This is a genomic window from Streptomyces typhae, assembly GCF_009755605.1.
Lineage (GTDB): Bacteria > Actinomycetota > Actinomycetes > Streptomycetales > Streptomycetaceae > Streptomyces > Streptomyces typhae.
Genome location: NZ_WPNZ01000037.1, coordinates 1 through 57,671, shown reverse-complemented (window position 1 = coordinate 57,671; position 57,671 = coordinate 1). Strand labels below are relative to the sequence as shown.

The window sequence follows — 57,671 nt, the reverse complement described above, 5'->3', positions numbered from 1 at the left end:
ACGACGTGGACGAGGCCCTGCACCTCGGCGACCGGGTCGCCCTGCTCGCGTCCGGCGAGGTCCTCGGCGTACCGCACCCCAGGCAGCGCGACGCCCGCAACGCGCCCGCCACCACCGCCCTGCGCCGCCGCGTCCTGACCTCCCTGTAGCCGACATCCCCCGTGAAAGGCGCCCCCGTGGACTCCCCCCTGGCCATCCCCGCTCTCTCCGACGCGACCGAACTCTCCTGCGACGTCCTCGTCGTCGGCGGCGGCACCGCGGGCACCATGGCCGCCCTGACCGCGGCCGAGCGCGGCGCCGACGTGCTGCTCCTGGAGAAGGCGCACGTACGGCACTCCGGCGCCCTCGCCATGGGCATGGACGGCGTCAACAACGCGATCATCCCGGGCCGGGCCGAACCGGACGACTACGTCGCGGAGATCACCCGCGCCAACGACGGCGTCGTCGACCAGTCCACCGTCCGGCAGACCGCGACCCGCGGCTACGCGATGGTCGAGCGCCTGGAGTCCTACGGCGTGAAGTTCGAGAAGGACGAGCACGGCGAGTACGCGGTGCGCCAGGTGCACCGCTCCGGCTCGTACGTGCTGCCCATGCCGGAGGGCAAGGACGTCAAGAAGGTCCTGTACCGGCAGTTGCGGCGGCGCGAGATGCGCGAGCGCATCCGCATCGAGAACCGCGTGATGCCGGTGCGGGTGCTCACGGCCGGGGGCCGGGCCGTGGGCGCCGCCGGATTCCACACCCGTACGGGAGAGTTCACCGTCGTCCGGGCGGGCGCGGTGATCCTCGCCACCGGCGCCTGCGGGCGCCTCGGGCTGCCCGCGTCGGGCTATCTGTACGGGACGTACGAGAACCCGACCAACGCGGGCGACGGCTACGCCATGGCCTATCACGCGGGCGCCGCCCTCACCGGCATCGAGTGCTTCCAGATCAACCCGCTCATCAAGGACTACAACGGCCCGGCCTGCGCGTACGTCGCGAACCCGTTCGGCGGCTACCAGGTGAACCGGCACGGCGAGCGGTTCGTGGAGTCCGACTACTGGTCGGGGCAGATGATGTCCGAGTTCGCGGCCGAACTCGCCTCCGACCGGGGCCCGGTGTACCTGAAGCTCAGCCATCTGCCGGAGGAGACCATCAGCGCCGTCGAGTCGATCCTGCACACGACGGAACGGCCCACGCGCGCCACCTTCCACGAGGGCCGCGGCCACGACTACCGCACCCACGACGTCGAGATGCACATCTCGGAGATCGGACTGTGCGGCGGCCACTCGGCGTCCGGGGTACGGGTCGACGCGCACGCCCGCACCACCGTGCCCCGCCTGTACGCCGCCGGCGACCTGGCCTGCGTACCCCACAACTACATGATCGGCGCGTTCGTCTTCGGGGACCTGGCGGGCGCGGACGCCGCCCGCTTCCGCGCCTACGACGGCGAACTGCCGCGCGACCAGCTCGCCGCCGCCCACGAACTCGTCTACCGGCCGCTGCGCCACCCCGAGGGGCCGCCGCAGCCCCAGGTCGAGTACAAGCTGCGGCGGTTCGTGAACGACTACGTGGCGCCGCCGAAGACCGGCGCGAAGCTGTCCCTCGCGGTGGCCGCGTTCGAGCGGATGCGGACGGAGATCGAGGGGATGGGCGCGCGGACCGCCCATGAGCTGATGCGGTGCGCGGAGGTGACGTTCATCCGGGACTGCGCCGAGATGGCGGCGCGCGCCTCGCTCGCGCGGACCGAGTCCCGCTGGGGGCTCTACCACGAGCGGCTCGACCACCCGGGGCGTGACGACGCGGGCTGGCTGCACCACCTCGACCTGCGCAAGTCCCCCTCGGGGGCGATGGAGTTCACGGCACGGCCGGTCGAGCCGTACGTGGTGCCGGTGCCGGAGTTCACGCCCGCAGGCGGGCCCGAGCGGGCGCTCGGCGAAGCCGTCACGGTGCCGGTGGCGACGGCGGGGGCACGGGAGGCGGCCCCGGCACGGCGGGGGACGGCCGCGGCGCCGCAGAGGACGGCCGCGGCGCCGCAGGGGACGGCTCCCGCGCCACAGGGGACGGCCCCGGCACCACAGGACACCGCTCGGGCACCACAGGAGACCACCCCCACACCACAAGACACCACTCGGGCACCACAGGAGACCACCCCCACACCACAGGACACCGCTCGGGCACCACAGGAGACCACCCCCACACCACAAGACACCGCTCGGGCACCACACGAGACCACCCCCACACCACAGGAAACAGCCGTCGCGCCGAAGGTGACCGCCCCGGCACCACAGGAAACAGCCACGGCGCCACAGGAAACAGCCCCCGCGCCACGGGAGACCGCTCGGGCACCACACGAGACCGCTCGCGCACCACACGAGACCGCTCGCGCGCCGCAAGAGACCGCTCAGGCGCCGCACGAGACCGCTCAGGCGCCGCACGAGACCGCTCCGTCCGCCCGCCCCGCCGCGCAGGCGCAGGCACCGGTGGCGGCGGGCGGCCCGAGCCCCGCGCTTCTGCGCCTCCTCTCGCTCGCGGAGGACTCCCCCGGCCTCGACGCCCTGGCCGGCTATCTCACGGACGCCGACCCGGCCGTGCGGGCGACCGCGGTGGCCGTGCTCGCCGAGACGCTGCCCGCAGGGGCCGGGCCCGCCCTGGCCGCACGGCTGCGGGACGACGCGCCGCAGGTCCGGGCGGCCGCCGCCGGGGCGCTGCGCGAGCTGGTCGAGGTCCTGCCCGCCGACGAGGAGCTGGCGTCCGGGCTGCGGGCGGCGCTCGGCGTGACCGACCCCGCGGTGCGCGGCGCGACCCTCGACGCGCTGCGGGCACTGCGGCTCGGCGACACCGCCGTGTACGCCGCCGCGCTCGCCGACCCCGACGCCGACGTCCGCATCCACGCCGTCAGGGCCCTGGTCTCGGTGGACGCCACCGCCGACCTTGCGGGGGCCGCCGCCGACCCCGACCGTGCCGTCAGAGTGGCGGTGGCCCGGGGTCTCGCGGCGGTGCGCGACCCGGCGGCGGGTCCGCTCGCGCCGCTCGTCGACGACCCCGACCCGCTGGTCAGGGCGGCGGCCCTGACCGCGCTCGCCGACACCGGCTGCCCGCCCGCGTACACCGGCCGTGCCGTGGCCGCGCTCGCCGACCCGGCCTGGCAGGTACGGGCCGGGGCCGCGACCGCCCTGCGGAGGGCCGCGCCGGGCCCGGCCGTCCCCGCGCTCGCCGAGGCGTCGGCCGACCGGAACGCGGACGTCCGCAAGGCCGCCGTCCTGTCGCTCCTCGTCCACCGCGCCGACCCCGACGCGCGCGCCGCCCTGGCCGCCGCCACCGCCGACACCGACGCCGACGTCCGCGCGTACGCCGCGAGGGCCGCAGGGGCCGCGTCCTGAACCGGCTGCCTCAACCGCCGCCGCAGCACACCCGGCGCAGCGCCGCCGGGCCGAGGTCCGCGAGGGCGGGGTAGCCGTCGACCGCCATGACGAGGTCCGCCTCGGCCAGCAGCGAGCGCAGCACGTGCACGACGCCGTCCGTGCCGTCGAGAGCCAGTCCGTACGCGTACGGGCGGCCGACGCCCACAGCGGTGGCGCCGAGGGCCAGGGCCTTGACGACGTCGGCGCCGGAGCGCACCCCGGAGTCGAACAGGACGGGCAGTCCGTCGACGGCGTCGACGACTTCCGGCAGGGCGTCGAGGGCGGGCAGGCCGCCGTTCGCCTGGCGCCCGCCGTGGTTGGAGACGTAGACGCCGTCGGCGCCGAGGTCCTTGGCGCGCCGCGCGTCGTCGGGGTGGCAGATGCCCTTGAGGATCAGCGGTAGCGTGGTCAGGGACCGCAGCCACGGAAGGTCGTCCCAGGTGAGGGGCTTGCCGAAGATCCGGGCCCAGGTCAGCGCGAGATCGCCGGGGTCCTCCTCGCGGCCCGGAGTGCGCAGGGCGCGGAAGGCGGGGTCGCTGGTGTAGTTGGCCAGGCAGTGGCCGCGCAGCTGTGGGAAGTTGGCGGTGGCCAGATCGCGGGGGCGCCAGCCGGAGATCCAGGTGTCGAGAGTGACGACGATGCCCGCGAAGCCGGCTTTCTCGGCGCGGTGCACGAGGCTCTCGGCGAGGGCCCGGTCCGTCGGGGTGTAGAGCTGGAAGTAGCCGGGGGTGTCGCCGAGTTCCGGTGCGACCGCCTCCATCGGGTCGGCGCTGAGCGTGGAGGCGACCATGGGGACGCCGGTGCGGGCGGCGGCACGGGCGGTCGCCAGGTCGCCGTGTCCGTCCCGGGCGCAGATGCCGAGGACTCCGACGGGCGCCATGAACAGCGGCGAGGGCAGCGTCCTGCCGAACAGGTCGACGGACAGGTCGCGCCGTTCGGCGCCGACGAGCATCCGCGGGACAAGGCCCCAGCGGGCGAAGGCGGCGCTGTTGGCGTCCTGCGTGGACTCGTCCCCGGCGCCGCCCGCCACGTACGACCACACACCCGGCGGCATGGCGTGCCGGGCCCGCTCCGCCAGTTCGGCGAAGCTCATGGGGTGTTCGGGGGCGATGCCGAACAGGCCGTTCAGATAGATCTCGTTCTGGTAGTCGCTGTAGGGCTGAGGTGCGTCGGCGGGGTGGGACATCGTGATCACGGCCTCTCTCAGCGGGTGCGGGGCGGCACTTGGCGTGCGGCCCTTCCTACCCGCTTCTGCCGTCGGCGAGCGTTGTCGATGCCGCACTGTCGTCGGCGCGCGTGCCGAAGCGGGTGGCCGCGGTGCGGAAGCGGCTTCAGAAGTAGCTGGGGTGGCGGCGGCCCGTACGGCCGCGGAAGGCCCACCAGCTCCACGACTGGTACGCGAGGATCAGCGGGACCACGAGGACCCCGAACCCGCTGAGGATCCTCAACGTGGCGGCGTCGGTGACGGCGTGGCCGATGTCGAGTCCTTGGCCCGCGGAGCTGATGAGCAGGTACGGGTAGTGCCCGGCCCCCACGAGGAGCACGGGCAGCGCGGTCGCGCAGCAGGTGGCCGCGAACGCCCGGACGCGGTGCCCGCGGGCGAAGGACCACCAGGCCGCGGCGAACGCCGACAGGAGCAGGGCGGCGACGACCGCCGAGGTCGTGCGGTTCGTCATCGAGGCCCCCGCCCCGAAGAGCGTCAGGAGCAGCGCGAGCGAACCGGCCGCGGCGGCCCCGCGCAGCAGGCGCGCTCCCACGCGGTGGGCACGGGCCGCGAGGTGGGGCGCCGAGCGCAGCGCGACGAACCCCGCGCCGTGGGCCGCGAAGAGGAACAGCGTGGTCGCGCCGCAGGCCGACACGAACGGCGAGAACACGGCGCCGGGGCCGATGCGGAAACCGCCGTCGGCCCGGCGCGGCACACCGTGCAGCAGCAGACCGAGGACGAGCCCCCAGCACAGGGCGGGCAGCGCGCCGCCGAACACGATCAGGGCGCTCCACACCCGGCGGGCACGGGCGCCCCGGGCACGGCCGCGCAACTGGACCGCCGCGTTGCCGAGGACGAGGCCGACGAGGATCGCCACGATCAGCGGGTACAAGCCGGACAGCAGGGTGCCCTCCAGGTGCGGGAAGGCGCCGAACAGGACGCCGGTGAAGGCGACCAGCCAGACCTCGTTGCCGAGGAAGAACGGCGCGATCGCGTCGAGGGCGCCGTTACGGCCGGTGGGCCCGCCCACTGCGCCGCTCCCCCCGCTCCCCCTGTTCCCACCGTTCCCCCCGTCTCCCCCTTCCTCGTCGCCGCCGAGGCGGCCGTGCAGCATCTGTACGCCGTAGTCGTAGCCGCCGAGCACGAAGTACCCGGCGAGAAGCAGGCCGAGGAGGGCCAGCCAGAGGGTTTGCAGACTCATCTCGCTCAACTTTCCGGTCATCTTTCCGTGACGAGCGCGGCCGTGCCCGCGAGCGGCGCGGCGGGCGGGAGCGGCTCGGTGGCGCCGAGCTGGGTGGCGTCCGGTCCGCGCCGGGCGAAGCGCGTGATCAGCGTCCAGTTCGTCACCGCGAGCGCGGCGAAGACGGCGACGAAGACGGCGCAGGACACGGCCACCGTCGCCGTGCTCACCCCGGAGAACGCGTCCTCCACCGTCAACTGGCCGTAGACGAGCCAGGGCTGCCGCCCGACCTCACGGACCACCCAGCCGCCCACGGAGGCCACGAAGGGGAAGGGGACCGTCGCGACCAGGACGTACAGGGCGGCGCGGCGGCGCAGCAGCCAGTCCTTCCACAGCAGGACGGCGGCGACGAGCGTGAGGGTGGACACGGTGTTGCCGATGATCGTCATCACGTCCATCGAGATCCGCAGCGTGTCCTGCCAGGGCACGTAGTCGCCGGGCCCGTGCTCCCGGACGAGCCGCGCCTGCGCCTCGGCGACACCGCTGCCGTCCAGGACCGCGTCCTTCATGGGCTGGGTGCGCTCGATCACGGGCCGCTGCATCTCGCCGACGACGACCACGAAGAAGGAGCTGATCGCGGCCATCCAGAGCCCGAGGCGCAGGGAGGAACGGAACAGCGCGGTCTCCGTGGTGCGCCGCAGGAAGTGGTACGCGCTCACCCCGGCGACGAACACGCCGCCCGTCGTCAGCGCGGCGAGCGTCACATGGGCGAGCGCGACCAGGGCGCTGGAGTTGCTCAGGAGCGCCCCGAAGTCGGTGAGATAGGCGGCGCCGTCCCGGACTTCGTAGCCGACGGGGTGCTGCATGAAGCCGTTCGCGATCATGATCCAGTACGCGGAGACGTACGCGGTCAGGGCGACCAGCCAGATGAGGGTGAGGTGCACGCCGCTGCGCAGCCGTCCCCAGCCGAAGATCCACATGCCGAGGAAGGTGGACTCGGCGAAGAACGCGATCAGGGTCTCCAGTGCCAGCGGCGCGCCGAAGACGTTGCCCGCGAACTTGCTCAGGCCGCTCCAGCTGAGACCGAACTGGAACTCCATGACGAGGCCGGTGACGATGCCGACCGCGTAGTTGATGACGTAGAGCTGGCCCCAGAAGCGCGTCATGCGCTCCCGGACCGCTCGTCTGACGGGATCACGGGTGAACGCGGCCCTGGTGTGCATGACCGCCACCAGGGGGACGAGCCCCATGGTGAGGATCACGAACAGCCAGTGGATGCCGGTCGTGGCCGCGAACTGGATTCGGGCCAGATCCGCAGCGCTCATGGCGCCACCTTTCTGCTCGGACAGTTGCGGGGCACCGCGTCGCGTGTGCGGATGACGGACGCCGCGGTCCGGCGTCCGGCACCCGCGCGGTGCCCCGCCGACGACCGTAGGGAGAATCGCTTATGCGTTCCAAGACCGGTTTCGCTATGCCACCATGACGGTGAAGGCATAAGGAGAGGTGGGCCGTGGATCTTCTGCAGTTGCGCTACTTCCAGACCGTCGCCCGGTACGAGCACATCAGCAGGGCCGCGGAGGAACTGCGCGTCGCCCAGCCCTCGCTCAGCCGCACCATCGCGCGCCTGGAGGCCGAGCTCGGCTCCCCGCTGTTCGACCGGCAGGGCCGCCGCATCCGGCTCAACCCGTACGGGGCGATCTTCCTGCGCCACGTCGACCGCGCCCTGAGCGAGCTGGACGACGGCCGCAGGGCGCTGCGCGACGCCCGCGACACCGGGCTCGGCCGGGTGAGCGTCGCCTCCGAGACTCTGCTGACGATCACTCATCTCCTCGGCAGCTTCCGGGCCGCCCACCCCCGCGCCGACGTGCGGCTCTTCCAGTCGACTGCGAAGGAGATGGACCGCCGGCTGCGGGCCCGCGAGGTCGACTTCTGCGTGGCGTCGCAGCCCCTGACCGGCAGCGGCCTGACGGCCGTCGAGCTGGCCCGCGAGGAGGTCCTGCTCGCGGTCCCGCGGGGGCACTGGCTCGACGGGCGGGAGAAGGTGACGGTCCCCGAGATCGCCGACGAGCCGTTCGTCACCACCCGCCAGGGCCACTGGCAACGGGCCCTGCTCGACCGTCTTTTCGCGGCCGAGGGCCTCACGCCGCGGCTCTCCTGCGAGGGCGACGAGCCGGGCGCCAGCCAGGACATGATCAGCGCGGGCCTCGGCATCGGCCTCATTCCGGCGATGTCCCGCCGCGTCGGCACGGACGTCTCGGTCCCCGTCGCCTGGGTGCACATGGACGCGCCGGGCTGCCACCGGGTCCTGTCACTGGTGTCGAACCGGGACGCCTATCTCTCCGAAGCGGCCCTCAAATTCCGGGAGTTCTGCACCAGCAGGCCCTTCATGACCCACCGCCTGCCGGACCCGCGACGCGGCCGCGCCCGCCGCGACTCCTGACCCGGCCCGCGCCGACGCCCCTGGCCGGACGCGGAACTCCTCTGCTACAGTCCGCCGCACCGCCTGCCTCTGGGGTCCCGGACTTCGCGTGTCCCCCGAGCCCTCGGCCGACGGCGAGCCGTCAGGGGTGTCGCGTCCCCCACCGGCAACGATCACTCTCACCTCCGCCGGAGCCCCCTGCTCTTCCAGAGTGCGCTGCTCTTGCGAGGTCCGCTGCTCACCCGAAGTCCGCTGCTTTCCCAGAGTCCTCTGTTCTTCCACAATCCCCCGTTCTTCCAGAGTCCGGCGTCCGTGCCGCGGCGCGCTCCCGCGCGCGGCCCGACGCCGTCGAGGAGTTCCGTCATGCCCGACATCACGTACATCACCGTCGACGGCACCGCGCGTGTGATCGACGTCCCGGTCGGGACGAGCGTCATGCGCGGCGCCGTCCTCAACGACGTCCCCGGGATCGTCGCCCAGTGCGGCGGCAACGCCCAGTGCGCCACCTGCCACGTCTATGTGGACGAGGCGACCCGCGACAAGCCGGAGCCGGTGCGCCCCGACGAGGACGACATGCTCGGCTTCACCGCCTGCCCCCGCACGGAGGGCAGCCGGCTGAGCTGCCGCCTGAAGGTGACCGAAGCCCTGGACGGCCTCGTCGTCCGCCTCCCGGAACGGCAGTACTGATGGCGGGCGGCGCACACCCCGACTCCGTGGTCGTCGTCGGGGCGGGACAGGGCGGGCAGCAGACCGCGGTGTCCCTGCGTGAGCACGGCTACCAGGGCCGCGTCACTCTCATCAGCGGCGAGGACGCACTGCCCTACGAGCGTCCGCCGCTGTCCAAGGCCTACCTCAAGGACGGCGCGTACCTGCGCGGCGACAGCCAGCTGTGGCTGCGGCCCGCCACGTACTACGTGAACCAGTCGATCGACCTGGTCGCGGGGACCGTGACGGAGATCGACCGGGCGGCGCGGAGGGTCCGCCTCGCCGACGGGTCCTCGTACGCGTACGGCCATCTCGTCCTGGCCACCGGCTCCCGGGCGCGCACGCTCGGCGTCCCGGGGGCGGGCCTGCGCGGAGTGCACACGTTGCGCACCGCGCGGGACGCCGCCGCGCTGGGGGCGGCCCTTGCCGCCGCCCGCCGCGCTGTGGTGCTCGGAGCCGGGTTCATCGGGCTCGAATTCGCCTCCGTGGCACGGGAGTCGGGCCGCGAGGTGACCGTCGTGGAGTCACGGCCGCGCCCCCTCGCCCGCGTCGTGACGGCGCGGACGGGGGCACACTTCACGCGGGCGCACCGCGCGGCGGGCACCCGCCTGCTGTTCGGCCAGGGGGTGGCGGCACTGCACGGCGACCGGCGCGGGCAGGTGGTGGCGGTGGAGACGGCGGACGGCCGGCGGCTGCCCGCCGACCTCGTCCTCGTCGGGGTCGGTGCCGTCCCGCACACGGAGCTAGCCGCCGCGGCCGGACTGCCGGTGGACGACGGCGTCACCGTCGACGCGCGGCTCCTGACCGCCGATCCGCACATCTCGGCCGTCGGCGACTGCGCGTCGTTCCCGGGACCGCGCACCGGGAACAGGCTGCGGCTCGCATCGGTGCAGAACGCCGTCGGCCACGCCCGCCTCGTCGCCGGGCGGCTGACCGGGAACTCCCGCCCGTACGACGAACTGCCCTGGTTCTGGAGCCGGCAGTTCGCCACGACCCTGCAGATCGCCGGGCTCGACGAGGGACACGACCGGGAGGTGGTGCTGGACGGCGGCCCCGACGCGTTCTCGGTGCTCCTCTTCCAGGGGGAGGAACTGCGGGCCGTGGAGTCCGTGAACCGGCCCGGCGATCACCTCGCGGCGCGCCGCCTCCTCCACCGGCCCGTGCCGCTGCGCCCGGCCGAGGCGAGCGCGCCGGGCTTCACCCTCAAGGGGCACCTCCTGGCGGCGTCGAACGGGTGAGCGCGGCGAGGGCCGCGCGGAGTTCGGTGCCGCCCGGCCGCGGCAGGTCGTGCCAGCGGGCGCCGATGTGACCGTCCGGCCGGACGAGCAGCGCCCCGCGCGGACCGAGACCCCAGCGGGCGGCGTGCTCCGCGGGGAGCGGCTCGACGCGCACCGGCCACGGCCCGGCGGCGAGCCGCTCCCCGCGGTCCGGTCCCGGGGTGAGCAGCGTGAACCACTCACCGCAGGCGTCGAGCGTGGAGCGGCCTGGCGGGGCGCCGCCGGGCCCGGTCGCGCCGGACCCAGTCGTGCCAGGTCCGGTCGCGTCGGACCCGGTCGTGCCAGATCCGGTCGCGTCGGACCCGGTGCCGTCTGGCCCCGGGCCTTCCGGCGTGAGCCAGAGGTGCGGCAGGCGGTGGCCGGGTTCGGCCGTGGGGACGTAGTCCGTGGCGCCGTCGGACGGCGTGTCCGCGGCGCCGTACGCGACGCCGAGTACGAGACCGAGCTGCGCGAAGTACCGTTCGGACCACGGCAGTTCGACCGGGGCCGACAGCCGGTCCGTCGCTGCCGCCACCGGCGTCGGCTCCGCGCCGGACCGGAGCTGGGCGCGGCGCCGGTGCTGCACGTTCAGCATCAGCTGGGTGTTCTCCACGGCCCGGCGCAGGGTCCGGTGGGCGACGGGCAGGCGTTCCTCGGCGTAGGTGTCGAGGAGGTGCGGGCCCGCCCAGCCGTGCAGGACGCCCGCCAGTTTCCAGCACAGGTTGTGCACGTCGGCCAGGCCGGTGTTCATGCCGAGGCCGCCGGTGATCGGGACGGCGTGCGCGGCGTCGCCCGTCAGCAGGATCCGGCCGTGGTGCAGGCGTTCGGCGACGAACGCGTTCATCACCCAGTGCTGCACCCGGACCACGTCGACCGGCACGTCGTCGCCGGGGCCGAGGGCCCGCGCGACCGCGGCGGGCCAGTCGGTGCCCGCCGGGTCGTCGGGGGTGAGGCCGAACCAGATCCAGCCCCCTTCGGGGTGGACCGGGGCGAACGAGCCGTGGGCGGTGAAGTAGACGCCCGCGGGCCGGTCCGCGCACCAGCGGTCCAGGTCCGCGTCGAAGACGACGGTGGTGAAGCTGCCCATCGCGCCGGGGCCCGCGGTGCCGATGCCGAGCAGCTGCCGGACCGTGGAGTGCGCGCCGTCCGCGGCGACGACGTACCGGGCCCGCACCCGCGTCTCCTTTCCGCTCCCCCGGTCCGCGAGCGTGGCCACCACGCCGTCGCCACCGGGGTCCTCGCTGAGGCCGACGAGTTCGAGGCCGAAGCGCACGGGGGCGTCCGCCGCGGCGAGCAGGACGGGCTCCAGGCGGTCCTGCGAGGTGACCACACCGCGTGCGGGGCTCTCGGGCACCCGCGCGTCGATCCCCACCATCGCGGCGGTCGCGAACTCGGGGCCGCGCAGGGTGTCGCGGAAGCGGATGCGGCCGTACTCCGGCGCGAACGCCTCGGCGGTGACGCGGTCGGCCAGCCCGAGCCCGCGGAGGATCTCCATCGACCGCACATTGACGAGCCGGGACCGGGGGAACGGCGACAGGCCCCGGCGCTTCTCCACGAGCAGCGCCCGCACGCCCCACCGCTCGAGGAGCACCCGGGCGGCGAGCCCGACCGGCCCGCCCCCGACGATCAGCACCGCCACCTCACCACCGGCCGCGAAGCCTCCGCCCGGCTCGCCGCCGGCCGCGAGCCCCCCGCCCGGCTCACCACCGGCCGCCGGGCCACCACCACCGCTCCCTTGCCCGTGCCCGTGAGCGCCGCCCGCAAGTCCGCCGTCCCCCGCAGGAACCGTCATGCCTGCAACCTTCCGCACCCGGTGTCCGGCCGCAACGCCTCCGTGCCGGGGTGCACCTGAACGCGCTCAGGGCCGTCCGGCCGTCCGCCGGTGCTCCGGGCCCGGGGCCGGGGCCGGTTCCAGGGCGGCGAACTCGTGTCCCGCCCAGATCAGCCGGGACACCTCCTCCGGGTAGGGCGCGGTGTGCGGTGTCGCGTCGAAGACGCGGGTCAGGCGGTCCGGTGCGCGATACGGGGCCCAGCCCGGGTCGCCGGTCGCGGCGAAGGCCGTCCACGCCTCGCCCATCCGCGCCGACAGGGCGGCGGCCGCGGGCGGCGGCTCGTCGCCGAGGAGCAGGGCCGCGAACTCGCTGCGCAGCGCGCCGAGGACGAGCGGCACGTCGAGTCCGTGGCAGGCGCCCGCCGCGCCGCCCAGACCGGGGGCCTCCCAGGCGAGTTCGTACGTGTACGCGGTGCCGCCACCCTCGGTGTGCGCCTCGGCCAGGTGGAGGCTGGGCATGCGGAACAGCCAGTCCGAGAGCACCAGGTCGCCGAGGGCCGTGGGGTCGCCCCCGGCGGGACCCGCGCGGTAGGCGGCCCGTCCGGCGGCGTCCGGCGCGAACCACTCCAGGGTGGCCGCCGCCTCCTGCGCGGTCACCCGGCCGACGCGGCCCGCGAGCACGGTGAACAGGCGCGTCTCGTCCCGGGTGTGGCCACAGAGCAGCTCCACACCGGCGCCACGCCCCGCCCGCAGCGCCTCCCAGGGCGTGCAGGGCAGCACGTCGCCGTCGACCACGGGGGCGAAGGGCATGCGGGCCCGCGCGGCCCGGCCCCAGCGCGGCTCGTACCGGGCCATGGCGCCCACCACCTTGTCGGCCGCGTCCCTGAGCGCGCCCGGTGTCGCCGCCGCCACGTCGGCGAGGGTGGGCGCGACACCCAGTTCCGCGGCGACCTCGGACCCGATGTCCGCGGCCAGGCCGGCGCCGTAGAAGGGGCCCGGCACGCTCTGCGTCACCGCCCGGCGGAAGAGCCCGGCCGCACGGTCCATGGCGAGCAGCGCGGCGATCGCGCCCGCCCCCGCCGACTCCCCGAAGACGGTCACCAGGTCGGGCTCGCCCCCGAAGGCGGCGATGTTCTCGCGCACCCAGTGCAGCGCGGCGACCTGGTCGAGCAGCGCGCGGTTGGGCACCGCGCCCTCGAACTGCGCGTAGCCCTCCGCCCCCACCCGGTGGTTGAACGTGACGACGACCGTGCCGCGGCGGGCGAGTTCCGTGCCGTCGTAGGTCGTGCCGTCGGAGGTGCCGACCAGATAGACACCGCCGTGGACCCACACCAGGACGGGCATTCCCGACCCGCCCGGGTCGGGTGTCCACACGTTCACGGTCAGCCAGTCCCCCGACCCGGTGGCGAGGTTGTCGGGGCCCGCGGCCAGGCCGAGCGCGCGGGACTGCGGCGGGCTCTCGCCGAAGGCGTCGGCCCGCCGGGTCCCCTCCCAGGGCGGCGCGGGCTCCGGCGGCGCGAGGCGCAGCGCGCCGACGGGCGGCCGCGCGAACGGGATGCCCCGGAAGACGGCCACCTCGCTCTCCCACTGCCCTTGCACCGTGCCGCCCACTGCACGGACGACGGGCGGCCGCTGCGCACCGGAAGCAGAACCAGAACCTGGCATGTCAAGTGCCCCTTCTGTGGCGGGAGTTCAGGATATGGGCGCACCAGCCCGGCCCGCACACCGATTCCGCGGGCGCATCACCCTTCCCCCGTGATCACCCCTCCCCCGAGCCCCCATGCGTCTCTGACCGACACACGTCTCCCATTTTGTCATGTACAGACCTACGCTGAGAGCGCTCTGCGTGCCCGTCGGGCACCACGGCACCCGCGGTACGACTCGCCCCCCACCGAGGAGACACCTGTGTTCAAGCGCCTGTTCATGGCCGCCGCCCTCGCGGCCGCCGCCACCCTGGTCCCCGCCGCGCCGACGTCGGCGGGCGGCGCGGCGCCGCCACGCGCCGAGGCCTCGCCGGTCCCGGCCGTCGGCGAGGAGAGAGCGGTCGACGTCACGCTCGGGAGCGCCGGTGACCAAACACGGCACGAGATCCGGCACCCCGGAGCGGCCTACGTCAAGGTCCACCTCGCCCGCCTCTCGCTCGCGCCCGGCGACCGCCTGACGGTGGCCGACCCGGCCGGACGCGAGGTACACACCTACCGCGCCGACCCCACGCGCGGGCCCGCCCCGCGCGGCGACGCGAGCTTCACCCGGCACGGCGGCACCGGCTTCGCCGCGATGTCCGTGGACGGCGACACCGCCGTGGTCACCCTGCACACCCGCAAGGGGCGGGATTCGGCCGCGACGATCGACCGGTACTGGCGCGGCTACACCCAGAAGGAGATCGACGTCAAGAACCCGCGGAGCGTGTGCGGCGCCGACGCGCGCCGTGACGCCGTCTGTTACAAGAGCAGCCATCCGGCGCAGTACGCCGCGTCGCGCGGCGTGGCCCGGATGCTCAAGAACGGCGCCGGCTGGTGCACGGCCTGGCGCGTGGGCCGCGGCAACCACATGATGTCGAACAACCACTGCGTGAAGAACCAGGCCGAACTCGACACCATCGAGGTGCAGTTCGACTACGACTGCGCGACCTGCGGCGGCAACGACCCACGCCCCGGCACCAAGGTCGGCGCGAACGCCCTGCTGCGCACCTCGCCCGCCCTGGACTTCACGCTGTTCAACGTCGACAACTTCGACCGCGTCACACAGTTCGGCACCCTGTTCCTGGAGACCCGGGCGCCGATCGCGGGCGAGTCGACCTACATAGCGGGCCACGGCGACACCAAGCCCAAGCGCATATCGATCTACGAGGAGCGTGACGGCGGCGCCCTCTGCGGCGTGCGCAACGCGCAGCTCGGCACCGAGGACGTCGGATACAACTGCGACACCTCGGGCGGCAACTCCGGGTCCCCGGTCCTCGCCACCTCCTCGCACAAGGTGATCGCCCTGCACTGGGGCGGCTCCTGCCCGAACAACATCGGCACCCGCATGGACAAGATCTACCCGCAGGTCCAGGACCTGATCGACAACCGCCCCTAGGCACCTGAGCGCCTGAGCACGCGGACCCGCGGACACCCGGGCACGCACGGCCCGCGCACCCCGAGCCGCCCGCCGCGGCGGCTCGACTACAGTGGTGCGCGGGCCGTGACTGGCGCTTGGGTGGAGGACCACCGGGGAGCGGCCTGACACAGATGTCGATGCCGTGCGCCTGGGCGACTGGTTCACTCACGCCCGGAGGCGGCCATGTCCCCCCTTCCCACGGTCACGTCAAGCACCCTTTCGGCTTCCCCCCCGACCGGTCGGGCCCGGCTCATGGACGGCGCCGCCCTCGCCCGGCGCGTCGTCGAGGAGACCGCGGCCCGCGCCGCCGAGCTCACCCGCCGCACGGGCGCGGCGCCCTGTCTCGCGACCGTACTCGTCGGCGAGGACCCCGCCTCGGTCACCTACGTCCGCATGAAGCAGAACCGCTGCACGAAGGCCGGTATCGCCTCGCGGCACCTCGCGCTGCCCGCGGCGACCACGACGCGGGAGCTCGTCGACACGCTGCGCGCCCTCTCCGAGGACCCCACCGTGCACGGCATCCTGCTCCAGCACCCGGTCGGTGACCACATCGACGAGCGGGCCGCCTTCGAGGCCATCGCGCCGGAGAAGGACGTCGACGGCGTGACGCTCAGCTCCTTCGCCGCGATGAGCTTCGGACGGCCCGGCTTCGTGTCGTGCACGCCCGGCGGCATCATGCGGCTGCTCGACGCCCACGACGTGGACCTCGCGGGGAAGAACGCCGTCGTGGTGGGCCGCAGCGCGATCCTCGGCAAGCCCGTCGGGATGCTGCTGCTCGCCCGCGACGCCACGGTGACGTACTGCCACTCCCGCACCGCGGACCTGTCGGCGCACCTGCGCGAGGCCGACGTCGTCGTCGCCGCCGTCGGCAGGCCGCGCCTGATCCGCGGCGCCGACATCAAGCCCGGCGCGGTGGTCGTCGACGCCGGATACAACGCGGGCAACGTCGGCGACGTCGACTTCGACGGCGCACGCGAGCGGGCCTCCCTGATCACGCCGGTCCCCGGTGGTGTGGGACCGATGACGATCGCGGTGCTCCTCGCGCAGACGGTGGACGCGGCCGAGCGGCAGCTCGGACCCGGGCCGCGCGCCCGGACCGCGGTCCCTCCCTCTCCCAGGTGACCTCTCAGGCGGCCTCTCAGATGGCGATCGACTGCTGGAGCCAGCGGCTCACGCGGTACGGAAGCCACCAGGAGTGCTCCCCCACGTCAAGGACGAGCTGCTCGCCGCGGAAGTCGTCGAGGGCGGCCTTCGGGACGTCGGCGGCGGGGGCGCCGTAGTCGAGCAGGTCGACGGCCGTCGCGTACTCGGGCTCGTCGGCGGTGAAGCGGCGCAGCTCGCCCCAGCGGCGGTCGCGGATCTGGAGGAAGCCAGGACCCTTGCGCCACAGGCATTTGCACAGGTAGTGACCGCGCCGCCAGGAGCGGAGCGACTCCTCGGCGCTGTCGGGGCCGAGCAGCGCGGCGGGCGGCTGGAGGTGGCTGAGCACCCGCCAGGTCTCCCCCGCGTCCGGGGCGAGCCGCAGCTCCCACTCGACCATGACGGCCCGCGCGGTCAGGTCCCGTACGAGGCTGAGCCGGTGCAGGACCGTGGCCGGGTCGGCGGTGTCGGTGAGGTCGACGGGCGCGGGCAGGCGCACCCGGCGTGCGCCCAGCTCCCACAGGCGCGCTGCCTCGCCCCGGGCGGGGCCGGGCAGCGGCACCTCGCCCAGGAACATGCCGGGCAGCTCACACGCGGCGGGGTCGTAGTCACGCCACGCAAGGAGCGTCGGCGTGGCGAGAGTGGCGGTCATCGGACTCCTCGGGTTCCTGGTTCCTGGTTCCTGGTTCCTGGCGGGGCGGGTCAGGCCGGCTCGGGGACGGCCGCGTTCTCCGTGGGCGCGGCGGCGTCGGTCTCCGCGTGGATGTGCCGCATGAAGTCGAGGCGGAGCAGGTCCTCGTTGACGGCGGCCGGGGCGATGTGGACGTACTGTCCGGCGTCCGCGAAGACGATGCCGAGGGCGAGCCAGGAGTCGAGGAGTTCCTGCACCTGCTCCTCGCCGCGGGCGGCGCCGGGCACGCGCGCTGCGGCCTTGCGGGTGAGGGCCTGGGTGCTGTGCGGCTGGTCCAGGAGGCGGAAGACGGCCAGTTCGAAGGGGTCGGTCAGCTCCATCGCGCGCCAGTCGAAGGTGCGCCTGCGGCTGACGAGGACGATGCGGTCGCCGTGGTCGTCGTGGGTGAGGCGGGCGTCCGTGTGATGCTTCTTCCAGTCGGCGAGGGCCGCGTTGAGGGCACCCACCGTGGGCTCGCCGATGCCGCGGGCGGGCGCCTCGAAGACGTACGCCATGGCGTACAGCTCTTCCTCGGGCAGGTCGTAGGTGAAGCGGTAGTGGGCCTCGGGGCGCAGGCCGGTGAAGCCGAGTTCGGGACGCTCGAAGTAGGGGCTGAAGCGTTCGATGGCGATACGGGCGGACAGGTCGACGGGCGGGTCGAGGTGTTCGAGGGCGGGGATCTGGGCGATGACCGGGTCGTAGTCCTCGGTGCTCTCGCCGGGGAAGCCGTGCAGATAGTTCCAGGCGACGGAGAGGCCGGTCTCGGCGCCGTCGCGCAGCATCCGGATGTTCTGGCAGCCGCTGACGCCCTTGTCCATCAGGTCGAGGACCCGGCTGTTGAGGCTCTCGATACCGGGCTGTACGTAGATCAGTCCGGCGTCGGCGAGGGTGCGCAGCTGGCTGCGCTTCATGTTGGCCTTGATCTCGATGTGCAGGCGCAGGTCGTAGCCGCTGTCGATGATGCGGGGCAGCACGGTCGTCAGGTAGCGCATGTCGAGGATGTTGTCGACGACGTACATGTCGAGGACCCGGTGGCGGCGGGCCAGGTCCATGATCTCTTCGTAGAAGGTGTCGGGGCTCTTGGAACGGAACTCCATGAACGAGCCGTTGAGCCCGCAGAAGGTGCAGTGGTGCTTCTCGCCCCACCAGCAGCCGCGGGCGCCCTCGACGACCAGCTTGGGCTCGACCCAGTTGCGGGCCACCGACGCGGCGAGGCGCTCGAAGTAGCCGCTGTAGTCGGGCGGCAGGATCGCGGCGGGCGGCAGCGGCCGGGTGGCCATCGCGTTGGCGACGCTCTTCCCGGCCGCGTCGCGGTGGCACAGGCCGGGGATGTCGTCGAGCGGGGTCTGCTCGGTGAGCGCGGTGAGCAGGGCGGGGAAGGCCGCCTCGCCCTCACCGCGTACGACGTGGTCGACGAAGGCGAAGTTGCGGTGCACGGCGGCGCCCTGTTCGCCGTCGCAGTTGGCGCCGCCCATGACGGTCACGATGTGCGGGGCGAGTTCCTTGACCCGGCGGGCGGCGGCGAGTGCGGCGGTGTTCTGCTGGAAGGTGGAGGTGAAGCCGACGACGTCGGGCCCGTCCGCGACGATCTGCCGGGCGATCATCTCCACGAACTCGGGGACGGTGCGGTGCAGCGCGCGCGTCATCTTCATCCGCGCGGCCTTCAGCTTGCCGGTCATGGTGGCGGTGAACTCGTCGTCGCGCCAGGCCGGGTCGTCGTAGAGGGCGGAGGAGAAGACCCAGTCGCCGCATCCCATGAAGTACGAGGAGAGCGCGTAGTACTCGTAGTCGTCGCCCGTGAATTCGGTGCGCTCGGTGATCCAGTCGGTGAACATGAGGTTGGCGTGCAGGACCTCGGCACTGGCGCCGGGGACACGCTCGTCCACGCTCCGTTTGAGGATGCCCAGGGCCAGCGACGGCAGGTCGATGGGCGACCAGGGCATGTTGACCAGCAGTACGCGCATGGGCGCTCTCCTCCTGTGGTGAGGGCCGAGTGAGGGGGCCCGACGTGCGGGCCGGGTGGGGGGCCGGACGGTGCGGGCCGAAGGGCGACAGCCGGTACTGAGGGCCGGCCGGACCCGGGGCGCCCCGGGTCCGGCCGGTTCGGGATCAGTCCTCGACGCTCTCTTCGCCGTCCTCGGCGTTGCGGAACGGGACGGTGACCGTGATGCCGACGCTCGGCTTCCGGTTCGTCTCGTCCTCCGCGAGCGGGTCGTTGTGGATGACGTCCTTCTGCATGGGTGTCTCCTCTCGGTTGGTGTCACTGCGTGACGGTGTGGTGCGTCGACCCCTCTCCGCGGGGAGCGGGGCGTCTGGGTGGGGTGGTGCGGGCGGTGCGGCGCAGCTCCCGGTCGAGGAAGAGCACGGCGCGGCGCAGCACGGCCACGTGGTCGCCGCCCTCGTAGCCGTCGTGCCCGGAGTCGAGCCACAGGGACTCGTGCCGGGCACCGCTCGCGTCGAGGGCGGCGAGGTAGGAACGGACCTGGTCGGCGGGGCACTTGGTGTCGTGCGTCGCGGCGACGACCAGGAGCGGGTCCCGTACGCGGTCGGCGTACCGGATCGGGGAGCTGTGGGCGTAGCGGGCGGGCACCTGCTCGGGGGTGCCGCCGAACAGGCGCTCGTCCAGGGCCCGCAGGGCGGGGGTGGCCGAGGCGTGGGCGGCGGCGTAGTCGGCGACCGGCTTCACCGCGACCCCCGCCCGCCACAGGCCCGGCCGGGTGCCGAGGGCGAGCAGGACGAGGTAGCCACCCCAGGAGGTGCCCCACAGGCCGGTCGCGTCGGGGCGGATCAGGCCCCGCCCGGTGAGGTCGGCGTGCACGGCGGCGAGGTCGGCGACCTGGGTGTGCCCGACGCCGTCGCCGAAGGCGCGCTGCCAGCGGGGGCCGTAGCCGGTGGAGCCGCGGTAGTTGACCCGGGCCACGGCGAAGCCGGAGGCGACCAGGGAGTGCACGGTGCCGTCGTAGGCGTCCCGGTCGTGGTCGGCGGGGCCGCCGTGCACCAGGAACACGGCGGGGTGCGGGCCGCGGCCGTCCTCGGGGACGCTGAGCAGGGTGTGCACGGCGCCGTCGGGCCCGGGGGTGCGGATGTCGCGCAGGGCGCCGGGGACCCGTCCTTCGACGGTGCCGAGTGGCGGCAGCGGAGTGCCCGCGGTGGAGGTCATGCGCGGCGGGTGCGTCGTGTCGGTCCAGAGGGTGTGCAGGTCGCCGCCGGGGTGCGGGGCCGCGTCGAGGAGGGTGCCGGGCCGGGTGGGGACGGGGTCGAGGGTGCGGCTCGCGAGGTGGGCGCGGTGCAGCAGGGAGCGGCCGTGGCGGTCCTGGCGGATCAGCGCGGAGCGTCCGTCGGGGTACCAGCGGGCGGTGATCTGGGTGTCGAAGGCGCACCAGTCGTGGGTGGTGGTGCCGGTGCCGGGGCTCCAGGTGGCGAGCAGATAGCGGTCCCCGCGCTCCCGGACGAGGAGCAGCGTGGGATCCGGCCCCGCGGGCGCGAACCCGAGGGCCCACAGCCTGCCGTGCGGCCCGTCGCCGGGCAGCACCGCGACCGTGGCCCCGGCGGTGGTCAGGACGGTGACGGCGCGCGGCGATCCCGCGGCCCGGGTGAGCGCCAGCAGGTCGCCCCCGGGGCCGAGTCCGGCGAGGGCGGCGGGCCCGTCGACGCGCGTCACCTCACGGCCGGGGCCACCGGGAGCGCCGACGCGGAAGGTGGTGCTGCCGTCGGCCAGGCCGATGCCCAGGGCGACGAGGGGGCTGTCGGCACGGACGCCGTCGGGGCGGGCGGCACCGGCGCAGGCACCGTCGACGCAGGCGTCACCGGCAGGGAGACCGTCCGTGCGCGAGCCGTTGGTGCGGGCAGCGCCCGTGCGCAGGTCACCCGTGAGGGCATCGCCGGTACCGGCGTGACCGATGCGCGCCTCGCCGACGCGGACGCCGCCGGTACGGGCCTCGCCCGCGCGGGAACCACCGGTGCGGGCGGTCGTCACGGCGAGCCCCCGCGCGGTTCCCTCGGGAACATCGGTGAGGCCGGCGCGGTCGGGGCCGCCCTCGAAGGGCTGGAAGCGCCAGTGGCCGACGCCGCGGGCGTCCTCGGCGAACCACCAGACGCGGGCGTCTCCGTCGATCGCGCCGTGCAGGGTGCCGCCCGGCCGGTCGGTGACGCGGCGGGCGCGGCGGGTGGCGGCGTCCCAGGTGAAGACCTCGCAGCGGCCGTCGGCGTCGGAGGTGAAGACCATCCGGTGCGGCTGTGCGGCGCACACCTCGGGCAGCGCGGCCCGGTAGACCTGGAAGCGGCTCATGCGGCGGCCTCCACGAGGGCGGCCCGCCGGGTGGTGTGCGCGGCGAGCAGGACGAGCAGGGCGGCGCACCCGAGTGCGGGCGCGGCGGTGTCCACCCGGTCGGCGAACACACCGGCGAGCACCGGGGCGAGCGCCGCGGTCCCGCCGGAGGCCGTCGCGAGGACCGCGCCGACCCGCGCCTGCACCTCGGTCTCGGTCACGAGGAGCACCCGTGCCTGGAGGACCACCGCGGGCAGCGGCACGAGCAGGCAGATCGCGCCGAGCAGCACTCCGTACGTCCAGGGCCCGGTGGCGGTGGCGAGCACCGCGGTGAGCGGGACGAGCAGCCAGGTCACGGCGGTGAGGAGGCGGGCGGCGCCCACCCGGGTCGCGACCCGGGGCGCGGCGAGCGAACCGGCGAGCCCGGCGCCGCCGGAGATCGCGAGGACGGCGCCGAGGGACAGCGCCCCCGCGCCGGAGCGCTCCAGGGCGAAGACGGCCGCGTAGTAGAGGGCGACGGCCACGCCGTTGACGAGCGCGATCCACACCAGGACGAGCCGGAGCAGCGGCCGGCTCCGCACCAGCCGCAGACCCGCCGCGGCCTCGCGGAGCAGACCGTCCCCGGAGGGCTCCGCCGGGGCCTTCAGCTCGGCGCGCATGCAGCGTACGCAGACGGCGGCGACGGCGTACGAGACGGCGTCGGCCACGAAGGGCAGCGCGCGGGAGAGTTGGTAGGCGGCGCCGCCGAGGGCCGGGCCGAGGATGAGCGCGCCCTGGTCGGCGGCGGCGAGCCGGGCGACCGCGCGGGGCTGGTCGTCGGGCGGGCAGATCAGGGCGACGGTGCCGCGCGACGCCGCTTCGTGGCAGGCGGTGGCGAACCGTTCGACCAGGACCGCGGCGAGGAGGTGCGGGAGCGTGAGGTGCCCGAGGGCGAGCAGCAGGGCGACGGAGCCGATGGCGAGGGCGGAGACCGCGGCGGACCAGAACATGATCGTCTTGCGGGCGCCGCGGTCGGCGGGGACCGCGGCGAGCGGCCCGAGCACGATCCCGGCGGCCAGCGAGAGCCCGGCCACGAGCCCCGCGGTCTGCGCGGAGTGCCCGAGGGACAGCAGCAGCAGCGGCAGGACGATGCCGGAGGCCTGGGTGCCGAGCGCGTCGGCGGCGTTGGCCCACCAGAAGAGGCGGAAGTCACGGGGAGAGGTGCTCCGGGGCGGCTGGGGCCGCGATAATTCGCCGTCGCGGTCCGGTGTGTCCGCCTGCGCCTGTGGCTCCACGCAACCCCCTCACAAACATGAAGCACCTGTGCAGACCTGTGCAGGAAGTGAAACGAGCGGGATCGTAGCCACGCCGTTGAGCGCGCTACAAGGCACCGGAATCGCTGTCCGAAAAGCGCGCTGGAGCGCGGCGCGGCGCGGATGGCAAAACGGAAGCCAAAGGGAGGAAAGAATTCCGCCAGCCGCCCTGGGACTGCTGAGGTTTGTGGGACAGATGTGAAACGAGTGGCGCTGCATGGAGCATGACAAGACATCAGGGCGACATGACATGGGGGCACGCGCCCCTGGCCGCCCCGGGGTCCCGGGGCGGCTGGGGGAACGATGAAAGTGACGGCAGGATGGCTGGTTCCCGCTCCCCGGACGTGGCGTTGTCCGGGGAGCGGAACGGGAGACGGGAGGCTCAGTCCTCGCCCTCGAGGTCGCCCTCGGTCTCCAGATAGGCCTGCCGCAGCGCTTCGAGGACCGCGGGGTCGGGCTTGGCCCACAGGCCGCGGGACTCGGCTTCGAGGAGGCGCTCGGCGATCCCGTGCAGCGCCCAGGGGTTGGCCTGCTGGAGGAACTCCCGGTTCTCCGGGTCCAGGACGTAGGTCTCGGTGAGCTTGTCGTACATCCAGTCGGCGATCACGCCGGTGGTGGCGTCGTAGCCGAAGAGGTAGTCGACGGTCGCGGCGAGTTCGAAGGCGCCCTTGTACCCGTGGCGGCGCATCGCCTCGATCCACTTGGGGTTGACGACCCGGGCCCGGAAGACCCGCGAGGTCTCCTCGACGAGGGTGCGGGTGCGGACCGTCTCGGGCCGCGTGGAGTCGCCGATGTACGCCTCGGGGGCGGTGCCGCGCAGAGCCCGGACCGTGGCGACCATGCCGCCGTGGTACTGGAAGTAGTCGTCGGAGTCGGCGATGTCGTGCTCGCGGGTGTCGGTGTTCTTCGCCGCGACTGCGATGCGCTTGTACGCCGTCTCCATCTCCGCGCGCGCCGGCCTGCCCTCCAGTTCGCGGCCGTAGGCGTAGCCGCCCCACACCGTGTAGACCTCGGCGAGGTCGGCGTCGGTGCGCCAGTCGCGGGAGTCGATGAGCTGGAGCAGGCCCGCGCCGTACGTGCCGGGGCGGGAGCCGAAGATGCGGGTGGTGGCGCGGCGTTCGTCGCCGTGCTCGGCGATGTCGGCCTGCACATGCGCCCGCACGTGGTTGGCCGCGGCCGGCTCGTCGAGGTCGGCCGCCATCCGCACCGCGTCGTCGAGCAACCCGATGACGTGCGGGAAGGCGTCGCGGAAGAAGCCCGAGATGCGCAGCGTGACGTCGATGCGGGGGCGGCCGAGCTCCTCGTACGGAATGGGTTCGAGGCCGGTCACGCGGCGGGAGGCGTCGTCCCAGACGGGGCGGACGCCGAGCAGCGCGAGGGCCTCGGCCACGTCGTCGCCCGCCGTGCGCATGGCGCTGGTGCCCCACAGGGACAGGCCGACGGACGTGGGCCAGCTGCCGTTGTCGGAGCGGTAGCGCTCCAGGAGCGAGTCCGCGAGGGCCTGGCCGGTCTCCCAGGCCAGGCGCGAGGGCACGGCCTTGGGGTCGACGGAGTAGAAGTTGCGGCCGGTCGGCAGGACGTTGACCAGGCCGCGCAGCGGCGAGCCCGAGGGGCCCGCGGGCACGAAGCCGCCGTTCAGGGCGTGCACGGCGTGGTGGAGTTCCAGGGTGGTCGCGGACAGGCGCGGGACGACCTCGCGGGCGGCGAACTCCAGGATGGCGGTGACCTGTTCGCCGTGGGTGTCGGGCGCGGAGTCCGGGTCCCAGCCGAGCTCCTCCATCCGCTCGACCAGGGCGCGGGCCTCGGCCTCCGCCTCGTCGGCGGTGGTGCGGGTGGCCGCCGACTCGTCGAGGCCGAGGGCCTCGCGCAGTCCGGGCAGGGCGGTGGTGCCGCCCCAGATCTGGCGGGCGCGGAGGATGGCGAGGACGAGGTTGACGCGGTCAGCGCCCGCCGGCGGGTTGCCGAGTACGTGCAGGCCGTCGCGGATCTGGGCGTCCTTTACCTCGCACAGCCAGCCGTCGACGTGCAGCAGGAAGTCGTCGAAGCCGTCGTCGTCGGGCCGGTCGTCCATGCCGAGGTCGTGGTCCAGCTTGGCGGCCTGGATGAGGGTCCAGATCTGCGCCCGGATCGCGGGCAGCTTCGCCGGGTCCATGGAGGAGATCTGCGCGTACTCGTCCAGGAGCTGCTCCAGGCGCGCGATGTCGCCGTAGGAGTCGGCGCGGGCCATCGGCGGGACCAGGTGGTCGATGAGCGTGGCGTGCACCCGGCGCTTGGCCTGGGTGCCCTCGCCCGGGTCGTTGACCAGGAACGGGTAGATCAGCGGCAGATCACCGAGCGCGGCGTCCGGACCGCAGGCCGCGGACAGACCCGCGTTCTTGCCGGGCAGCCACTCCAGGTTGCCGTGCTTGCCCAGGTGGATCATCGCGTCGGCGCCGAAGCCGCCGTCCTCGGCGGACGCGGCGATCCAGCGGTAGGCGGCCAGGTAGTGGTGCGAGGGCGGCAGGTCCGGGTCGTGGTAGATCGCGATCGGGTTCTCGCCGAAGCCGCGCGGCGGCTGGATGAGGATCAGCAGATTCTTGAAGCGCAGCGCGGCGAGGACGATGTCGCCCTCCGGGTTGGCGCTGCGGTCCACGAACATCTCGCCGGGCGCGGGACCCCAGTGCTCCTCCACGGAGGTGCGCAGTTCCTCGGGCAGGGTCGCGTACCAGCGGCGGTAGTCGGCCGCCGGGATGCGCACCGGGTTGCGGGCGAGCTGCTCCTCGGTGAGCCAGTCCTGGTCGTGGCCGCCCGCATCGATCAGCGCGCGGATCAGCTCGTCGCCGTCGCCGGAGACCAGGCCGGGGATCTCGGTGTCCCCGAAGTCGTAGCCCTCCTCGCGCAGGCGGCGCAGCAGGGCCACGGCGCTCGCGGGGGTGTCGAGGCCGACCGCGTTGCCGATGCGGGAGTGCTTGGTCGGGTACGCGGACAGGACGAGCGCGAGGCGCTTGTCGGCGGCCGGTATGTGGCGGAGCCGGGCGTGCCGTACGGCGATCCCGGCGACGCGGGCGGCGCGCTCGGGGTCGGCGACGTACGCGGGCAGGCCGTCGGCGTCGATCTCCTTGAAGGAGAACGGGACGGTGATCAGGCGCCCGTCGAACTCGGGCACCGCGATCTGGCTCGCGGCGTCGAGCGGCGAGACGCCCTCGTCGTTCTCCTCCCAGGCGGAACGCGACCCGGTGAGGCACAGCGCCTGGAGGATGGGCACGTCGAGCGCGGTGAGCGCGCCCGCGTCCCAGGACTCGTCGTCGCCGCCCGCGGACGCCTCGGCGGGCTTGGTGCCGCCCGCCGCGAGGACCGTGGTGACGATCGCGTCGACGGTCCGCAGCTGCTCGATCAGCTCGGGCTCCGGGGCGCGCAGCGAGGCCACGTACAGCGGCAGCGGCCTGGCGCCCGCGTCCTCGACGGCCTCGCACAGCACGTCGACGAAGGCGGTGTTGCCGCTCATGTGGTGGGCGCGGTAGTAGAGCACGGCCACGACCGGGCCCTCGACGCCGGCGCGGGGCGTGCGCTCCAGGGGGCCCCAGCTCGGCGCCGCGGCGGGCGCGTCGAAGCCGTGGCCGGTGAGCAGCACGGTGTCGGAGAGGAAGCGGGCGAGCTGCTCCAGGTTCGCGGGGCCGCCGTGCGCGAGGTAGGCGTGGGCTTCCGCGGCGATGCCGACGGGCACCGTGGACGCGGCCATCAGCTGCGCGTCGGGGGCCTGTTCGCCGGTGAGGACGACGACCGGGCGGCCGTCGGAGAGGAGCTGGTCGAGGCCGTCCTGCCAGGCGCGGATGCCGCCGAGGAGGCGTACGACGACGAGGTCGACGCCGTCGAGCAGGCCCGGCAGGGCTTCGAGGTCGAGGCGCGCCGGGTTGGCGAAGCGGAAGCGGACCGGGCCTGCCGCCGCACGGGCGCTGAGCAGGTCCGTGTCGGAGGTCGACAGGAGCAGGATGCGGGGGGACGGGGCGGCGTCCCCGGATGCGGGCAGCATGCGGCGTCTGGCCTTCCTCGGGGTCCGCGCCCCGGGCGGTGTCTGACGGCGGGAGTTCCTGACTCGTCCGACCCCGGAGGGCCGGACTCACAGTGGCGGGACCGCGCCGGATTCACACCGGGCTTCCTCCCCTGTCGCCGTCATGGCGGTGGCGGACCGAATTGATCCACCGAGGAGCATAGTAGGCCGTGACCGGGCACCTGGAGAAGGTGCACCCGGTGTGGTCATAGGTATGCTCGCCGCCGTGACCCCGGCTCCCCTTCCCTCATCGTCCCAGGCCACAGCGGCCGCACGGGACCGCGGTGACGCCTGTCCCGGCTCGCTGCGGCTGCATGAGGCGCACGACGGCGCGCTCGCCAGGGTCCGTGTTCCCGGCGGTGTCCTGACCGTCCGGCAGGCGGAGGCGCTCCTGGGCGCGGCCCGGCGGCTCGGCGACGGTGAGGTGCATCTCACGTCGCGTGGCAACGTCCAGCTGCGGGGGCTGCGCGACGCCTGCGGCGCGGAGCTCGCCGCGGCGCTCGGCGCCGCCGGTCTGCTGCCGTCCGCCGCGCACGAGCGGGTGCGCAACATCGTGGCCTCCCCGCTGTCCGGGCTCGACGGGCACGGCCTGCGGGACGTGCGGCCCTGGCTGACGGCCCTCGACGCGGCGCTGTGCGCCAGCGAGGCGGCGCCCGCCCTCTCGGGCCGGTTCCTGTTCGCGCTCGACGACGGCCGCGGGGACGTCGCCGGGCTCGACGCGGACGTGACGCTGCGCGCGCTCGCGGACGGCGGCGCGCTCCTGAGCCTCGGCTCGGACAGCACCGCGCTACGGGTGCCCGCCGCCGACGCGCCCCGCGCCGCGCTGGCAGCGGCCGAGGTGTTCCTCACCGCCACGCGGTCCTGCGGCACCAAGGCCTGGCGGGTGGACGAACTCCCGCTTGCCGAGGGCACGTTGCTGCGGCTGCTCGGTGAGCGGTTGACGGGCGAGGGCATCGTCCACGGCGAACGCGGGCGGGCCCTGGGGCCGGTGGCCGCGGGGGGTGGCGCGTCGGCCGGGGACGGCGCGTCGGCCGACGACAGCCCGGCGCCAGGCGACGGCGCGGCGCCCGGCGACAGCCCGACGCGCGACAGCAGCCCAGCGCCCGACAGCAGTCCGGCGGTCGACGACGGTGCGGCACCCGACGACGGCGCGGCACGCGGCAACAGCCCAGCTCCCGACGGCCGCCCCGCGCCCGGCAGCAGTCCGGCGCCCGACAGCAGTCCGGCACCCGACGACAGCACGGCGCCCGACGGCCGCCCCGCGCCCGGCAGCAGCGCGGCACCCGGCGACGGTGACGACAGCCCGACGCCCGACGGCAGCCCAGCGCCCGCTGGCAGCGCGGCACCCGGCAGCAGTCCGGCGCCCAACCGCACCCCGGCACCCGGCGACGGCGCGCCGCCCGACGACAGCACGGCGCCCGGCGGCCGCCCCGTGCCCGGCGTCGTCGGGGACTTCGCCGCCCTGTCCGTGCACGTTCCGCTCGGTCGTCTCTCCGCGTCGCAGTGGCGGGAGTTGACCCGTGCCGCCGCCCACTCCCCCGCCGGCGAGCTGCGGTTGACGCCGTGGCGCGGTGTGGTCGTGCCCATGCCGGACCGGGACGCGGGCCGGGTCGACGAGGCGCGGGCGCGGCTCTCGGCCGTCGGTCTCGTCACGGAGCCCGACTCTCCCTGGCTGCGCGTCGGCGCCTGCATCGGCCGGCCCGGATGCGCCAAGTCCCGTACGGACGTACGCGCGGACGCGGCCCGGACCCGCGCCGAGATCCCCTCCGACAGCCTGCCCCTGTACTGGTCCGGGTGCGAACGGCGCTGCGGGCACCCCCGGGGCGACCACGTCGACGTGGTCGCCGCGGACGGCGGCGGCTACCGCCTCTCGGTGGCCGCCGCCGGGGAACGAACCCCGCGCACCGTCGACCTCGACGACCCCTCCCGACTCGCCACCGCCCTGGCGGCGATCCCCTCACGACGACCGAGAGCAGCGAGAAGAACACCGTGACGACCTACGACTACGAGAAGGACGGCGCGGCCATATACCGCCAGTCCTTCGCCACCATCCGCGCGGAGGCGGATCTCGCGGCCCTCCCCGCCGACGTCAGCCAGGTCGCGGTCCGGATGATCCACGCCTGCGGGATGGTCGACCTCGTACAGGACCTCGGGTACAGCCCGGACGTGGTGGCGCGGGCCCGCGCCGCCCTGCGCGCCGGGGCGCCGATCTTCTGCGACGTGCAGATGGTCGCAAGCGGCGTGACCCGCAAGCGGCTGCCCGCCGGCAACGACGTGCTGTGCACCCTGTCCGACCCGGCCGTGCCGGACCTCGCGGCGAAGCTGGGCACCACCCGCAGCGCCGCCGCGATGGAGCTGTGGCGCGACCGTCTCGAAGGCTCCGTGGTCGCCGTCGGCAACGCGCCCACCGCGCTCTTCCGCCTCCTGGAGATGGTCAGGGACGGCGCGCCCCGGCCCGCCGCCGTCATCGGTGTGCCGGTCGGCTTCATCGGCGCGGCGGAGTCCAAGGACGCCCTGGCGGCGCAGTCCCTGGGTCTGGAACATCTGGTCGTGCGGGGCCGTCGCGGCGGCAGCGCCATCGCCGCCGCCGCACTGAACGCGATTGCGAGCGAGGAAGAATGAGCGCCAAGCTGTACGGGGTGGGGCTCGGCCCCGGCGACCCGTCCCTGATGACCGTGCGCGCCGTCGAGGTCATCGCGGAGGCGGAGGTGATCGCGTACCACAGCGCCCGGCACGGCCGGTCCATCGCCCGCTCGATCGCGGCGCGCCACATCCGCGCCGACCACATCGAGGAACGCCTCGTCTATCCGGTCACGACGGAGACCACCGACCATCCGGGCGGCTACCGGGGCGCCATGGAGGAGTTCTACGCCGAGGCGGCGGCGCGGCTCGCCGCGCACCTCGACGCGGGGCGCACCGTCGCGGTCCTCGCGGAGGGCGACCCGCTCTTCTACGGCTCGTACATGCACATGCACAAGCGGCTCACCGGCCGCTACGACACCGAGGTGATCCCCGGTGTGACCTCGGTGTCGGCCGCCGCGGCCCGCCTCGGCACCCCGCTCGTCGAGGCCGAGGAGGTCCTGACGATCCTGCCGGGGACCCTGCCCGAGGACGAGCTGACCGCGCGGCTCGCCGCGACGGACGCCGCGGTGGTCATGAAGCTGGGGCGTACGTTCCCCAAGGTGCGGCGGGCCCTTGCGGGTGCTGGGCGCCTGGACGAGGCGCGGTACGTCGAACGGGCCACGATGGACGGGGAGCGCACCGCACGCCTCGCGGACGTCGCCGAGGACGAGGTGCCGTACTTCTCGGTGGCCGTGCTGCCCAGCCGGATCGGCGCGCGGCCGCCGGCGCGGGAGCGCGGTGAGGTCGTCGTGGTCGGGACCGGGCCCGCCGGGCCGCTGTGGCTGACGCCCGAGACGCGCGGGGCCCTGGCCGCCGCCGACGACCTGGTCGGCTACACCACGTACCTGGACCGGGTGCCGGTCCGTCCCGGTCAGGAGCGGCACGGCTCGGACAACCGGGTGGAGTCCGAGCGCGCCGAGTTCGCCCTGGACCTGGCGCGGCGCGGGCGGCGGGTCGCGGTCGTCTCCGGCGGCGACCCCGGGGTCTTCGCCATGGCGACCGCCGTGCTCGAAGTCGCCGCGCAGCCGCGGTACACCGATGTGCCGGTGCGGGTGCTGCCCGGGGTGACCGCCGCCAACGCGGCCGCCGCCCGCGCGGGCGCGCCCCTCGGCCACGACTACGCCACGATCTCCCTGTCCGACCGGCTCAAGCCCTGGGAGGTCATAGCGGAGCGGCTGCGCGCGGCCGCCGCCGCGGACCTGGTCCTCGCCCTGTACAACCCCGGCTCCCGCAGCCGCACCTGGCAGGTGGGCAAGGCCCGCGAACTCCTCCTCGAACACCGCGCCCCGGACACCCCGGTGGTGCTCGCCCGCGACGTCGGCGGCTCCGGCGAGCGGGTGCGGATCGTCCGGCTCGCCGACCTGGACCCGGCCGAGGTCGACATGCGCACCGTCCTGCTGGTCGGCTCCTCCCAGACGCGGGCCGTGCGGCGCGGGGACGGCGAGGAGATCGTCTGGACGCCGCGCCGCTATCCGGAGGCGTGAGGCGTCCGGTGCCCGGGGACCGGGGGCGCCGGGCGGGTGGCCGTTCTCAGAACGTCCCGCGCGGCGCGTTCCCCGTGAGGTGCGCGACGATCCGGCGGGCCGCCGTCTCCGGGTCCGGTGCCACCGGCACGCCGTCGGGCACCGGGGGTCTGCGCACCACGACCACGGGGAGCCCGGCCTCGCGGGCGGCCGTCAGCTTCGGTGCGGTCGCCGCTCCGCCGCTGTCCTTCGTCACGACGACGTCGATCGCGTGGTCGCGGAGCAGCGCGCGCTCCCCTTCGAGGGTGAACGGGCCCCGGTCGAGGAGGACTTCCCCGCGTGCCGGGTACGGGGGCTCCGGTGCGTCCACCGAGCGCATCAGGAACCACAGCTCGTCGAGGTCCGCGAACGCGGCGAGGCCCATGCGGCCGGTCGTCAGGAACACCCTGCGGCCGAGCGCGGGCAGCAGCGCGGCGGCCCCGGCGAGCGAGTCCGCCTCGTGCCACACGTCGCCCTCGACCGGGTCCCAGCCGGGCCTGCGCAGCGCGAGGAGGGGGACGCGGGCGGCGGCAGCGGCCCGTGCCGCGTGGAAGCTCATCGTCTGCGCGAACGGGTGCGTGGCGTCGACGAGCAGGTCGACGCGGTGCGCGCGCAGCCAGTCGGCGAGCCCGTCGGCGCCGCCGAAACCGCCGACGCGCACCTGCCCCACGGGCAGCCGGGGGCTCGCGACCCGGCCCGCGAGGGAACTGGTCACTTCGAGACCCGGCAGGCCGGGCAGTCCGTGCAGCCGCTCGGCCAGGTGCCGGGCCTCCGTCGTTCCGCCGAGAATCAGTACCTGCACGAGAGTCCGGATCCGTTCATGGGTGACAAGACATGAGTGACAAGACAGTACGCGGCGGCCGCGGCGCCCAGCTGGAGCACACCGGTCTGCGGCCGGGCTGGACGACGGGTGCCTGCGCGACGGCGGCCGCCACCGCCGCGTACACCGCCCTTCTGAGCGGTGACTTCCCCGACCCGGTGACCATCACGCTGCCCAAGGGGCAGACACCGGCGTTCGCCCTCGCGACCGAGGAACTGACCGGGGCGTACGCGATGGCGGGGGTGGTGAAGGACGCCGGCGACGACCCCGACGTGACGCACGGCGCGCTGGTCCGGGCCACGGTGCGGCGGCTGCCGCCGGGGGCCGGGGTGGTCTTCCGCGCGGGTCCTGGCGTCGGTACCGTGACCCGTCCCGGCCTGCCCCTGCCCGTCGGCGAACCGGCGGTCAACCCGGTGCCCCGGCAGATGATGCGCGACCACGTCGCCGCCGTCGCCGCGCTCCACGGCGTCGGCGCGGACGCCGAGGTCACCCTCGCCGTCGACGACGGCGAGGAGATCGCCCGGTCCACGTGGAACCCGCGGCTCGGCATCCTCGGCGGTCTGTCCGTGCTCGGCACCACCGGCATCGTGGTGCCGTACTCCTGCTCGGCGTGGATCGACTCCATCCGGCGGGGCGTGGACGTGGCGCGCGCGGCCGGGCGCACCCATGTCGCCGGGTGCACGGGGTCGACGTCGGAGCGGACGGTCGTCGCCGAGCACCGGCTGCCCGAGGACGCGCTCCTGGACATGGGCGACTTCGCGGGCGCGGTCCTGAAGTACGTCCGCCGCCACCCCGTGGACCGCCTGACGATCTGTGGCGGCTTCGCCAAGCTGTCCAAGCTCGCGGCCGGGCACCTCGATCTGCACTCCGCGCGCTCCCAGGTCGACAAGGGCTTCCTCGCCGCGCTGGCCCGGCGCGGGGGCGCGGACGAGGCGCTCGCGGGCGCCGTGGCGGACGCCAACACGGGCCTCGCCGCGCTCCAGCTCTGCCAGGGCGCCGGGGTTCCGCTCGGCGACCTGGTCGCGGTGGCGGCGCGGGACGAGGCGCTCGCCGTGCTGCGCGGGGCGCCGGTCGCGGTGGACGTCATCTGCGTCGACCGGGCGGGGAGCGTGGTGGGCCGCAGCACGGTGGCCTGAGCGCCAGGCACCCTTCGCGGGTCGCGCGGCGCCGCGGGCCGAGGGGTGCGCCCTCCTGAACCGTCCGGCGCCCGCCCCTGCCGAAGCGCCCGGCGCCGCGTACCGAGCCCCCGGCGCCCCTTCCGGGGCACTCAGCACACGTGCCGCTCGCGCTCCGGCGAGTACAGGTGGCTGTCGCGGAACTGCTCCGCGCCGAGGGTCCGGCCCACCATGATCACCGCGGTCCGGAGGATTCCCGCCTCCGTCACCTTCGCGGCGATCTCGTCGAGCGTGCCGCGCAGGACCACTTCCTCGGGGCGGGAGGCATAGGCCACCACCGCGGCCGGGCAGTCGGCGCCGTAGTGCGGGAGCAGCTCCGCCACCACGCGGTCCACGTACCGGGCGGCCAGGTGCAGCACGATCAGCGCGCCGCTGCGGCCGAGCGTTGCCAGGTCCTCGCCCTCGGGCATGGGTGTCGCGCTGTGGGCGACCCGGGTGAGGACGACGGTCTGGCCGACGGTCGGCACGGTCAGCTCCCGCTTCAGGGCGGCGGCAGCGGCGGCGAAGGCGGGCACCCCGGGCACCACCTCGTACGGCACCCCTGCCGCGTCCAGGCGCCGCATCTGCTCGGCCACCGCGCTGAACACGGACGGGTCCCCTGAGTGCAGCCGGGCCACGTCCTGCCCCTGTTCGTGGGCGCGCACCAACTCGGCGGTGATCTGGTCCAGGTCGAGCTGCGCGGTGTCCACGAGCCGCGCGTCCGGCGGACATTCGCCGAGGAGTTCCCGCGGCACCAGGCTGCCCGCGTACAGGCACACCTGGCAGGCGGCGAGCGTCCGGGCCCCCCGCACCGTGATCAGATCGGCGGCACCGGGTCCCGCCCCGATGAAGTACACGGTCATGTGGCTGCTCCTGCGCGGTCGGGGGGTCCTTCGGGGGTACGGGGGGACGCGGGGGGTGTCACCGGGTCGGCGGACGCCGCCGGGGCCGGGGGCTCCGCCCGCCCCTCGGACCCCGGGGGCTTCTGGGCCGACCACTGCGTCACCGGCATCGCCTGCCGCCACCCCGTGAAGCCGCCCACCGGTACGGCGTGGGCCACGGCGAGGCGCACCAGTTCGCCGCCGTGGCGGCGGTGGGCGGCGGCGAGCAGCGCCTCGGACTCCAGGGTCACGGTGTTGGCGACGAGGCGGCCGCCGGGGGCGAGCGCCTCCCAGCAGGCGTCGAGCAGGCCGGGCGCGGTGAGGCCGCCGCCGATGAACACGGCGTCGGGCCGCGGCAGTCCGGCGAGGGCGGCGGGCGCGGCGCCGGTGACGACGCGCAGCGCGGGCACGCCGAGGCGTTCGGCGTTGCGGGTGATGCGCTCGGCCCGTGCGGGGTCGCGCTCCACGGTGATCGCGCGGCAGGCGGGGTGAGTGCGCATCCACTCGACGGCGATCGAACCGGAGCCGCCGCCGACGTCCCACAGGAGCTCGCCGGGCGCGGGGGCGAGGGCGCCGAGCGTGGCGGCGCGGACGTGCCGCTTGGTGAGCTGGCCGTCGTGCTCGTACGCCGTGTCGGGGAGGCCGGGGACGGCACCGAGCCGGGGTGCGTCCGGGGCGCGCCGGCAGGTGACGGCGACGATGTTGAGGGCGTCACCGGGCGGCTCCGCCCAGGTGTCGGCGGTGGCCTCGGCGGTGGTCCGTTCCCGGGCGCCGCCGAGCTGTTCCAGGACCCGCATCCGGCTCGGTCCGAAGCCGCGGTCGCGCAGCAGGGCGGCGACGGTGCCGGGGCCCGCGGCGTCCGCGCTGAGCACGAGCAGCCTGCGGCCCTCGTGCAGGGCGGCGGCGAGCCGCGCGGCCGGGCGCCCGACGAGCGTGACGACCGCCACGTCCTCCTGCGGCCAGCCGAGCCGGGCGCAGGCGTGGGACACCGAGGAGGGGTGCGGCAGGACGCGTACCGCGGCGGCGCCGAGTTCCTCGGTGAGGGCCCGCCCGATGCCGTAGAACATGGGGTCGCCGCTGGCGAGGACGGCGACGCGGCGTCCGGCGTGGGCGGCGAGCAGACCGGGCACGGCGGGGCGCAGGGGCGAGGGCCAGCCGACCCGCTCCCCCGCGCACCGCGGCGGCAGCAGATCGAGCTGCCGCCGGCCGCCGACGACGGTCTCCGCGTCGAGCAGCGCGGCGCGGGCGGCGTCCGTGAGGCCCTCCCAGCCGTCGGCCCCGATGCCGACTACGGTCACGGCGGCCGGTCCTGGTCGTGCGGGGCTCACTGGTCGACACCTCGGGCTCGGGGGCGGGGCTGCGGAGAGTGCTCAAGGAGAAAGAGTGCTCAGGGATGAAGCACTCTACTGGGCCTTGACCAGCACACCTTCCCTCGGGTTCCGGGGTGCCCCCTGCTCCGGTCCGTCCCCCGGTAACCCACTGGTGCCCGGGGGACGGACTCGGCTCAGGCGTCGGCCATCTCGTCCATCAGGTCGAGGAGCTCCTCGGTGACGAACTCCTCGATCGGGCAGGCGCCCGAGAGCGTCGAGAAGTAGCGGTCGGAGAGGTCGCCGCTCGTGGCGATGGCGCGCAGCATCTCCAGGTGGTGCTCCGGCGGGTTCAGCTCGGCCGTCTTGAGCGTGCTCTTGTAGTCCGGGACGAGCATCTCGGTGCGCTCCTCGGCGAACTCCCCGAGCGCCTTGTCCAGGCGGTCCGGGTCCTGGAGGCCGTCGCCTATGCACTCGACCAGGAGCTGGGCCTGGAGGAAGGCGTCGGTGATGCCGCGGGCCGTGATGGAGTCCTTGTGGTGGCCCGCGTCACCGATGAGGGCCCAGCCGGGGCCCGCGGCCTTGCGGAAGAAGTTGAGCTGGTTGCCGGTGCCGAAGAGGCGCTCGACCTGCTCGCCCCTGTCCATCTCGGCACGCACCTCGGGCGCCGTCCGCTCGGCGCTGTCGAGCAGCGCCTTGAGGCCGTCGCCCTTGATGTCCGCGAACTTCCCCTGCGGGTAGTACGCGGCCACCAGCGTCGCCCCGTCGTTGGTCGGTACGGTGCCGACCCAGCTGCCGGGGGTCTGGTAGAGCCGGAACTCGGCGGGCAGGCCGGACCAGTAGCTGTAGTAGCAGCAGGTGAGGGTGGGCGCCTCGACCTCGTGCGGCGCCTTGACCTTCGCCGCGACCGTGGAGCGCATGCCGTCGGCGCCGATGACGAGCCGGGCGCGCTCGACCGTCTCGGTCCCGCCGGAGCTCAGCCGGACGCCCACGACCCGGTCGTCCTCGAAGACGAGGTCGGAGACCGAGCAGTTCTCACGCAGCTCGGCGCCGGCGTCGACGGCGGCCCGCGCCAGGATCTGGTCGAGGAGGAAGCGCCGCGGCGCGTAGGCCGCCTGCTGGCCGTCGACCGGCCAGGAGACACCCTGGACGCGGATGTCACCGGTGGTGTAGGTGGCCCGGTCCAGGGGCGGGCAGCCGGTGGCGACCACCTCGGGCAGCACCCCCCACTGGTCGAGGAGCGCGACGCCCGGCTGGTGGATGTACAGCGTCGACAGCGTGTCCTTGGGGAACTTGCTGCGCTCGACCATGAGCACCCGGTAGCCGGCCCGTGCGAGCTGCAGCGCCGCCGGAGATCCGGCACACCGCGCCCCGACCACAATCACGTCGTACACGAAATAACTCCTTGTCCTGCACCGACTCTCGCCGGCCGGGTCTGTCTCGGTTACGGGGCGGGAGGGGGCACGCCCCGGGGCGTGCCCCCTCCCCTGTCGGGGCGGTGCTACGCGGTGGCCGTGGCCTCGCGCGGACCGTGCGTGTCGTCGGACGGGTTCGTGCTCATGCGGGGCTCCTGGGCGTTGAGGTAACGGTTGATGACGTCGCAGATCTCGGCCGTGTGCTTCGGACCTGTCATGCCGAAGTGGGTGGCCTCGATGTCGTACGACCGCACACTGCCCACCACGTAGGGATCCCACATCTCCGCGGACGGTTCCGAGTTGACAGTCGCGTTGAAGAAGGCCACCTCGCCCCGGTACACGGGCTGGGTGTACTCCCTGACGAGGCGGACGTGCTCGACCATCAGCGAGGACCCGTTGTGGATCAGGGCCTGGCGCTCGGTCTCGTCCCCGCCGCCCGGCAGGTAGCCGCTGAGGAACTCGCGTGCCTCGGTCGGGTCGAGGACCACGTCCTTCTCGGCGAACACCGCCGCGGGGACGGCGTCCAGGATGGCGACCAGCGGTACTTCGTGGCCGCGCCCCTGCAGTTCGGCGGCGATGGCCTGCGAGAGCGTGCCGCCCATGGAGTGGCCGACGAAGCGGAAGGGGCCCTCGGGCTGTACGCCGAGGATCTGCTCCACGTAGTCCTGGACCATCTCCTCGAAGGTCGCGGGCACCGACGTGCCGTCCCAGCCGCGCGCCTGGATGGCGTACACGGGCCGGTCGCCGAGCTGGACCGCCATGCCCAGGTACGACCAGGACAGGCCGATGCCGGGGTGGATGAACCAGACCGGGTCCTCGCTGCCGCCCGACTTCAGGGGCAGCACCACACCGAACGGGTCGGTGTGGCCGCCGGTCCCGCCTCCGGCGGTGAGGTGCTCGGCGAGTCCGGCGACGGTCGGGGCCTGGAAGACGACCCGCATCGGCACGTCCAGCATCAGGACCGTGCGGATCCGGCTCACCAGACGTGTCGCCCTCAGGGAGTGGCCACCCAGGTCGAAGAAGTTGTCGTCGATCCCCACCTTCTCCACCCCCAGGACGTCCGCGAACAGACCCGCCAGAACCTCTTCCTGCGGCGAACGCGGCGCCCGGTAGACCGCCGAACCCGTCAACTCCGGCGCCGGGAGCGCCCGCTGGTCCAGCTTCCCGTTCGGCGACAGCGGCAGCCGGTCCAGGACCACGAACGCCGCAGGCACCATGAACTCCGGCAACTTCGCCGCCACGAACTCCCGCAGCTCACCCACGGTCACATCCACCGCGTCCGGCGCCGGCACCGCGTACGCGACCAGCTGCTTGCTGCCCGCGCTGGTCCGCGCGACCACCGCGGCCTGCGCCACCTTCGGGTGCGCGGCCACCGCCGCCTCGACCTCACCCGGCTCGATACGGAACCCGCGGATCTTCACCTGCGAGTCCGCCCGCCCGACGTACTCCAGCTCGCCGTGCTCGTCCCAGCGCGCCAGGTCACCGGTGCGGTACATGCGCGCCCCGGCCCCGCCGAACGGATCGGCCACGAAGCGCTCGGCGGTCAGTGCCGGGCGGTTGTGATAGCCACGACCGACACCGGCCCCGGCCATGTACAGCTCACCCACCGCACCCGGCGCCGTCGGCGTCAGACCCGGACCCAGGATGTACGCCCGCAGGTTCCCCAGCGGACCACCGATCGGCACACCCGAGACGTACTCACGTCCGGCATCCAGACCGTGCGCCGTCACATAGAACGTCTCACTCGGACCGTAACCGTTGACGATGCGTGCCTCGGGCCAGTTCGCCCGGATCCGCTCCACCAAGGCCGGAGTGAGCGCCTCACCGGCGAACACCAGCGACTTGGGCCGGACCCGGTCACCGAGCTGATCCACCAGCTCCGCGAAGGCCGACGGCACCGAACTGATCACGTCCACGTCCCAGGCATCCCGCTCCGCCAGCGCGAGCACATCGCGGACGATCTCGACGCTGCCCCCTGTCGTGAGCGTCGAGAACAGCTCGAACGCCGCCACGTCGAAGCCGATCGACGTACTGGTCAGCATCTTCCAGCCCGGCTCCACACCGACGTGCCTGACCAGGCCGTCGAGGGCGTTGACCAGGTTGGCGTGGGTGATGCTCACGCCCTTGGGCAGGCCCGTCGAACCGGAGGTGTACACCTGGTAGAGCAGGTCGTCGGACAGGAGCGACCGGGTGCGCTCGGCGGCGCCGAGGTTGTCCGCGCGCTCACCGGAGACAGCGGTGGCGTCGAGGTCGTCGAGCAGCAGTCGCTCGGCGGCCGTCCGCTGCGGCAGGACCGCGGAGGCCGCGGTGTCCGTGATGATCAGGCGGGGTTCGGCGGTGGCCAGGATGTGCTCCAGGCGCGTGCCGGGGTAGCCCGGGTCGATCGGCACGTAGGCGGCACCGGTCTTGAGGACCGCCAGGATCGCCACCACCAGCTGCGGGGTGCGCGGCAGGACCACGGCGGCCAGGGTGTCGGCGCCCACGCCCCGCGTGCGCAGGTGGCGGGCGAGCCGGTTGGCGCGCTCGTTCACCTCCGCGTACGTCAGCCGCTCGTCCTCGCAGACCACCGCGGTGGCCTCCGGGGTGCGCGCGGCCTGCTCCTCGAACAGGCCGATCACGGTGTCGCCGTGCACCTCGGTCGCCGTGTCGTTGAACCGGTTGAGGACCAGGTCGCGCTCGTCCTCGTCCAGGACGTCGAGGGCGGCGAGCGGCGTGTGCGGATCGTCGGCGAGCTGCTGGAGCACGCGTCCGAGCCGGGCGCCGATCCGCTCGATCTCGGCGGCCGTGAACATGTTGTCCTGGTACTGGAGCCCCAGGCGCAGGTTCGGGTCGGCGGTGCCCGCCAGCATCAGCGGGTAGTGGGTGCCGCTGAGCATGCGGATGCCGGTGACGGTGACGCCCGCCGAGGTGTGCGCCTCGGTGAGTCCTTCCCGGTCGACCGGGAAGGACTCCAGGATCACCATCGAGTCGTACAGGGTGCCAAGACCGACGGCCTCGTGGATCTCGCTGAGGCTGTGGTGATGGTGGTCCATCAGCACGGTCTGGTGCTCCTGGAGGCGGGTCAGGACCTGCGCCAGGGTCTCCTTCGCGGAGTAGCGCACGCGCACCGGGAGGCTGTTGATGAACAGACCCACCATGTCGTCGGCGCCCGGCAGCTGCGGCGGCCGGCCCGCGACGGTGGTGCCGAACACCACGTCCTCGCGCCCGGTGAGATTGCCGAGCAGCACACCCCACACGCCCTGGATCAGGGTGTTGAGGGTGATGCCCAGCTCACCGGCCCTGCGGGTGAGCGCCCGCGAGGTCTCCGCGGCCAGCGGGAGCTCCAGCTGGCCGAGGCCGCCGCCCTGTTCGGTGGCGGCGACCGAGGCCAGCATGGTCGGCTCGGTGACGCCCTCCAGCTCCTCGCCCCAGACGCGTACCGCCTCGTCGTGGTCCTGCTCGGCGAGCCAGGCCAGGAAGTCGCGGTAGGAACGCACCCGCGGCAGTCCTGACGCGTCGCCCTCGGCCTCGTACAGCAGGATCAGGTCGCGCATCAGGTGCGCGAGCGACCAGCCGTCGTACAGGGCGTGGTTGACGGTCAGGACCAGCTCGGAGAGGTCCGCGTCCATCTGGACGAGCGTCATGCGCAGCATCGGCGGTTCCGCCGGGTCGAAGTGCGCGGAGTGGTCGGCCGCCAGGAGCTTCTCCAGCTCCTCGCCGCGCCGCTCCTCGTCGAGGTCGCGCAGGTCGACGGTCCGCCAGGGCAGTTCCACGTGGTCCAGGACGAGCTGGACCTGCTCGCCCGTGGCGTCGGTCGTGAACGCGGTCGCCATGTTCGGGTAGCGGCCGAGCAGTGCCTGGCCCGCGACGCGCATGCGCTCGGGGACCACGGTGCCGGACAGGTGCAGGACGAGCTGGATCTGGTAGGCGTCGAAGGACGACTCGGCCATGACGCTGTGGAAGAGGATGCCGGACTGGGCCGGGGTGAGCGGCCACACGTCGTTCAGGCCGGGGTAGTTCTCCTCCCATGTCTCCAGGTCGCGCTGGCCGACCCGGACCAGCGGGACGTCCGACGGTGTCAGACCGCCCGCGCCGGGCGTGGCCGCGTGCCGCGCCAGGCCCTCCAGGGCGGTGCCCCACAGGTCCGCGAGGCCCTGGGCCTCCTCCTCGGTGAGCAGACCGGCCGGGTAGCCGATCTCGGCGCTGAACCGCGGGCCCTGCTCGCCGTCCAGGACATAGGAGTTGATCTCGATCGGGGCGATCGCCGGCATGTCCGCGTCCAGCTCGGGGGAGAGCCCCTCCGCGTCCGCGGCGATCGTCCAGCCCGCGTCGCCGGTGTGCTGCGGCTTGGTGTCCGCGCCGAACCGGCCCAGGTAGTTGAAGGAGATCTGCCCGATGTCGTGGGCCGCGAGGACCTTCGCGGTCTCGGGGTTGAGGTAGCGCAGCATGCCGTAGCCGATGCCCTTGTCGGGGATCGCGTGGAGCTGCTCCTTGACCGCCTTGACCACGCCGCCCGCGGACCTGCCGCCGGTGAAAGCCTCCTCCAGGTCGAAGCCGCCCACGTCCAGGCGGACGGGGAACATGCTGGTGAACCAGCCCACGGTGCGGGACAGGTCGGCGCCGGGGGCCGCCGCCTCCTCACGGCCGTGGCCCTCCAGGCGCAGCAGCGTCGAGGACGCCTCGTCCTCGGGGACGCCGCGGGACCTGCGCCACTTGGCGACCGCCACGGCGAGTCCGGTGAGCAGGCCGTCGTTGACTCCGCCGTGGAACGCGGCGGGCAGCGTCGTCAGGAGCGTCTCGGTGGCCGCCACCGGCAGCTGCACCCGCACGGTGCGCACCGTGGAGCGCACGTCGAACGCCGGGTCGAAGGGACGCGAGCCGATGACCGGGTCCGGTCCCTCGACCACGGAGCGCCAGAGCGGGAGCTCCGCCACCCGCTCGGGGCGTGCCGCCTCCTCGGTGAGGGCGTGGGCCCACTGCCGTGCGGAGGTGGCCACCGGTGCCAGGGCCGGGGTGCGGCCCGCGCGGACCTGCTCCCAGGCCTCGGCGAGGTCGGGCAGCAGGATCCGCCAGGACACACCGTCCACGACCAGGTGGTGCAGGACCACCATGAGGCGTCCGGCCTGCTCGGGGCCGGCGTCGCACCACACGAACCGGGCCATCCGCCCGGCCTTCGGGTCCAGCTCGCCCGCGGACGTGTCGAGCTCGGCGAGGGCCTGCTCTCGCCAGCGGTCCTGGTCCCAGGTGCCGTCGCAGGAGATGCGGCGGACCAGCGCGGCCACGTCCACCGTGCCCGGCTCGGCGACCTCCAGGCTCGGCTCGGGGGCCATCAGGCCGGGCTCGCTGCCCGTGATCAGGCGCGAGCGCAGCATGTCGTGGTGGTCGACGACCGCCGACAGCGTCGCCGTCAGCTCCCCCGCCTCGATGCCGACGGGCAGTTCGAGGACCATCGACATGGTGAACCGGTCGTAGCCGCCGCCCAGTTCGGTGATGTAGCGGGCCACGGGCAGGAGCGGCATGGTGCCCACGCCGCCGCCCTCCAGCTCTTCGAGGACGACCGTGTTCGCGCCGCTGGTACGGGCGGACTCGGCGAGGTCGGCGACCGTGCGGTGCTCGAAGATCTGCCGCGGGGTGACCTCGATGCCCTGCGCCTTGGCGCGGGAGACCACCTGGATGGAGCGGATGGAGTCACCGCCGACGGCGAAGAAGTCGTCGTCGACACCGACCTGCTCCACACCGAGGACCTCGGCGAAGACCGCGGCGAGTATCTGCTCCTCGGGCGTGCGCGGCGCCCGGTACTCGCCGCCGCTCACCTCCGGCTCGGGCAGCGCGGCCTTGTCCAGCTTGCCGTTCGGCGTCAGCGGTAGCTCGTCGATCAGGACGAACACCGAGGGCACCATGAACTCCGGCAGGCGGCCGGTGGCGAACTTCCGCAGCCCGTCCACGGACACGCCCGTGGTCAGGTCGAAGTCGTCGTCGGCGCCCGCCTCCCGGTTGCCCGTGGGCACCACGTAGCCGACGAGCTGGGTGCTGCCCCGGAGCTTGCGGGTCAGGACGACGGCCTGCGCGACACCGTGGTGCTCGGCGAGGGCCTTCTCGATCTCGCCGGGCTCGATGCGGAAACCGCGCACCTTGACCTGGTCGTCGCTGCGGCCCAGGTACTCCAGCTGCCCGTCGTTGCCGCGGCGCACCACGTCACCGGTGCGGTACATGCGGGTACCGGCCGGGCCGTAGGGGTCGGCCATGAACGTGCCGGACGTCTGCGCGGAACGGCCGACGTAGCCGCGGGCCAGGCTCGGCCCCGCCACGTACAGCTCACCCGGCGATCCCGGCGGGACCGGGGCGAGCCGCTCGTCCAGGACGTAGAGGCGCGCGTCGGTGATGGCCGTGCCGATGGGGGCGCGCTCGGCCGTCAGCGGGGTGCTCGCGGTGGCGCACACCGTGGTCTCGGTGGGGCCGTAGGCGTTGATGAGCTTGCGGCCCGGCGCCCACTCGGCGGCCAGGGCCGGCGGGCAGGCCTCACCGGCGACGGCGAGGACCCGCAGGCCGGTCAGGCGCCGCGCGGAGCCCGCGGGCATGGTGCCCACGACGCTCGGCGGCACCGTCACATGGGTGACGTTACGGGTGGCGAGGGTCTCGGCGAGGTCCTCACCGGCGACCTTCTGCTGCGTGGGCACGATGATGGCGGCGCCCGTGGTGAGCGCCATCACCAACTCCCAGAACGCGGCGTCGAAGCTCGGTGAGGCCTGCTGGAGCACGCGCGAGGTGCCGTCCAGGTCGAAGTGCGCCGTGTGGGTGGCGCTCAGCGCGGCCAGACCGGTGTGGGTGACGCTCACGCCCTTGGGGCGGCCCGTCGAACCCGACGTGTAGATGACGTACGCCGGGTTCTCGGCGCGCAGGTCGGTGAGCGGGTCGGTGTGCGGCAGGCCCTGGAGGTCCTGCGCGAACGCCGGGTCGTCGATGGGGACGAGGCGCGTGGGCAGGCCGTCGGGCAGTTCCCCGGCCGCGGACACGGTCGTGAAGACCACCTCGGGACGTGAGTCCTCGACCATGTAGGCGATGCGGTCGGCGGGGTAGTCGAGGGCGATGGGCAGATAGGCCGCACCGGCCTTGAGGATGCCGAGTGCCACCGCGACCTGCTCGGCCGAGCGCGGCATCGACACGCCCACGGGCTGCTCCGGGCCGATGCCCCGGGCGATCAGCCAGTACGCGACGCGGTTCGCCCGCGCGTTCAGTTCCTCGTACGACCAGGCCTGGTCCACCGACTCCACCGCGAGCGCGCCCGGTGCCTGCCGCACGCGCGCCGCGAACAGCGCGGGGAACGTGGCGGTCTCGACGGTGGGCTCCGACTGCCGCGCCTCGGCGAGGAGCAGTTCGCGCCGCTCCTCGGCGGTGAGCAGGTCGGCGGTGCTGATGCGCTGGGTGGGGTAGGTCACCGCGGTGGTGAGGAGCTGCTCCCAGCGCGCGATCAGCGTCTCGATCGTGGAGGCGTCGAACAGCTCCGTGGAGTACTCCGCGACCACCGAGATGCCCGCGGGCGAGGTGCGGTCGGTGAACGTCTCGCTGAGGCTCAGCATCAGGTCGTAGCGTGCCGTGCCCGTGCCCACGCCCTCACCGCGCACCCGGAGGCCCGGCAGCTCGAACTCGGCCTCCTCGTTGTTCTGGAGGACGAGGGCGATCTGGAACAGCGGGTGCACCGAAGCCGACCGCTTGGGGTTGAGCTTCTCCACCAGCGTCTCGAACGGGATGTCCTGGTGGGTGTACGCGGCCAGGCTGGTCTTGCGCACCTGGGCGAGGAGTTCCGCGAACGTCGGGTCGCCGGAGGTGTCCGTGCGCATCACCAGGGTGTTCACGAACAGGCCGATCAGGTCCTGCAGGCTGTCGTCGGTACGGCCCGCGATGCCGCTGCCGATCGCCACGTCGGTGCCCGCGCCCATACGGGTCAGGAGCGCCGCCATCGTCGCCTGGAGGACCATGAAGGGTGTGGCCCCCGACGCGCGGGCCATCTCCGCGACGCCCTCGTGCAGCGACGCGGGCAGCGTGAACTGCAGCAGGTCGCCGCTGTAGTCGAGGACCGCGGGCCGCGGCCGGTCGCTGGGGATGGTGCACTGCTCGGGCAGGCCCGCCAGGTGCTTGGCCCAGTACGCGTACTGCTTGCCGAACAGGCTGTCCGGGTCGTTGTCGTCACCGAGCAGCTCGTGCTGCCACAGGGTGTAGTCCGCGTACTGCACCGGCAGCGGCTCCCACGCGGGGGCCGCGCCCCCGGCGCGCGCGGTGTAGGCGGTGGCGAGGTCCTGCGCGAGCGGCGCGGCCGACCAGCCGTCCGCCGCGATGTGGTGCACGACCATCGCGAGGACGAACTCGTCCGGTGCGGTGCCGAACAGCCAGGCCTTCAGCGGCATCTCGTCGGCCAGGTCGAAGGTGTGCCGGGCCGTGGCCCGGATCGCCGCCTCCAGGCCGTCGCCGCTCGCCACCGGCTCCACGGTCAGACGGATGCGGACGTCCTCGGGGTCGAGGATGTTCTGGTACGGCTTGCCGTCGACCTCGGGGTAGGCGGTGCGCAGCGACTCGTGCCGCGTGAGGACGTCGTTGAGCGACGCCTCCAGGGCGGCCACGTCCAGGTCACCGCTGAGCCGCAGGATGAACGGCATGTTGTACGTCGCCGAGGGGCCCTCGAACTTGTGCAGGAACCACAGCCGCTGCTGGGCGTGCGACAGCGGCAGCCGCTCGGGGCGGGTCTCGGCGCGGACCAGGGGTATCCGGGTGCGCGCGCTGCCGTCCAGGTGCGGCACGATGCCGGCGACCGTGGGGTGCGAGAACAGGGTCCGCAGTTCGACTTCGGCGCCGAGGGCGGAGCGGATGCGGCTGATGAGCTTGGTGGCGAGCAGCGAGTGGCCGCCGAGGGTGAAGAAGTCGTCGTCGATGCCGACCCGCTCCAGGTCGAGGACCTCGGCGAACAGCTCGCACAGCAGCTCTTCCTGGGCGGTGCGCGGGGCCCGGCCCGTGGCCTGCCCGGCGAAGTCGGGCGCGGGCAGGGCCCGTCGGTCCAGCTTGCCGTTGGCCGCCAGGGGCAGCGACGCGATCGCCACGACCGCGGCGGGCACCAGGTGTGCGGGCAGCCGCTCCTGGAGGTAGCCGCGCAGCGAGCCGACGAGGCCACCGATGCGTGCGGCGGCGGCGGGGGCGTTCGCGAGGAGCCGGTCGCCGCGGCCCGAGGGCAGGTACGTGCCGGTGAACTGCCGGGCGTCGAGGGGCCCGTCGGTGAACACCAGGGCGTCGAAGGACTCGGCGGCAGCCGCCGACCAGGTCATCAGGACGCTCCAGCCGCGCGCGGCGGCCCAGTCGTGCACGTCCTGCGGGTCGAGGGCGGGGCCGCTCGCCGCGGGGGCCTCCAGGACCCCGGCGCCCACGGCGAGGTCCAGCTCACCGGTGAGCCGGGCGTTGGGGATGCCGGTGACGCGGACCGGGCCGTTCTGCGCGGCGCACGGCTGCTCCAGGTCGGCCAGTGTGGCGGCCTCGCGGCCCCAGGCGAGCTGCGGTACCGCGGACAGGTCGCTCTGGCCGTCGGCCCGCTTGTGCAGGACGACCTCGTAGCGGTGCCGGGTCAGCTCGTTGTGCGCTCCGCCCAGCTTGAGGCGGATGTCCGCGCCCGCGGCGCCGTGCCGCTCGGCCCACTGCGTGAACCACTCGGGGTCGAGGACCAGTTCGGGCTCGGTGAGGACGGCGCGGGCGATGGCGGCGCCCGCCTCGGACGGGGTGGACCCCGGGTGCTGGGTGTACTGCACGCCCGTGCTGAACAGCGGCAGCGTCGCCGCGTTGCGGACGTCGCCGACCACGATCCGGCCGCCGTCGGACAGCAGCTCGAAGGCCTGCGCGAGCACCTGGTCGAGGTACTCGGCGTGCGGGAAGTACTGGATCACGGAGTTGAGGACGATGACGTCGAAGTGGCCCTTGGGCAGGCCCGTGACGTCCTCGGCCTGCGCGTGCCGCAGCGTCACCTTGTCGGCGAACCCGGCCTGCTCGGCCTCGCGGGTCAGCCGGTCGATGACAGCGGACGAGAGGTCGCTCGCCCAGTAGTGCTCGACGTGCGGCAGCGCGTGGGCCATCAGCAGACCCGAGCCGACACCGAGCTCCAGGACCTGGCGGGGCTTCCAGCGGATGATCTGCTCGACCGCCGCGTCCCGCCAGTGCCGCATCTCGTCCAGCTCGATGGGCAGTCCGTCGTAGCTGGAGTTCCAGCCGAAGAAGTTCTCGCCCCACTCGACGCTCTCGCCCGAGTAGACCTGGTCGTAGATCTTCTCCCACTCGTCGACCTGCTGCTCGGCCTGCTCGGTGTCCTCCAGGCCGTCCAGGTCCGGGACGACGTAGGCCACGAGCTGCTTGTCGCCGGAGCCCGCGCCGCTCTGCGCGACGACCACGGACTGGGCGACGCCGGGGTGGGTGGCCAGGGCCCGCTCGACCTCGGCGGGCTCGACCCGGACACCGCGGATCTTGACCTGGTCGTCGTCGCGGCCCGCGTACTCGATCTGCCCGTCGGCGTTCCAGCGCGCCAGGTCACCGGTGCGGTACATCCGCGACCCCGCGGGGCCGTGCGGGTCGGCGACGAACCGCTCGGCGGTCAGCGCGGCGTTGCCCAGGTAGCCGCGGGCGATATTGCCGCCGACGTACAGCTCCCCCACGACGCCCGGCGGGACGGGCGCGAGGCCCGGACCGAGGATGTAGGTGCGCATGTTGCCGAGCGGCACACCGATCGGGGTGTTGTCGGTGTTGTCCGTGGCCTGCCACTCCTGGCCCGCCTGCACGGCGAAGGTGGTGGCGTAGAAGGACTCGGTCTGGCCGTAGGCGTTGACGATCCGGACGCCGGGCAGGGCCGTGCGGATGCGGTGCACGAGCGTCGCGGGCAGCGCCTCACCGGCGAACACGACCGTCTCCAGGCCGGAGATGGCGGCCATGCGGTCACCTAGCTCGGCGAAGACGGACGGCACCGTGCTGATGACGGACGCCGACACGGACTCGCGTTCGGCGAGCACGAGGGCGTCCCTGACGACCTCGACGGTGCCGCCGTGCGCGAGTGTCGTGACGGTCTCGAAGACCGACACGTCGAAGTTGATCGACGTACCGGCGAACATCCGCGTACCCGCGTGCACACCGACCCGGTCGGCGAGCCGTGTCACGCCGTTGACGACGTTCGCGTGGCTGATCACCACGCCCTTCGGGGTGCCGGTGGAGCCGGAGGTGTACATCACGTACGCCGCGTGCTCGGGGCGCAGGTCCACCCGCGGCAGGGCGCTGCCGTCGGCGCCTTCGAGGTCGACGTCGCCGAGGAACAGCGTCGGGACGCCGGTGTCCGGGAGGATGCCGACGGTGTCGGCGTCGGTGAGGACGAGCTGCGGCGCGGCGCTCGCGAGGATGTGGTCGAGGCGCGTGCTCGGGTACTTCGGGTCGATCGGCAGATAGGCGCCGCCCGCCTTGAGGATGCCGAGCAGGCCGGTGACGAGGTCCGCGGAGCGGGGCAGCGCGAGGCCCACCACGGTCTCCGGGCCGACGCCGCGGTCCGCGAGTTCGCGGGCGAGACGGTTCGCGCGGGCGTCGAGCTCCGCGTACGTGTACGACACCTCGCCGAAGGTCACGGCGGTCTTGTCCGGGGTCGCCGCGGCCTGCTGCTCGAACAGGCCGGGGACGGTCAGCTCGGGTGTGGGCGTCGCGGTGTCGTTGACCCCGGCGACGAGCTGGTGGCGCTCCTCGGGGGCGAGCAGGTCGAGGGCTCCGGCGCGGATGCCGGTGTCGGTGGCGAGCTGCGCGAGGACGTGGCCGAAGCGGGTGGCGATCTCCTGCGCCCGCTCGCGGTCGAGCAGGTGGTGCTGGTGCTGGAGGCTGACCTTCAGGTGCGGCTCGGCGAAGGCCATCACCACCAGCGGGTAGTGGGTGCTGCTCAGCGGGCTGATGCCGGTCACCGATATCCCGGCGGCCGAGTACGCCTCACTGAGGGCGGCGCTGTCGATCGGGTACGACTCGAAGACCACCATGGTGTCGAAGAGCGTGCGCAGACCGGTGGCCTGGTGCAGGTCGAGAAGTCCGTGGTGGTGGTGGTCGAGGAGCGCGCTCTGGCTCTCCTGGAGGTCGCCGAGCACCTCGGCGAGGGACTTGTCCGCGGCGCACCGCACCCGTACCGGGAGGGTGTTGATGAACATGCCGACCATCTCGTCGACGCCCGCGACCTGCGGGGGACGGCCGGAGACGGTGGCGCCGAAGACCACGTCCTGGCGGCCGGTGAGCCCGCCGACGAGGAGCGCCCAGGCGCCCTGGACCAGCGTGTTGAGGGTCAGGCCGAGGTCGCCCGCGCGGCGGGAGAGGGCACGGGACTGCTCGGAGGTGAGCGGCACGTCGACCTGGCCGACGCCGGCCGGCTCGGCCCCGGTGTCCTCGGCGCCCGCGGGCACCAGGAGCGTGGGCTCGTCGACGCCGTCGAGCTCGCGGGCCCAGGCGTCCACGGCGGCCTGCCGGTCCTGGCGGGAGAGCCAGGTCAGGAAGTCGCGGTAGGTACGGGCGCGGCCGAGTCCGGAGGCGTCGCCGGCCGAGCCGTACAGGCGCAGCAGGTCCTGGATGAGCAGCGGCACCGACCAGCCGTCGAAGAGGACGTGGTGGGCGGTGAAGACCAGGTCCCACTTGTCGTCGGCGAGCTTGATCAGCGTCAGGCGCACCAGGGGCGCGTCGGCCAGGTCGAAGTGGGTGTCGTGCTCGGTGTCGAGGAGCCGCGCGAGCTGCTCCTCGCGCGCGCCGTCGGCCAGGGCGCTCAGGTCGTGCTCGTGCCAGGGCAGTTCGACGGCGCTCTGGACGATCTGCACCCGGTCGCCCGCGTCGTCGGTGACGAACGCGGCCCGCAGGTTCGGGTAGCGGTCGATCAGGGCCTGTCCTGCCGCGCGCATCCGGGGCGGCTCGACGGCACCGGCGAGGTGGAAGACGAACTGCATCTGGTAGGCGTCGAAGGTGGCGCCCGCCAGTTCGGCGTGGAAGAGCAGGCCGTTCTGCATCGAGGTGAGCGGCCACACGTCGGCCAGGCCCTCGTACGTCCGCTCCCAGCTGTCGAGCTGGTTCTGGGTCACCCGCACCAGGGGCACGTCGGAGGGGGTGAGGCCGCCCGCGTCGGGCTGCGTCGCGTGCTGGGCGAGGCCTTGCAGGGCGGTGCGCCACAGCGCGGCGAGCTCCTCCACCTCGGCGCGGGTGAACAGACCCGAGGGGAAGTCGAGGCGGGTGGCGAGGCGCGGGCCCTGCTCGCTGTCGGTGACGTAGGCGCTGACGTTCAGCGCGGCGAGGGCCGGCATGGAGCCGTCCGGGTCCGCGAGGAGTTCGGTGGTGCCCTCGGTCTGGTTGAAGCCGAGGCCGCGGAGGTTCTCCGGCATGTTGGCCGAACCGGCGTAGCGGCCGAGGTAGTTGAAGGACACCTGGCCGGTGGCGTACCGCTTGAGGATCTCGCTGGTCTGCGGGTTGAGGTAGCGCAGGAGGCCGTAGCCGATGCCCTTGTCGGGGACGGCGAGGAGCTGTTCCTTGACGGCCTTCACCGCGGCGCCCGCGGCGCTGCCGCCGTCGAGCGCGTCGTCGATGTCGATGCCCGCGACGCCGAGGCGGACGGGGAACATGCTGGTGAACCAGCCGACGGTGCGGGACAGGTCGGCGCCGGGCGCCGCCGCCTCCTCACGGCCGTGGCCCTCCAGGCGAAGCAGCAGTGAGGACGCCTCGCTGTCGGCGACGCCGCGCTGCTTGCGCCACTTGGCGACGGCGAGCGCGAGGGCGGCGAGCAGGCCGTCGTTGACACCGCCGCGGTAGGCGGCGGGGAGGCTGGTGAGGAGCGCCTCGGTGGCCGTCTCCGGCAGGTCCATGTGGACATATTCGACGGTGTCGATGGTGTCGACGGCCGGGTTGAAGGGGCGGCTGCCGAGCACGGGGTCGGGTCCGGCGACGATGGAGCGCCACAGGGCCAGTTCCGCGGTGCGGTCGGCGGACTTGGCCTGCTCCACGAGGGCGTGGGACCAGCGCCGTGCGGAGGTGCCGACCGGTTCGAGCTCCGGGGTGCGGCCGTCGCGGATCTGCTTCCAGGCCTCGGTGAGGTCGGGCAGCAGGATGCGCCAGGACACGCCGTCGACGGCGAAGTGGTGCAGGGCGATGACGAGGCGGCCCGCGTGCGCGGTGCCCGCGTCGAACCACACGAACTGCGCCATGACGCCGGCCTCGGCGTCCAGGCGGTCGGTGGCGGCGTCCAGTTCGGCGGTGGCGCGCTCGCGCCAGCCGGTGTCCCAGTTGTCGGTGGAGCCGTTGGAGCCGTTGGAGCCGGTCCAGCTCACTCGGTGGATGAGGGAGGCGACGTCCACGGTGCCGGGCGCGGTCACCTCGATGCCGGTCTCCGGGCCCGTGACCAGGCGGGAGCGCAGCATGTCGTGGTGGTCGACGACCGCCGACAGCGTCGCGACGAGGCCGGCCTCGTCGATGCCGACGGGCAGGTCGACGGTCATCGACATGGTGAACCGGTTCAGGCCGGTGCCGATGTCCATCAGGTAGTGGCCGACGGGCAGCAGCGGCATGAAGCCGGCGCCGCCGCCCTCCAGCTCCTCCAGGACCACGCGGGCCTGGCCGGAGCTGACGGCGGTCTCCGCCAGGTCGACGACGGTGCGGTGCTCGAAGATCTGCCGCGGCGTCACCTCCACACCCTGCGCGCGGGCCCGCGAGACGACCTGGATGGAGCGGATCGAGTCACCGCCGACGGCGAAGAAGTCGTCGTCGATACCGACCCGGTCCAGACCCAGGACCTCGGCGTACACCCCGGCGAGGACCTCCTCCACCGGAGTGCGCGGGGCGCGGTAGGTGGTGCCGGTGTACTCCGGCTCGGGCAGGGCCTTGCGGTCCAGCTTGCCGTTCGGCGCGAGCGGCAGCCGGTCCAGCATCACGAACAGCGACGGCACCATGAACTCCGGCAGCCTGCCGGACACGAACTTCCGCAGCTCCCGCGAGGACACGGTGGCGGTCAGGTCGACCTCGAGGTCGCCGAGGCTCTCGACGGTGCCGAGGCCCGCCTCGCCCGCGCCCTGGGGCACGACGTAGCCGACGAGCTGGGTGGAGCCGCGGCCCTGGTGGGTGACCACGACGGCCTGCGCCACACCCGGGTGCGCGGTCAGCGCCGCCTCGACCTCCCCGGGCTCGATACGGAAGCCGCGCACCTTGACCTGCGCGTCGTCACGGCCCACGTACTCCAGGCAGCCTGCGGGGGTCCACCGCGCCAGGTCACCGGTGCGGTACATGCGCGCGCCCGCGGGACCGTAGGGGTCGGGGACGAACCGCTCGGCGGTCAGCGCGGTCCGGCCGAAGTAGCCGCGCGCCACGTTGCCCGCCACGTACAGCTCCCCCACGACGCCGGGCGCCACGGGCTTGAGGCCGGGGCCGAGGACGTAGGTGCGCATATTGCCCAGCGGCGAACCGATCGGCGCGCTGGCCGTGCCCGTCCACGACTCGTCGGCGGTGAAGGTCGTGGCGTAGAACGACTCGGTCTGACCATAGGCGTTGACGACCCGCACGCCGGGAATGACGGCGCGTACGCGCTCCACGAGCGACGCGGGCAGCGCTTCGCCCGCGAACACGACCGCCTCGGCCTCGATCTTCCCGCCGACCTGGTCCAGCAGCTCCGCGAACACCGACGGCACCGTGCTGATGACGCCGCCGCTCCAGCCGCCCCGCTCCCCGATCACCAGCACGTCACGGACCACTTCGAGGATCCCGCCGACGGAGAGGCAGGTGATGGTCTCGAAGACGGAGACGTCGAAGTTCACCGAAGTACCGGCCAGGACACGCGTCCCGGCACCGATGCCCACGGAGTCGGCAAGACGCAGCACACCATTGACCACGTCACGATGGGTGATCGTCACGCCCTTGGGCAGACCGGTGGAACCGGAGGTGTACATCACGTACGCGGCGTTCCCAGGCCGCACCACAGCCCGCTGGACGTCAGGTCCCGGAGCGTCGAAGTCCACGTCCTCCACATACAGGTGCGGCACGTCCGACGCCGGGAGCACGCCCGCGGTGTCGGCGCTGGTCAGCACGAGCTGCGGGCGGGCGTCGGACAGGATGTAGTCGAGCCGGGTGCTGGGGTACTTGGGGTCGATCGGCAGGTAGGCGGCGCCCGCCTTCAGGATGCCCAGCATGCCCACGACCAGGTCGGCGGAGCGCGGCAGGGCCAGGCCCACGATCGTCTCGGGACCAGCACCGCGGGCGACCAGCTCACGGGCGAGGCGCTCGGCCCGCGCGTCCAGCTCGGCGTACGTCAGCTCCAGATCACCGAAGAGGACAGCGGTGGCGTCCGGCACCGCGGCGACCTGCCGCTCCAACAGACCCGGGACCGTCAGCTCGGGCGTCTCCGCCACGGTGTCGTTGAAGCCGCGCAGGACGAGTTCGCGCTCGTGCGCCTCCAGGACGTCCGTCAGGGCGACGGGGCGGTCCGGGTGCGCGGCGAGCTGCTCGACGAGGCGCACGAAGCGGGCCATGACGGCTTCGATCGTGGACCGGTCGAACAGGTCGGTGGCGTACTCCAGGAAGATCAGCAGCCCCGGCTCGTCGGGGTCGTTGAAGAAGTTGAACTCCAGGTCGAACTTGGCCGTGGGCGTCGCAAGCGGGCCGAAGTGCGCCTTGACGCCCGGCAGGTCGAACTCGATCCAGCCGCGGGTCTCCCAGGTGAACATCACCTGGAACAGCGGGTGGTAGGCGGTGGAGCGCTCCGGGTTGAGGATCTCCACGAGGCGCTCGAACGGCGCGTCCTGGTTGTCGTACGCCGTCAGCGCCTTGTGCTGCACCTGGGCGAGGAGCTGCTCGAACGACGGGGTTCCCGCCAGGTCGGCACGGAGCACCCAGGTGTTGACGAAGAAGCCGACGAGTTCGGCGAGGTCGTCGTCGGTGCGGCCCGCGATGGTGGAGCCGATCGCGATGTCCTCGCCCGCGCCGAGCTGCTGGAGCAGGACCGCGAGCGCGGCCTGGAACACCATCGGCGTGGTGACCTCGGCGCGCCTGGCCAGGGCCTCGACCTTGGTGAGCAGGGCGTCGTCGAGGGTGATGCCGAAGCCGTCGCCGTCGCGGCTCGCGGCCGGGGGGCGCGGGCGGTCGGTGGACAGACGCATCGGCTGCGGCACACCGGTCAGCTCGCCGCGCCAGTAGTCGAGCTGGGCGGACAGGACGCTGTCGGGGTCGTCCTCGTCGCCGAGCAGCTCGCGCTGCCACATCGTGTAGTCGACGTACTGGACCGGGAGTTCCTCCCAGTCCGGCGCCCCGCCCCCGACACGGGCCGTGTAGGCGGTGGCCAGGTCGCGGGAGAGCGGCTCGATGGACTCGCCGTCGCTCGCGATGTGGTGGATCAGGAGCAGCAGCCGGTGCTCCCGCTCGTCCACGCGGAACAGGGTGCCGCGGACCGGGATCTCCTCGGAGAGGGTGATCGCGTAGTTGGCGGCCTTCTTGATCGCCTCGTCCAGCTCGTCCTCGCCCACCTCGAACAGCGGGATGTCCAGGCGGACCTCCTCGTCGGGGAGCACGTGCTGGGCGGGGACGCCGTCGGCGTTCTCCACGATGAGGGTGCGCAGGCTCTCGTGCCGCGTGACCACGTCGCGGACCGCCTGGACGAGTGCCTCGACGTCCAGGTCACCCGTGAGCCGGATGAGGAAGGGGACGTTGTACGTCGCCGACGGACCCTCGAACTTGTCGATGAACCACAGTCGCTGCTGTGCGAAGGACAACGGGATCATTACTTGGCACTCCTGTTCATCTTGCGCAGGGCGGGGCGGCTTGCAGCCGATGCGTTCTTCACCGTGCGCGCCAGATCGGCGATGTCGTTGGCCTTGAAGACCGCTCGGATGGGCACGCTGGCCCCAAAGGTCTTGCTGATCCTGCTGGTGAGGCGGGTCGCGAGCAGGGAGTCACCGCCCAGCTCGAAGAAGTCGTCGCTCATGCCGACCCGCTCGACCTTCAGGAGCTGCGCGATCAGCTCGCACAGCTGCTTCTCCTGGGTGGTGGTGGGCGCCACATAGGCGCGGCCCGTCGACTCGGGCGCGGGCAGCCTGGCCTTGTCGACCTTGTTGTTGGCCGTCAGCGGCAGCTCGTCGAGGAGCATGAACACCGCGGGGACCATGTACTCGGGCAGGCTCTGCGACGTGAAGGTGCGCAGCTCCTCCACCGACAGGGCCGCGGACCCGGCGTCGGCATCCGTGGAGCCGCCGCCGGCCTTGACCGGCACGACGTACGCCACCAGCTGCATGCCCTGTCCGGGGGCGCTCTCGTGGGGGACGACCACGGCCTGCGACACGCCGGTGTGCTTCTCCAGGACGGCCTCGGTCTCGCCGGGCTCGATGCGGAAGCCGCGGATCTTGACCTGGGTGTCGGCGCGGCCCTGGAAGGCCAGCTCGCCGTCCTCGGTCCAGGCGACGACGTCGCCGGTGCGGTACATCCGCTCGCCCGGCTCGCCGAACGGGCTGGCCACGAACCGCTCGGAGGTCAGCGGGAGCCGACCGAGGTAGCCGCGGGCGAGACCGGCTCCGGTGAGGTACAGCTCACCGGCGACACCGGGCCCGACGGGGTTGAGGCGGTCGTCGAGGACGTGGGCGCCCATGTTGTCCATGGCCCAGCCGATCGGGATCGGCTCGGTCACGTCCTCGGCGCGGACCATCGGACGGCAGGTGGCGTACGTGGTGGTCTCCGTCGGCCCGTACACGTCGTAGACGGTGATGCCGGGGCAGGCGCGCAGGACCCGGCGGACGGCGGTCGGGGAGACCACCTCACCGCCGGTCCAGACCTCCTTGAGGCCCGTGAAGGCGTCCGGCTGCTCCTCGGCGACCACCCGGAACAGGGCGGAGGTCACGAAGAGCCCGGTGAGCCGCTGCTCCTGGACGACCTTGGCGAGGGCCGGGGCGTCCAGGTGGCCGGGCGGGGCCACCACGACGGTGCCACCGCTGAGCAGCGGCACCCACATCTCGTACGTGGAGGCGTCGAAGGCCAGCGGGGCCTGCTGGAGGACCCGGGTGTGCGCCTCGCTCCGGAAGCGGCGGTCCACGACGAACGCGGCGACGTCGCGATGGCTGACGCAGACGCCCTTGGGCAGACCGGTCGAGCCGGAGGTGTAGAAGGCGCACGCCAGCTGCTCGGGGTGGCCCGCGAGGTCCGGCACCGGACCGGCGAAGGCCCCGGCCAGGGTGGCGAGGGTGTCGCTCTCGTCGAGGACGAGCAGCGGGCCCTCACCCTCCGGCAGCTGCGGCGCGATCCGCTCGTCGGTGACGAGGACGACCGGCGCGGCGTCGCGGAGCATGAAGCGCAGCCGCTCGGCCGGGTAGTCGGGGTCGATGGGCAGATAGGCGCCGCCCGCCTTGAGGATCGCGGTGACGGTCACGATGTACTCGGCGGAGCGCCGCAGGGCCACACCGACCATCGAGTCGCGGACCACACCGCGCTCGCGCAGCACGTGCGCCAGGCGGTTGGACCGCTCATCGAGTTGACGGTACGTCAGTTCGGTGCCGTCGCACACGATCGCGGTGGCGTCGGGGGTCCTGGTCACCTGCTGGGCGAACAGCTCGCCGAGGGTCTGCTCGGGGACCTCGGGGACGTCGTCCGCCGCGAGGCCCGCGTGGAGCTGCTGCCCGGCGGGCTCGGCCGCCATGTCGCCGAGGCGGGCCTCTGGGTCGGCGGCGACCTGCTGGAGCACCCGCCCGTACAGGTCCGCCATCTCCTGCGCCTGCTCACGGCTGAAGAGGTGGTGCTGGTACTGGAGGCTCAGCCGCAGGTAGGCGCCGTCGGGGTAGACGAACACGGCGACCGGGAAGTGGCTCGCGGTGAAGGACCGGATGCCGGTGACGGTGATGCCGGCCGCCGCGCTGGCCTCGCCGATGCCCTCGCGGTCCAGCGGGAACGACTCGAAGCCGATGAGGCTGTCGAACAGGGCCGGGAGCCCGGCGGCGCGCTGGATCTCGGCGAGGCCGTGGTGGTGGTGCTCGAACAGCGTGGCCTGCCGCTCCTGAAGGCCCGTCAGCATCTGGGCGACGCTGTCACCGGGGGCGTAGGGGACGCGCACCGGAAGGGTGTTGAGGAACATGCCGACGATGGAGTCGCCGCCGGGCAGGGTGGCCGGGCGTCCGGCGACCGTGGCGGCGAGCACCACGTCCTGACGGTCGCTCAGGCGGCTGAGCACGATGCCCCAGGCGCCCTGCACGAGGGTGTTGAGGGTGACGCCCACCTCGGCGGCGCGGCGCGGGAGTTCGCGGGCGTCGTCGGCGGGCAGGGGCACGTCGACCTGTCCGATGCCCGCGCTGTCGGCGTCCGGGTCGGTGTCGGGCGCGACCAGGGTGGGCTCCTTGAGCCCGTCGAGCTCGCGGGCCCAGACGTCCGCGGACTCCTGGGGGTCCTGCTCGGCGAGCCAGGCCAGGTACTCGCGGTAGCTGCGGGCCCGGGGCAGCGCCGACGCGTCGCCCTCGGTGGCGTACAGGCGCAGCAGGTCGCGGGTGAGCAGGGGCAGGGACCAGCCGTCGAAGTGGGTGTGGTGGGAGGTGAGGACGAGTTCGTGGCGGTCGGCGGCCAGGGTGAGCAGCGACATGCGCAGCATCGGCGGCGTGACCGGGTCGAAGTGCACCTTCAGGTCGCTCGCCAGGAACTGCTCGTACGCCGAGTCGCGCATGGCCTCGCCGAGGCTGCTGAGGTCGAGGTACTGCCAGGGCACCTCGACGCCGTCGACGACGAGCTGGATCAGTTCGCCCTCGGGTCCGGGGACGTAGGCGGTGCGCAGCACGGGGTGCCGGTCGAGGACGGCCTGGGCCGCGGTCCGCAGGCGGACGTGGTCCACGGGGCCCGACAGCTTGAGGACGTACTGGACCTGGTAGGCGTCGAACTCGGCGCCGGTCTCGCGCGCCATCATCGAGTGCACGAGGAGACCGAGCTGGAGCGGGGAGACGGGCCAGATGTCGGACAGGCCCGGGTAGCGCTGTGTCCAGTCGTCGATGTCGGCCTGGGACACCTTGACCAGGGGGACGTCGGAGGGGGTGAGGCCGCCCGCGTCGGGCTGTTGGGCGTGGCGGGCCAGGCCGTGCAGGGCCTGCACCCACAGGTCGGCCAGCTCCCCGGCCTCGGCCTGGGTGAGGATGCCTTCGGGGGCGGTGAACAGGGCGCCCAGGCGCGGGCCTTCGGGGGTGTCGGTGACGTGGGCGTTGATGTCCAGTTCGGCGTGTGCGGGCATCCGCGGGTCGTGCCCGGCGTCCAGCTCCGCCAGCTCGGCCACGCCCGTGTCCTGGGTGAAGCCCAGACCCCGCAGGTCGGCGGGCATGTCCGCGCCCGCGGAGAACCGGCCCAGGTAGTTGAAGGAGATCTGCCCGCTGCCGTGCTGTCCGAGGACCGCGGCGGTCTGCGGGTTGAGGTGGCGCAGGAGGCCGTAGCCGATGCCCTTGTCGGGCAGGGACAACAGCTGTTCCTTGACGGTCTTGACGACCGTGCCTGCTGCCGGGCCGCCCGCGAACGCCTCGTCCAGATCGATGCCCGCCACGTCCAGACGCACCGGGAAGACACTGGTGAACCAGCCCACC

Annotated in this window: 28 protein-coding genes and 2 riboswitches (1 of these 30 running past the window's edge); of the genes, 11 read left to right on the top strand and 17 right to left on the bottom strand. The window is 73.6% G+C overall.

The features are described 5' to 3' along the window. Nucleotides 1-149: the 3' portion of an ABC transporter ATP-binding protein gene (locus GPA10_RS39885; protein ID WP_157169682.1), read on the top strand. 622 nt of this gene lie to the left of the window's left edge; only the last 149 of its 771 coding nucleotides appear in the window; its start codon lies beyond the left edge, outside the window; the stop codon is at nt 147-149. A 27-nt stretch (nt 150-176) separates the two neighbouring features. Beyond that, a complete protein-coding gene (locus tag GPA10_RS39880; protein ID WP_343041849.1) occupies nt 177-3,359 on the top strand; it encodes a fumarate reductase/succinate dehydrogenase flavoprotein subunit in 3,183 nt (1,060 codons plus the stop codon). A gap of 10 nt (nt 3,360-3,369) precedes the next feature. Here the strand turns inward: GPA10_RS39880 and GPA10_RS39875 are convergent, their stop codons facing one another. The 3 genes from GPA10_RS39875 to GPA10_RS39865 form a co-directional block, all read right to left on the bottom strand. Beyond that, a complete protein-coding gene (locus GPA10_RS39875) occupies nt 3,370-4,566 on the bottom strand; it encodes an alpha-hydroxy-acid oxidizing protein (protein WP_157169696.1) in 1,197 nt (398 codons plus the stop codon). Between the two features lie 145 nt (nt 4,567-4,711). After that, complete coding sequence (locus GPA10_RS39870) at nt 4,712-5,785, bottom strand: cytochrome d ubiquinol oxidase subunit II (protein WP_157169681.1); 1,074 nt, start codon at nt 5,783-5,785, stop codon at nt 4,712-4,714. A gap of 17 nt (nt 5,786-5,802) precedes the next feature. Further along, nucleotides 5,803-7,089 (bottom strand): cytochrome ubiquinol oxidase subunit I, encoded by a 1,287-nt coding sequence (locus tag GPA10_RS39865; RefSeq protein WP_157169680.1) that lies wholly within the window; start codon nt 7,087-7,089, stop codon nt 5,803-5,805. A 185-nt stretch (nt 7,090-7,274) separates the two neighbouring features. On the opposite strand from GPA10_RS39865, the gene GPA10_RS39860 reads away from it, so the two are divergent. The 3 genes from GPA10_RS39860 (at nt 7,275) to GPA10_RS39850 (ending at nt 10,126) form a co-directional block, all read left to right on the top strand. Further along, nucleotides 7,275-8,204, top strand: a complete 930-nt coding sequence (locus GPA10_RS39860; RefSeq protein ID WP_343041848.1) for a LysR family transcriptional regulator — start codon at nt 7,275-7,277, stop codon at nt 8,202-8,204. A gap of 342 nt (nt 8,205-8,546) precedes the next feature. Then, nucleotides 8,547-8,870 carry a 2Fe-2S iron-sulfur cluster-binding protein gene (locus tag GPA10_RS39855; protein ID WP_058848966.1) on the top strand — a complete coding sequence of 108 codons (324 nt, stop codon included), beginning with the start codon at nt 8,547-8,549 and terminating at the stop codon, nt 8,868-8,870. Then, nucleotides 8,870-10,126, top strand: a complete 1,257-nt coding sequence (locus tag GPA10_RS39850) for an NAD(P)/FAD-dependent oxidoreductase (RefSeq protein WP_157169679.1) — start codon at nt 8,870-8,872, stop codon at nt 10,124-10,126. Before GPA10_RS39855 ends, GPA10_RS39850 begins: the two co-directional genes overlap by 1 nt. Here GPA10_RS39850 and GPA10_RS39845 read toward each other — a convergent pair. Together GPA10_RS39845 and GPA10_RS39840 are read right to left on the bottom strand one after the other, a co-directional pair. Next, a complete protein-coding gene (locus GPA10_RS39845) occupies nt 10,092-11,936 on the bottom strand; it encodes an FAD-dependent monooxygenase (RefSeq protein WP_246260599.1) in 1,845 nt (614 codons plus the stop codon). The genes GPA10_RS39850 and GPA10_RS39845 overlap by 35 nt on opposite strands. A 66-nt stretch (nt 11,937-12,002) precedes the next feature. Then, the gene (locus GPA10_RS39840) at nt 12,003-13,580 is read right to left on the bottom strand and encodes a carboxylesterase/lipase family protein (RefSeq protein WP_157169678.1); all 1,578 of its coding nucleotides are present in this window, start codon (nt 13,578-13,580) and stop codon (nt 12,003-12,005) included. Nucleotides 13,581-13,820: 240 nt separating this feature from the next. Between GPA10_RS39840 and GPA10_RS39835 the strand changes: the two genes are divergently transcribed. Next, a complete protein-coding gene (locus GPA10_RS39835) occupies nt 13,821-14,993 on the top strand; it encodes a trypsin-like serine peptidase (protein WP_343041847.1) in 1,173 nt (390 codons plus the stop codon). A 95-nt stretch (nt 14,994-15,088) separates the two neighbouring features. Further along, nucleotides 15,089-15,175: riboswitch (ZMP/ZTP riboswitch) on the top strand. Between the two features lie 91 nt (nt 15,176-15,266). Continuing rightward, the gene (locus tag GPA10_RS39830; RefSeq protein WP_246260597.1) at nt 15,267-16,136 is read left to right on the top strand and encodes a bifunctional 5,10-methylenetetrahydrofolate dehydrogenase/5,10-methenyltetrahydrofolate cyclohydrolase; all 870 of its coding nucleotides are present in this window, start codon (nt 15,267-15,269) and stop codon (nt 16,134-16,136) included. A gap of 16 nt (nt 16,137-16,152) precedes the next feature. Here the strand turns inward: GPA10_RS39830 and GPA10_RS39825 are convergent, their stop codons facing one another. The 6 genes from GPA10_RS39825 to cobN all read right to left on the bottom strand — a co-directional run bounded on the left by GPA10_RS39825 (nt 16,153) and on the right by cobN (nt 26,392). Further along, nucleotides 16,153-16,806 carry a DUF5825 family protein gene (locus GPA10_RS39825; RefSeq protein WP_157169676.1) on the bottom strand — a complete coding sequence of 218 codons (654 nt, stop codon included), beginning with the start codon at nt 16,804-16,806 and terminating at the stop codon, nt 16,153-16,155. Nucleotides 16,807-16,856: 50 nt separating this feature from the next. After that, complete coding sequence (locus GPA10_RS39820; RefSeq protein ID WP_157169675.1) at nt 16,857-18,788, bottom strand: RiPP maturation radical SAM C-methyltransferase; 1,932 nt, start codon at nt 18,786-18,788, stop codon at nt 16,857-16,859. Between the two features lie 145 nt (nt 18,789-18,933). Next, entirely contained in the window at nt 18,934-19,062 is a 129-nt protein-coding gene (locus GPA10_RS43555; protein WP_263972716.1) for a hypothetical protein, read from the bottom strand. A gap of 22 nt (nt 19,063-19,084) precedes the next feature. Further along, nucleotides 19,085-21,112 (bottom strand): alpha/beta hydrolase family protein, encoded by a 2,028-nt coding sequence (locus GPA10_RS39815; RefSeq protein WP_246260595.1) that lies wholly within the window; start codon nt 21,110-21,112, stop codon nt 19,085-19,087. Then, the gene (locus tag GPA10_RS39810; RefSeq protein ID WP_343041846.1) at nt 21,109-22,365 is read right to left on the bottom strand and encodes an MFS transporter; all 1,257 of its coding nucleotides are present in this window, start codon (nt 22,363-22,365) and stop codon (nt 21,109-21,111) included. Before GPA10_RS39810 ends, GPA10_RS39815 begins: the two co-directional genes overlap by 4 nt. Before the next feature lie 400 nt (nt 22,366-22,765). Further along, nucleotides 22,766-26,392, bottom strand: a complete 3,627-nt coding sequence (gene cobN / locus GPA10_RS39805) for a cobaltochelatase subunit CobN (protein ID WP_157169674.1) — start codon at nt 26,390-26,392, stop codon at nt 22,766-22,768. A 30-nt stretch (nt 26,393-26,422) separates the two neighbouring features. Beyond that, nucleotides 26,423-26,568, bottom strand: a riboswitch (cobalamin riboswitch). A gap of 68 nt (nt 26,569-26,636) precedes the next feature. Between cobN and GPA10_RS39800 the strand changes: the two genes are divergently transcribed. Genes GPA10_RS39800 through GPA10_RS39790 form a run of 3 tightly spaced genes read left to right on the top strand, consistent with a single transcriptional unit; the run spans nt 26,637 to nt 30,516 of the window. Then, entirely contained in the window at nt 26,637-28,403 is a 1,767-nt protein-coding gene (locus GPA10_RS39800; RefSeq protein ID WP_343041845.1) for a cobalamin biosynthesis protein CobG, read from the top strand. Further along, nucleotides 28,400-29,032, top strand: a complete 633-nt coding sequence (locus tag GPA10_RS39795; RefSeq protein WP_343041844.1) for a precorrin-8X methylmutase — start codon at nt 28,400-28,402, stop codon at nt 29,030-29,032. The genes GPA10_RS39800 and GPA10_RS39795 overlap by 4 nt, the downstream gene beginning before the upstream one ends. Then, complete coding sequence (locus tag GPA10_RS39790) at nt 29,029-30,516, top strand: precorrin-2 C(20)-methyltransferase (RefSeq protein WP_157169673.1); 1,488 nt, start codon at nt 29,029-29,031, stop codon at nt 30,514-30,516. Before GPA10_RS39795 ends, GPA10_RS39790 begins: the two co-directional genes overlap by 4 nt. 46 nt (nt 30,517-30,562) lie before the next feature. On the opposite strand, the gene GPA10_RS39785 is transcribed toward GPA10_RS39790, so the two are convergent. Next, nucleotides 30,563-31,336 (bottom strand): cobalt-precorrin-6A reductase, encoded by a 774-nt coding sequence (locus GPA10_RS39785; protein WP_343041843.1) that lies wholly within the window; start codon nt 31,334-31,336, stop codon nt 30,563-30,565. A gap of 32 nt (nt 31,337-31,368) precedes the next feature. On the opposite strand from GPA10_RS39785, the gene GPA10_RS39780 reads away from it, so the two are divergent. Continuing rightward, nucleotides 31,369-32,490, top strand: coding sequence for a cobalt-precorrin-5B (C(1))-methyltransferase (locus tag GPA10_RS39780; RefSeq protein ID WP_157169672.1), 1,122 nt, complete (start codon nt 31,369-31,371; stop codon nt 32,488-32,490). Between the two features lie 131 nt (nt 32,491-32,621). Here the strand turns inward: GPA10_RS39780 and cobM are convergent, their stop codons facing one another. From cobM to GPA10_RS39755, 5 genes are all read right to left on the bottom strand, one after another. Next, a complete protein-coding gene (gene cobM / locus GPA10_RS39775; RefSeq protein WP_157169671.1) occupies nt 32,622-33,371 on the bottom strand; it encodes a precorrin-4 C(11)-methyltransferase in 750 nt (249 codons plus the stop codon). Then, the gene (gene cbiE, locus GPA10_RS39770; RefSeq protein ID WP_343041842.1) at nt 33,368-34,717 is read right to left on the bottom strand and encodes a precorrin-6y C5,15-methyltransferase (decarboxylating) subunit CbiE; all 1,350 of its coding nucleotides are present in this window, start codon (nt 34,715-34,717) and stop codon (nt 33,368-33,370) included. The genes cobM and cbiE overlap by 4 nt, the downstream gene beginning before the upstream one ends. Before the next feature lie 176 nt (nt 34,718-34,893). Continuing rightward, the gene (locus GPA10_RS39765; RefSeq protein ID WP_343041841.1) at nt 34,894-36,090 is read right to left on the bottom strand and encodes an NAD(P)/FAD-dependent oxidoreductase; all 1,197 of its coding nucleotides are present in this window, start codon (nt 36,088-36,090) and stop codon (nt 34,894-34,896) included. A gap of 107 nt (nt 36,091-36,197) precedes the next feature. Then, nucleotides 36,198-53,861: a non-ribosomal peptide synthetase gene (locus tag GPA10_RS39760; protein ID WP_157169670.1), complete on the bottom strand. Its 17,664-nt coding sequence runs from the start codon at nt 53,859-53,861 to the stop codon at nt 36,198-36,200. Further along, the coding region (locus GPA10_RS39755; RefSeq protein WP_157169669.1) for a non-ribosomal peptide synthetase at nt 53,861-57,671 on the bottom strand (3,811 nt) is incomplete at its 5' end. The genes GPA10_RS39760 and GPA10_RS39755, both read right to left, overlap by 1 nt.

Bases quoted from the DNA above. Each gene is read 5' to 3' on its own strand.
- GPA10_RS39780 (WP_157169672.1), top strand. From the start codon at position 31,369: ATGAGTGACAAGACAGTACGCGGCGGCCGCGGCGCCCAGCTGGAGCAC.
- GPA10_RS39875 (WP_157169696.1), bottom strand. From the start codon at position 4,566: ATGTCCCACCCCGCCGACGCACCTCAGCCCTACAGCGACTACCAGAAC.
- GPA10_RS39840 (WP_157169678.1), bottom strand. From the start codon at position 13,580: ATGCCAGGTTCTGGTTCTGCTTCCGGTGCGCAGCGGCCGCCCGTCGTC.
- GPA10_RS39870 (WP_157169681.1), bottom strand. From the start codon at position 5,785: ATGAGTCTGCAAACCCTCTGGCTGGCCCTCCTCGGCCTGCTTCTCGCC.
- cobN (WP_157169674.1), bottom strand. From the start codon at position 26,392: ATGCTGCCCGCATCCGGGGACGCCGCCCCGTCCCCCCGCATCCTGCTC.
- cobM (WP_157169671.1), bottom strand. From the start codon at position 33,371: ATGACCGTGTACTTCATCGGGGCGGGACCCGGTGCCGCCGATCTGATC.
- GPA10_RS39855 (WP_058848966.1), top strand. From the start codon at position 8,547: ATGCCCGACATCACGTACATCACCGTCGACGGCACCGCGCGTGTGATC.
- GPA10_RS39815 (WP_246260595.1), bottom strand. From the start codon at position 21,112: ATGAGCCGCTTCCAGGTCTACCGGGCCGCGCTGCCCGAGGTGTGCGCC.
- GPA10_RS39760 (WP_157169670.1), bottom strand. From the start codon at position 53,861: ATGATCCCGTTGTCCTTCGCACAGCAGCGACTGTGGTTCATCGACAAG.
- GPA10_RS39820 (WP_157169675.1), bottom strand. From the start codon at position 18,788: ATGCGCGTACTGCTGGTCAACATGCCCTGGTCGCCCATCGACCTGCCG.
- GPA10_RS39850 (WP_157169679.1), top strand. From the start codon at position 8,870: ATGGCGGGCGGCGCACACCCCGACTCCGTGGTCGTCGTCGGGGCGGGA.
- GPA10_RS39865 (WP_157169680.1), bottom strand. From the start codon at position 7,089: ATGAGCGCTGCGGATCTGGCCCGAATCCAGTTCGCGGCCACGACCGGC.
- GPA10_RS43555 (WP_263972716.1), bottom strand. From the start codon at position 19,062: ATGCAGAAGGACGTCATCCACAACGACCCGCTCGCGGAGGACGAGACG.
- GPA10_RS39830 (WP_246260597.1), top strand. From the start codon at position 15,267: ATGGACGGCGCCGCCCTCGCCCGGCGCGTCGTCGAGGAGACCGCGGCC.
- GPA10_RS39825 (WP_157169676.1), bottom strand. From the start codon at position 16,806: ATGACCGCCACTCTCGCCACGCCGACGCTCCTTGCGTGGCGTGACTAC.
- GPA10_RS39845 (WP_246260599.1), bottom strand. From the start codon at position 11,936: ATGACGGTTCCTGCGGGGGACGGCGGACTTGCGGGCGGCGCTCACGGG.
- GPA10_RS39790 (WP_157169673.1), top strand. From the start codon at position 29,029: ATGAGCGCCAAGCTGTACGGGGTGGGGCTCGGCCCCGGCGACCCGTCC.